Origin of the sequence: Nocardioides sp. Root190 (genome assembly GCF_001428565.1) — a bacterium.
Taxonomy (GTDB): domain Bacteria; phylum Actinomycetota; class Actinomycetes; order Propionibacteriales; family Nocardioidaceae; genus Nocardioides.
In genome coordinates this window covers 112,154-168,925 of the sequence record NZ_LMIA01000007.1, presented here as the reverse complement: position 1 = coordinate 168,925, position 56,772 = coordinate 112,154, and the positions used below count along the sequence as shown (strand labels likewise).

Annotated in this window: 50 protein-coding genes and 3 tRNA genes (2 of these 53 only partly in view); 25 read left to right on the top strand and 28 right to left on the bottom strand. The window is 71.8% G+C overall.

The genetic code is table 11. The annotated features are described in order from the left end of the window. The 6 genes in view from ASE01_RS05095 to ASE01_RS05070 are tightly spaced (at most 13 nt apart) and all read right to left on the bottom strand, a layout consistent with a single transcriptional unit that may run on beyond the window. Positions 1-2,124 carry the 5' portion of a UvrD-helicase domain-containing protein gene (locus ASE01_RS05095; protein ID WP_056749090.1) on the bottom strand. 1,227 nt of this gene lie to the left of the window's left edge, so the window shows 2,124 of its 3,351 coding nt (coding positions 1-2,124); it begins with the start codon at positions 2,122-2,124; its stop codon lies off the left edge, out of view. Beyond that, positions 2,121-5,507 carry an exodeoxyribonuclease V subunit gamma gene (gene recC / locus ASE01_RS05090; RefSeq protein WP_056749088.1) on the bottom strand — a complete coding sequence of 1,129 codons (3,387 nt, stop codon included), beginning with the start codon at positions 5,505-5,507 and terminating at the stop codon, positions 2,121-2,123. Before recC ends, ASE01_RS05095 begins: the two co-directional genes overlap by 4 nt. A gap of 13 nt (positions 5,508-5,520) precedes the next feature. Continuing rightward, a complete protein-coding gene (locus ASE01_RS05085) occupies positions 5,521-6,471 on the bottom strand; it encodes a patatin family protein (protein WP_056749085.1) in 951 nt (316 codons plus the stop codon). Further along, entirely contained in the window at positions 6,464-7,054 is a 591-nt protein-coding gene (locus ASE01_RS05080; RefSeq protein WP_235535871.1) for a sugar O-acetyltransferase, read from the bottom strand. Before ASE01_RS05080 ends, ASE01_RS05085 begins: the two co-directional genes overlap by 8 nt. Before the next feature lie 2 nt (positions 7,055-7,056). Then, complete coding sequence (locus tag ASE01_RS05075; RefSeq protein WP_056749084.1) at positions 7,057-7,593, bottom strand: PGPGW domain-containing protein; 537 nt, start codon at positions 7,591-7,593, stop codon at positions 7,057-7,059. Beyond that, a complete protein-coding gene (locus tag ASE01_RS05070; protein WP_056749082.1) occupies positions 7,590-8,105 on the bottom strand; it encodes a nuclear transport factor 2 family protein in 516 nt (171 codons plus the stop codon). Before ASE01_RS05070 ends, ASE01_RS05075 begins: the two co-directional genes overlap by 4 nt. A gap of 47 nt (positions 8,106-8,152) precedes the next feature. Here ASE01_RS05070 and ASE01_RS05065 point away from each other — a divergent pair, with 47 nt between their 5' ends. Beyond that, positions 8,153-9,742: an adenylate/guanylate cyclase domain-containing protein gene (locus ASE01_RS05065; protein ID WP_056749081.1), complete on the top strand. Its 1,590-nt coding sequence runs from the start codon at positions 8,153-8,155 to the stop codon at positions 9,740-9,742. 11 nt (positions 9,743-9,753) lie between these two features. Beyond that, positions 9,754-10,914, top strand: coding sequence for a hypothetical protein (locus ASE01_RS05060; protein WP_235535870.1), 1,161 nt, complete (start codon positions 9,754-9,756; stop codon positions 10,912-10,914). A gap of 241 nt (positions 10,915-11,155) precedes the next feature. Here the strand turns inward: ASE01_RS05060 and ASE01_RS05055 are convergent, their stop codons facing one another. Continuing rightward, positions 11,156-11,746 (bottom strand): TetR/AcrR family transcriptional regulator, encoded by a 591-nt coding sequence (locus ASE01_RS05055; RefSeq protein ID WP_056749078.1) that lies wholly within the window; start codon positions 11,744-11,746, stop codon positions 11,156-11,158. Further along, positions 11,743-14,775 carry an MMPL family transporter gene (locus tag ASE01_RS05050; RefSeq protein ID WP_056749076.1) on the bottom strand — a complete coding sequence of 1,011 codons (3,033 nt, stop codon included), beginning with the start codon at positions 14,773-14,775 and terminating at the stop codon, positions 11,743-11,745. Before ASE01_RS05050 ends, ASE01_RS05055 begins: the two co-directional genes overlap by 4 nt. A 123-nt stretch (positions 14,776-14,898) precedes the next feature. On the opposite strand from ASE01_RS05050, the gene ASE01_RS05045 reads away from it, so the two are divergent. Further along, complete coding sequence (locus ASE01_RS05045) at positions 14,899-16,620, top strand: FAD-binding dehydrogenase (protein WP_235535869.1); 1,722 nt, start codon at positions 14,899-14,901, stop codon at positions 16,618-16,620. A gap of 26 nt (positions 16,621-16,646) precedes the next feature. Here ASE01_RS05045 and ASE01_RS05040 read toward each other — a convergent pair whose 3' ends face one another. Continuing rightward, positions 16,647-17,792: a zinc-binding dehydrogenase gene (locus tag ASE01_RS05040; protein ID WP_056749075.1), complete on the bottom strand. Its 1,146-nt coding sequence runs from the start codon at positions 17,790-17,792 to the stop codon at positions 16,647-16,649. 226 nt (positions 17,793-18,018) lie between these two features. Then, entirely contained in the window at positions 18,019-19,842 is a 1,824-nt protein-coding gene (locus ASE01_RS05035; protein WP_056749074.1) for a phosphoenolpyruvate carboxykinase (GTP), read from the bottom strand. Between the two features lie 267 nt (positions 19,843-20,109). Here ASE01_RS05035 and ASE01_RS05030 point away from each other — a divergent pair, with 267 nt between their 5' ends. Then, positions 20,110-21,051 carry a hypothetical protein gene (locus tag ASE01_RS05030; RefSeq protein WP_157537109.1) on the top strand — a complete coding sequence of 314 codons (942 nt, stop codon included), beginning with the start codon at positions 20,110-20,112 and terminating at the stop codon, positions 21,049-21,051. A 214-nt stretch (positions 21,052-21,265) separates the two neighbouring features. Here ASE01_RS05030 and ASE01_RS05025 read toward each other — a convergent pair whose 3' ends face one another. Beyond that, entirely contained in the window at positions 21,266-21,775 is a 510-nt protein-coding gene (locus ASE01_RS05025) for an Lrp/AsnC family transcriptional regulator (protein WP_056749069.1), read from the bottom strand. A 119-nt stretch (positions 21,776-21,894) separates the two neighbouring features. On the opposite strand from ASE01_RS05025, the gene hppD reads away from it, so the two are divergent. From hppD to ASE01_RS04990, 7 genes are all read left to right on the top strand, one after another. Next, complete coding sequence (gene hppD / locus ASE01_RS05020; RefSeq protein WP_056749067.1) at positions 21,895-23,112, top strand: 4-hydroxyphenylpyruvate dioxygenase; 1,218 nt, start codon at positions 21,895-21,897, stop codon at positions 23,110-23,112. Next, positions 23,112-24,317, top strand: a complete 1,206-nt coding sequence (locus ASE01_RS05015; protein ID WP_056749066.1) for a homogentisate 1,2-dioxygenase — start codon at positions 23,112-23,114, stop codon at positions 24,315-24,317. Before hppD ends, ASE01_RS05015 begins: the two co-directional genes overlap by 1 nt. Next, a complete protein-coding gene (locus ASE01_RS05010; RefSeq protein ID WP_056749064.1) occupies positions 24,314-25,156 on the top strand; it encodes a hypothetical protein in 843 nt (280 codons plus the stop codon). The genes ASE01_RS05015 and ASE01_RS05010 overlap by 4 nt, the downstream gene beginning before the upstream one ends. Further along, positions 25,153-26,271 (top strand): fumarylacetoacetase, encoded by a 1,119-nt coding sequence (gene fahA / locus ASE01_RS05005; protein ID WP_056749062.1) that lies wholly within the window; start codon positions 25,153-25,155, stop codon positions 26,269-26,271. The genes ASE01_RS05010 and fahA overlap by 4 nt, the downstream gene beginning before the upstream one ends. 23 nt (positions 26,272-26,294) lie before the next feature. Continuing rightward, positions 26,295-27,533, top strand: a complete 1,239-nt coding sequence (locus ASE01_RS05000) for a Glu/Leu/Phe/Val dehydrogenase dimerization domain-containing protein (protein WP_056749059.1) — start codon at positions 26,295-26,297, stop codon at positions 27,531-27,533. Positions 27,534-27,655: 122 nt separating this feature from the next. Further along, positions 27,656-28,918 (top strand): ATP synthase F0 subunit B, encoded by a 1,263-nt coding sequence (locus ASE01_RS04995; RefSeq protein ID WP_157537108.1) that lies wholly within the window; start codon positions 27,656-27,658, stop codon positions 28,916-28,918. A gap of 187 nt (positions 28,919-29,105) precedes the next feature. Beyond that, positions 29,106-29,969, top strand: coding sequence for a helix-turn-helix domain-containing protein (locus ASE01_RS04990; RefSeq protein WP_056749056.1), 864 nt, complete (start codon positions 29,106-29,108; stop codon positions 29,967-29,969). A 15-nt stretch (positions 29,970-29,984) separates the two neighbouring features. Here ASE01_RS04990 and ASE01_RS04985 read toward each other — a convergent pair whose 3' ends face one another. Beyond that, positions 29,985-31,814: a sigma-70 family RNA polymerase sigma factor gene (locus ASE01_RS04985; protein WP_056749054.1), complete on the bottom strand. Its 1,830-nt coding sequence runs from the start codon at positions 31,812-31,814 to the stop codon at positions 29,985-29,987. 215 nt (positions 31,815-32,029) lie between these two features. Here ASE01_RS04985 and ASE01_RS04980 point away from each other — a divergent pair, with 215 nt between their 5' ends. After that, positions 32,030-33,001, top strand: a complete 972-nt coding sequence (locus tag ASE01_RS04980; protein ID WP_056749052.1) for a helix-turn-helix domain-containing protein — start codon at positions 32,030-32,032, stop codon at positions 32,999-33,001. A 135-nt stretch (positions 33,002-33,136) separates the two neighbouring features. Here the strand turns inward: ASE01_RS04980 and ASE01_RS04975 are convergent, their stop codons facing one another. Then, a complete protein-coding gene (locus tag ASE01_RS04975; protein ID WP_056749050.1) occupies positions 33,137-33,652 on the bottom strand; it encodes a hypothetical protein in 516 nt (171 codons plus the stop codon). A 167-nt stretch (positions 33,653-33,819) separates the two neighbouring features. Here ASE01_RS04975 and ASE01_RS04970 point away from each other — a divergent pair, with 167 nt between their 5' ends. The 3 genes from ASE01_RS04970 to ASE01_RS04960 are packed head-to-tail and all read left to right on the top strand — an operon-like array spanning position 33,820 to position 37,192. Continuing rightward, positions 33,820-34,968, top strand: a complete 1,149-nt coding sequence (locus ASE01_RS04970; protein ID WP_235535868.1) for an alcohol dehydrogenase catalytic domain-containing protein — start codon at positions 33,820-33,822, stop codon at positions 34,966-34,968. After that, complete coding sequence (locus ASE01_RS04965) at positions 34,965-36,569, top strand: phytoene desaturase family protein (RefSeq protein WP_056749046.1); 1,605 nt, start codon at positions 34,965-34,967, stop codon at positions 36,567-36,569. Before ASE01_RS04970 ends, ASE01_RS04965 begins: the two co-directional genes overlap by 4 nt. A 56-nt stretch (positions 36,570-36,625) precedes the next feature. Next, on the top strand, positions 36,626-37,192 hold the full coding sequence (locus ASE01_RS04960) for a hypothetical protein (RefSeq protein ID WP_056749044.1): 567 nt from the start codon (positions 36,626-36,628) through the stop codon (positions 37,190-37,192). Between the two features lie 4 nt (positions 37,193-37,196). Here the strand turns inward: ASE01_RS04960 and ASE01_RS04955 are convergent, their stop codons facing one another. After that, positions 37,197-37,649 (bottom strand): SRPBCC family protein, encoded by a 453-nt coding sequence (locus ASE01_RS04955; RefSeq protein ID WP_056749041.1) that lies wholly within the window; start codon positions 37,647-37,649, stop codon positions 37,197-37,199. Further along, positions 37,646-38,530 (bottom strand): SDR family NAD(P)-dependent oxidoreductase, encoded by an 885-nt coding sequence (locus tag ASE01_RS04950; RefSeq protein ID WP_056749039.1) that lies wholly within the window; start codon positions 38,528-38,530, stop codon positions 37,646-37,648. Before ASE01_RS04950 ends, ASE01_RS04955 begins: the two co-directional genes overlap by 4 nt. A 270-nt stretch (positions 38,531-38,800) precedes the next feature. Between ASE01_RS04950 and ASE01_RS04945 the strand changes: the two genes are divergently transcribed. Both ASE01_RS04945 and ASE01_RS24305 read left to right on the top strand, forming a co-directional pair. Then, a complete protein-coding gene (locus ASE01_RS04945; RefSeq protein WP_157537107.1) occupies positions 38,801-39,790 on the top strand; it encodes a glycosyltransferase family 1 protein in 990 nt (329 codons plus the stop codon). A gap of 103 nt (positions 39,791-39,893) precedes the next feature. Continuing rightward, entirely contained in the window at positions 39,894-40,079 is a 186-nt protein-coding gene (locus ASE01_RS24305) for a hypothetical protein (RefSeq protein ID WP_157537106.1), read from the top strand. A 16-nt stretch (positions 40,080-40,095) separates the two neighbouring features. On the opposite strand, the gene ASE01_RS04940 is transcribed toward ASE01_RS24305, so the two are convergent. The 3 genes from ASE01_RS04940 to ASE01_RS04930 form a co-directional block, all read right to left on the bottom strand. Continuing rightward, positions 40,096-42,522, bottom strand: coding sequence for a DNRLRE domain-containing protein (locus ASE01_RS04940; RefSeq protein WP_056749035.1), 2,427 nt, complete (start codon positions 42,520-42,522; stop codon positions 40,096-40,098). A gap of 248 nt (positions 42,523-42,770) precedes the next feature. After that, a complete protein-coding gene (locus ASE01_RS24300) occupies positions 42,771-43,364 on the bottom strand; it encodes a helix-turn-helix domain-containing protein (RefSeq protein ID WP_157537105.1) in 594 nt (197 codons plus the stop codon). Between the two features lie 170 nt (positions 43,365-43,534). Continuing rightward, a tRNA-Arg gene (locus ASE01_RS04930) sits at positions 43,535-43,607 on the bottom strand. Positions 43,608-43,693: 86 nt separating this feature from the next. On the opposite strand from ASE01_RS04930, the gene ASE01_RS04925 reads away from it, so the two are divergent. After that, positions 43,694-44,695 carry a hypothetical protein gene (locus ASE01_RS04925; RefSeq protein WP_056749032.1) on the top strand — a complete coding sequence of 334 codons (1,002 nt, stop codon included), beginning with the start codon at positions 43,694-43,696 and terminating at the stop codon, positions 44,693-44,695. A 30-nt stretch (positions 44,696-44,725) separates the two neighbouring features. On the opposite strand, the gene ASE01_RS24295 is transcribed toward ASE01_RS04925, so the two are convergent. The 3 genes from ASE01_RS24295 to ASE01_RS04915 all read right to left on the bottom strand — a co-directional run bounded on the left by ASE01_RS24295 (position 44,726) and on the right by ASE01_RS04915 (position 45,659). Then, positions 44,726-44,872, bottom strand: a complete 147-nt coding sequence (locus ASE01_RS24295; RefSeq protein ID WP_157537104.1) for a hypothetical protein — start codon at positions 44,870-44,872, stop codon at positions 44,726-44,728. Between the two features lie 154 nt (positions 44,873-45,026). Then, positions 45,027-45,120 (bottom strand) — tRNA-Ser (locus ASE01_RS04920). 80 nt (positions 45,121-45,200) lie between these two features. Further along, the gene (locus ASE01_RS04915; protein WP_157537103.1) at positions 45,201-45,659 is read right to left on the bottom strand and encodes a hypothetical protein; all 459 of its coding nucleotides are present in this window, start codon (positions 45,657-45,659) and stop codon (positions 45,201-45,203) included. Between the two features lie 96 nt (positions 45,660-45,755). On the opposite strand from ASE01_RS04915, the gene ASE01_RS04910 reads away from it, so the two are divergent. After that, positions 45,756-45,840: transfer RNA gene (locus tag ASE01_RS04910), tRNA-Ser, on the top strand. 25 nt (positions 45,841-45,865) lie between these two features. Here ASE01_RS04910 and ASE01_RS04905 read toward each other — a convergent pair. Together ASE01_RS04905 and ASE01_RS04900 are read right to left on the bottom strand one after the other, a co-directional pair. Then, on the bottom strand, positions 45,866-46,897 hold the full coding sequence (locus ASE01_RS04905; RefSeq protein ID WP_157537102.1) for a hypothetical protein: 1,032 nt from the start codon (positions 46,895-46,897) through the stop codon (positions 45,866-45,868). Positions 46,898-46,940: 43 nt separating this feature from the next. Then, on the bottom strand, positions 46,941-47,735 hold the full coding sequence (locus ASE01_RS04900; protein WP_056749028.1) for a carbon-nitrogen hydrolase family protein: 795 nt from the start codon (positions 47,733-47,735) through the stop codon (positions 46,941-46,943). A 46-nt stretch (positions 47,736-47,781) separates the two neighbouring features. Between ASE01_RS04900 and ASE01_RS04895 the strand changes: the two genes are divergently transcribed. The 4 genes from ASE01_RS04895 (at position 47,782) to ASE01_RS04880 (ending at position 50,402) form a co-directional block, all read left to right on the top strand. Continuing rightward, a complete protein-coding gene (locus tag ASE01_RS04895) occupies positions 47,782-48,369 on the top strand; it encodes a molybdenum cofactor guanylyltransferase (protein WP_056749026.1) in 588 nt (195 codons plus the stop codon). A gap of 68 nt (positions 48,370-48,437) precedes the next feature. Further along, positions 48,438-48,770, top strand: coding sequence for a DUF6457 domain-containing protein (locus ASE01_RS04890; RefSeq protein ID WP_056749024.1), 333 nt, complete (start codon positions 48,438-48,440; stop codon positions 48,768-48,770). A gap of 52 nt (positions 48,771-48,822) precedes the next feature. After that, the gene (locus tag ASE01_RS04885) at positions 48,823-49,800 is read left to right on the top strand and encodes an NAD(P)H-quinone oxidoreductase (RefSeq protein ID WP_056749022.1); all 978 of its coding nucleotides are present in this window, start codon (positions 48,823-48,825) and stop codon (positions 49,798-49,800) included. 26 nt (positions 49,801-49,826) lie between these two features. After that, positions 49,827-50,402, top strand: a complete 576-nt coding sequence (locus ASE01_RS04880; RefSeq protein WP_056749020.1) for a bacterial proteasome activator family protein — start codon at positions 49,827-49,829, stop codon at positions 50,400-50,402. Between the two features lie 15 nt (positions 50,403-50,417). On the opposite strand, the gene ASE01_RS04875 is transcribed toward ASE01_RS04880, so the two are convergent. The 4 genes from ASE01_RS04875 to ASE01_RS04860 all read right to left on the bottom strand — a co-directional run bounded on the left by ASE01_RS04875 (position 50,418) and on the right by ASE01_RS04860 (position 54,345). Further along, complete coding sequence (locus ASE01_RS04875) at positions 50,418-51,092, bottom strand: hypothetical protein (protein ID WP_056749018.1); 675 nt, start codon at positions 51,090-51,092, stop codon at positions 50,418-50,420. Next, positions 51,089-51,955: an HAD family hydrolase gene (locus ASE01_RS04870; RefSeq protein WP_414858527.1), complete on the bottom strand. Its 867-nt coding sequence runs from the start codon at positions 51,953-51,955 to the stop codon at positions 51,089-51,091. The genes ASE01_RS04875 and ASE01_RS04870 overlap by 4 nt, the downstream gene beginning before the upstream one ends. Before the next feature lies 1 nt (position 51,956). Continuing rightward, entirely contained in the window at positions 51,957-53,267 is a 1,311-nt protein-coding gene (gene serS / locus ASE01_RS04865) for a serine--tRNA ligase (protein ID WP_056749016.1), read from the bottom strand. 82 nt (positions 53,268-53,349) lie between these two features. Continuing rightward, positions 53,350-54,345 (bottom strand): aldo/keto reductase, encoded by a 996-nt coding sequence (locus tag ASE01_RS04860; RefSeq protein ID WP_056749015.1) that lies wholly within the window; start codon positions 54,343-54,345, stop codon positions 53,350-53,352. 75 nt (positions 54,346-54,420) lie between these two features. Between ASE01_RS04860 and ASE01_RS04855 the strand changes: the two genes are divergently transcribed. Beyond that, complete coding sequence (locus ASE01_RS04855) at positions 54,421-56,007, top strand: diacylglycerol kinase family protein (RefSeq protein WP_056749014.1); 1,587 nt, start codon at positions 54,421-54,423, stop codon at positions 56,005-56,007. A 106-nt stretch (positions 56,008-56,113) separates the two neighbouring features. Here ASE01_RS04855 and ASE01_RS04850 read toward each other — a convergent pair whose 3' ends face one another. Beyond that, a complete protein-coding gene (locus ASE01_RS04850; RefSeq protein WP_056749013.1) occupies positions 56,114-56,512 on the bottom strand; it encodes a DUF4446 family protein in 399 nt (132 codons plus the stop codon). An 81-nt stretch (positions 56,513-56,593) separates the two neighbouring features. On the opposite strand from ASE01_RS04850, the gene ASE01_RS04845 reads away from it, so the two are divergent. After that, positions 56,594-56,772, top strand: the beginning of a protein-coding gene (locus tag ASE01_RS04845) for a prephenate dehydratase (protein ID WP_056749012.1). 652 nt of this gene lie beyond the right edge of the window; 179 of the gene's 831 nt are visible here — the first part of the coding sequence; its start codon is at positions 56,594-56,596; the stop codon falls past the right edge of the window.

Below are 56,772 nucleotides of genomic sequence, written 5' to 3'. Positions count from 1 at the left end.
CCGGTGAAGCGGCGAGGCCTCGGCATTGCGGGTCGGCGCCCACCACGTGACGACCTGGCTCTGGGCCCGGGTCAGGGCGACGTAGAGCAGCCGCAGCCACTCGCCGGCCTCCTCGTCGGCCCAGCGTCGGCAGTGGTCGGCCCAGTCCGGACCGGAACCGCCGACGTCGACACAGCGCTCGCCGTCAGCATCGTGGAACAGCGGACGCTTCGGCTTGCCGACGTGCCGGTCGGCGAGGGCGGGGAGGTAGACGACGGGGTACTGCAGGCCCTTGCTCGCGTGGATGGTCACGAGCTGCACCGCCGCGGCGTCGGAGTCGAGCCGGCGGGTGCGCTCGGCACCACGGCCGTCGCGGGCCTCGACGACCTGCTGGCGCAGCCAGGCCAGGAGCGCGACGGCTCCCATCTGCTCGCGCTGCGCCGTCTCGTGCAGCACCTCGCCGATGTGGCGGATGTCGGTCAGCAGGCGCTCGCCGCCGACCCGGGCCAGCATCCGGGCGGGCATGCCGGCGGAGACCGCAGCCTCCACGACCGCGGCGACCCCGCGCCGCGCCAGCGCCTCGGACCAGGAGCGCAGCCGGTCGCCGAGCTCGTCGGAGAGGTCGTCCCCGCCGGCGTCGAGCGCGGCCGCGTCGTGGCCGACGAAGCAGGTCAGGGCCGCGGCGCGGACCCGCTGGGTGCGGTGCGGCTGTTCGAGCGCCTCCAGGAGGGAGAGCCATTCGACGGCAGCGGGCGTCGCGAAGACACTTCCGCCACCGGCGATCACGGCCGGCACGCCCACCTCGGCCAGCGCGGCCCGTGCGATCGCGAGGTCGTTGTGGCGCGGGCAGATGACGGCGACGTCGCTGGGCTCGAGGCGACGTCCCTCGAAGGTCGGCTCGCTCGCGATCAGCGCCCTGATGTCGTGGGCGAGGTCCTCGGCGATCCGGGGGCGGACCTTGCCGATCGGGACCGCGCTCGAGCCCCGCTTGCCGAAGGACTCCCGCCGCACGACCCGCACCCGGAACGGCGCGGGCTTCGGCGCCCCGACCAGCCGCGACTCCTGGTGGTGCGCGGTGACGTCGTGCACCACGATCCGCGGGTCACCCAGCTCGGCACCACCGAGGAGCGCCTGGAACCCCGCGAGCAGACCCGCGTCACTGCGCCGGTTGACCCCGAGCGTCTGCTGGGTGGTGGCGGTCCTCGCGGCGGTGAGGTACGTCGTCACGTCGCCCCCGCGGAAGGCGTAGATCGCCTGCTTCGGGTCCCCGATCAGCACCATCGTCGCGTGGCCCGAGAATGCCCGGTCGAAGACCTGCCACTGCACCGGGTCGGTGTCCTGGAACTCGTCGACGAGCACGATGCGCCACCTCGAGCGCATCCGCAGCCGGGCTGGGGAGTCCTCCGGCTCGAGTGCCGTGGCGAGCTGGCTCAGCAGGTCGTCGTACGACAGGACGCCGAGGCGGCGCTTGCGCCGGTCGAGCTCGGCGCGGACCGCGGTCGCGAAGGCGACCCGACGACCGGCTGCGTGCTCGCGCGGCAACCCGGTCGGCTCGAGCCGGGCCTGCGCGTCACCGACGGCCGTGCGCGCGATCGCGAGCGCCTCGTCGTAGGAGAAGGTCGGCGCCATGCCGTCCCCGCCCGAGGCGAAGGCACGCAGGTAGAGGTCGTCGACGACCTCGACCAGCAGGTCGTCGAGGTCCTCGACCAGCCGGGCCCGGGCATCGGTGTCGCCGGCGACGCCGAGCGAGTCGAGCACCAGCGAGCAGAACTGGTGGATGGTCGCGATCGTGGCAGCGTCGAAGTCGGCGAGAGCCTGGACCACCCGGCGGTGCCGCTTGACCCGCTCGGTCGCATCGCAGTCGAGGACCTGCTCGATGACCTCGGTGCGCTCGAGGGGGTCGACGTCCGCGCCCTCGGCCAGGGCCCGCTCCGCCTCCACCAGCTGACGACGGACCTGCTCCCGCAGCTCCTGACTGGCCGCACGACCGAAGGTCACCACGAGGAGCTGCTCGAGGGGGATCCCCTCCTCGGCGACGTAGCGGGTGACCAGGGCGCCGATGGTCCAGGTCTTGCCGGTGCCGGCGGAGGCCTCCAGGAGGGTGGTCCCGGTGGGGAGCGCGGCGCGGATGTCGAAGGGAGTCACAGGGGGGCGATCCTCTCGGCTCCGGCGAGCAGCGGCTCCCACAGCTGCCAGGCGAGCTCGGGCAGGCCGGCCGCGACCAGCACCTCGACCGGAGCGCTGGGTCCGTGGATGCGGCGGTGCACGGGGTCGTCGTCCTCGCCCTTGATGCCCCAGTCGTTGAAGGGGTCGGTCTCCCACGCCCGGCGCGCGGCCTCGACCGGGTCGATGTCCATGCCGCGCAGCTCCTTGGCGCGCGCGTCGGCCCACGCCGCCGCGGTCTCGAGCGGCATCGCCAACGGCTCGACCTGACCACGGTCGTGGAGGTCGACCAGCGAGCGGAGCCACTCACCGGAGCGGTGGTCGACCGGACCGACCAGGGCGCGCTGGGGCCCGGCCTTGCTGCGGGCGACGGCGTGCCCGGTCCAGTTCTCGTCGGGGTGGGTCGCGCTGAGGGCGAGGACGTCGAGCCACGAGGCCAGGCGCTGCTTGGGCTTGAGCCGGGAGTAGCTCACCGAGACGACCTGGTTGCCGTAGACCCGCGGCACGGTGCCGGTCAGCCGCCGACCGTCGCCGAGGTCGACGTCCACGTCGATGGTGCGGATCGGTCCGGTCCGCAGGGCCGCGCTCTGCTGCAGCAGCCCCTGGCAGGTGGTCACGACGTCCTGGAGCACGGAGAACCCGAGGCCGAACGGAGGAAGGGTCCCGCGCAGCTGCTCCGCCAGCATCACGGCCTCGCCGGTCGCGGCCGGGGAGTCGGAGGCCAGCACCTCACGCAGCAGGCGGTCGCCGATCTGCCACTTCTCGAGTCCGTCGAGGGTCACCGGGATCGCGTCGGCCACCTGGTCGGGCTGGAACGGGGTGGTCACGTCGAGGCGTCCCCGCAGGAACGTCCGCGCGGGGCGGTGCAGGAAGTCGCGCAGGTCGGCGAGCGTGATGTCGCCGGGTGTCGCCGGCGGGAGCGCGGCCGTGAGGAAGGGGGCGACCGGGAGCCGTTCGCGCACCGATGCCCGTGCCCCGGCGAGGGCCGCGCGGTCGAAGCTGAACGGTGTCGGACCCGCGAGGGCGCCGGCCTCGTGGTTGCGGGTGTCGTAGGCCTGCAGGGGGTGGCGTACGACGACGGCCTCACGCACCGGCACGGAGGCCGTGCGGTCGAGGGCATCGACCAGCTCGCCGAGCGGCACGGCCGGCGGTCGCTCGGCACCGGTGTGCTCGGTGGCGCCGGTGTAGGTGATGACGAGGCGCTCGCCCGCCGCCAGGACGGCGTCGAGCAGGAGCTGCCGGTCCTCCCCGCGCAGGTCGCGCTCGCCGACGAGCGGCCCCCGGGCGAGGACGTCGTCGCCGTCGACGCCGGTGGAGCGGGGGAAGACGCCGTCGTCGAGCCCGACCAGGCAGACCACGCGGTGCGGCACCGAGCGCATCGGCACCATCGTGCAGACGGTGAGGGTGCCGGTGCGGAAGTTGGCACGCGTCGGCCGTCCGGCGAGGCGGGCCTGGAGGAGGGCCCGGACGTCGGCGAGGCGGAGGGGTACGTCGGGGCCCGTCGCCTCGGCACTCGCCTGGACCCGGGCCAGCTCGCGCTCGAACTGGGGCAGCTGCCAGGCGTCGTCGGTCTCGACCTCGCAGAGGTCGCGCACACCGTCGGCGAGGGTGCCGAACCAGTCCTGCGCCGTCCGGGCGCGTGACAGCGACTCGAGGCAGGCGCCGAGTCGTCCGACGGCCTCGCCGAGCCGCCCGACCAGCTCGATCTCGCCGCTCGCGACGTCGTCGACGGGAAGTCCGCGGCCGAGGTGGCGATGCTCGTCGCCGCTCATCGCGACGCCGAGGAGGAGGCGGTCCAGGCCGGCCCGCCAGGTGTTGTGGGCGAACGAGTCCATCGCGTAGGACGCCCGTTGGGTCCCGTCGATCCCCCACCGCACGCCCGATTCGGCGACCCAGCGGCTGATCCGGGCGAGGTCGTCGTCACCGAACCCAAACCGTCGGCGGCACACGGCGCGGGACAGCAGGTCGATCACCTCCGAGGCCGTGGCCCGTCCGCCCGCGAGCTCGATGAGCACGACCGCGACGCCCAGCAGGGGGTTCGTGCTGCTCGCGGCCCGGTCGGCGAGCCGGACCCGGAGCCGGTGTGCCGGGTGCAGGTCGACGTCGACCGCGGTCTCCCCGATCAGCTCACCCAGTCCGAAGCCGGCGGAGATCAGCGGCGCGTAGGTCTCGATGTCGGGGCACATCACGACGATGTCGCGCGGCTCCAGGGTCGGGTCGTCCTCGAGCAGGCCGACCAGCACCTCGCGCAGGACGTCGACCTGACGGGCCGCCCCGTGGCAGGCATGCACCTGCACGCTGCGGTCCTCGGCCCCGAGCACCCGGCCCTCCCGGGTCGCGGGGTCCGGGACGGCGTTGGCGCGCAGGTCGGACTGCAACCAGCCGAGCAGGGTGTCGGGGGCCGGGGGCTCCTCGACGGAACCAGCATCGACGGCCGCGCCGCTCGCCAGCCGGGCGGACAGGACGGTCGCGAGCTCGCGCGCGTCCCGTCCCAACGACGCCAGCAGCGGGTGGGCGGCCAGGTCGGTGGCGGCCGCATCGGCTCGCGGCCGAACCGACGGGCCGGCTGCCGCGACGGCGTCCCACAGGGCCGCCGACGGCTGGGCCAGCCACAGGTGGACGTCGCGGTGGACGCCCAGGGCGGCGAGCAGGTCGATCTCGGTCTGTGGCAGCCGGGTGTGCCCGAACAGGGACAGCCGGTCGGGCAGGTCGAGTCCGCTCACCTCACCCGCGAGGAGCGCCGCGCAGACGCGCTCGTGGCGCACGTCGGGCGGCTCGGTGTGGCCGGCTGCCGCCATCCGGGCGAGCAGCTGCCGCCACAGCTCGGCCTCCCAGGCCAGGTCGGCCGGCAGCTCGCCACCGGCACCATCGGTGTCGCGGCCCTCGCGCCAGTCGGTCACCAGCGTCGGCCGCTGGACGGCGTACGACGCGAACCGCTCCGCCAGCCGGCGCGCCACCGACCACCGGCGACTGCGCCGCAGCTCGCCCTCCTCGCCGTCGAGGCCGTGCCCGAGGTGGGTGGCCAGGGTCGCGCACCACGGCTGCCCGAGGCTGTCGTCGATCGTGGCGAGCACCGGCCACACCAGCCGGTCGGGATGCCACGGGTCGTCGGCGTCACGCCCCAGCAGCATCGAGACGAGCGACGCCGGCTGCAGGAAGTCGACGCCGGCGCACACGCCGTCACCGCCGCCCGGTCCCGTGCCAAGGCGGTGGGAAAGGCGCTGGGTCAGCCACCGCTCCACGCCCCTCGCCGGGACGACCACGACCTCGGTCGCGAACGGGTCGTCCGGCGGCACGGCGAGCAGCGCACCGAGCTCGTCGGCGAGCAGGTCGGTGCGCGCAGCGCGGTGGAGGTGGAGGGTCATGTCGGACCCGAGGTTAGTGGTGGGGTCCGAGCCATGCCTGCACGGTCGCCCGGCCGATCTCGATCGCCTCGGCGATGGACTCGAGGTCGCTGCTCAGCCGACCCACGTCGTGCGAGCCCAGCGGCGGGCGCACCTCGACGAGGGTCGCGACCGGTGCGCCGCTCGCCTCCGCGAGGTGGAGGTCGTCGGCGGCGTACGTCGCGTGGCGGCCGAGGTGCGCGCGACCGGCCCGCCGCCCGTGGCGCAGGAAGTACGGCGCGAGCAGGGCCCGCTCGATCCGGGACGGCGGCGCGGCGCGCTGGTCCGTGCGTCGGGTCCGCAGGACCAGCACGTGGGTCGCGCCGTCCGCGAGGGCACTGCGATAGGGCACGCCCTCCGAGAGACCACCGTCGACGTACGTGCGCCCGCCCAGACGGACCGGTCGTCCCGCGAGCAACGGCAGGCAGGAGCTCGCGCGCAGCGCGGTCTGCAGGCTGCTCCGGTCGACGACGAGCGGCCCGAGGTCCATCGCCCCGCCGGTGCGGGCGTCGGTCGCCATCGGGTGGAAGCCGATCGGGTTGGCGAGGATCGCCTCGAAGTCCATCGGCGTGATCGCCTCGTAGACGTGGTGCACCAGGCGGCCCAGGTCGATGAGCGGTCCACCCCGCAGCATCCGGCGCGGGTCGGTGATCCGCGCCGCAGCCACCTCCGGCCACGCCCAGCTGCGCATCCATCGCCGGGCCTCGCCGGTCAGCAGCCAGGCGGCGTTGAGCGCACCGCCCGAAGTGCCGTAGACGTCGTCGAAGGCGTCGGTGAGGCCCGCCTCGTCGAGGGCGAGCGCCATGCCGGCGGAGTACGCCGCCCGGTTTCCGCCGCCCTCGATCGCCAGCGCGATGCGGAGGCCGTCGGTGCGCTCGCCGGGACGGCTCCCGGCGAGCTGCCGCTCCCGGAGGGCGTGCAGGAGCCCGACGCCGGGCTCAGTCAAGGTCGCGCACGACCCGCGCCGGGTTCCCGACGGCCAGGACGCCGGCGGGCAGGTCCTTGGTCACGACCGCGCCGGCTCCGACGACGGTGTTCGCGCCGATCGTCACGCCGGGACACACGATCACGCCGCCGCCGAGCCAGACGTTGTCGCCGATGGTGATCGGCTTGGCCGACTCCCACTTGGCGCGGCGGAGCTCGGCCCCGAGCGGGTGGATCGGCGTCAGCAGCTGGACGTTGGGGCCGATCTGCACGTCGTCGCCGATGGTGATCGCGACGACGTCGAGCGCGATCAGACCGAAGTTGATGAAGGTGCGCGCCCCGATCTCGATCTGGGTGCCGTAGTCGACCTGGAGCGGCGGACGGATGACCGTGTCCTCACCGAAGGCGCCGAGCAGGTCGCTGAGCAGGGAGCGGCGACGCTCCTCCTCCCGTGCCGTCGTGGAGTTGAACTCCGCGGTCAGGTCGCTGGCACGGTGGTAGGCGTCGACGATCTCGGGGTCGTCGGCGAGGTAGAAGTCGCCGTCGAGCATCCGCTGGTGCATCGATCGCGCGTCGTCGGGATCCCTCGGGTCAACTGACTCCACCGTCACTCCTCGTCCTTGCGACGCCGCTCCTCGGTGCGGTGGCGCATCCGCTCGCGCTGCTCCTCGGCCTCGTCGTCGGCCTCGTGGATCCGGCCCTCCAGCGCCGCACGCGCCTCGGGCTTGCCGTGGAAGCGTCGGTAGGAGTAGACGAGCAGTCCGAGCGCGATCAGGCACGAGATCACCAGGGTCACGCCGGTCCAGGGCCCACCGAAGAGCCACCACTTGTCGGCGACGGGCCACCACGACGGCGCATCAGGACCGACGATCCACAGCGCGCCGAACGCCCCCAGCGCGAGCCCACCGATGGTCGAGGCGATGATCCGCGGCCACGTCTCCACGCCCTCCGCCGCAGCACGCAGCGCCCGCAGCAGCACGGGGTCGAGGAGCCGCTCGGCCCAGGTGTACTGCTGGGAGAGCACCGCGAGGCCCGCCGCGATCAGCAGCAGACCCGGTCCGGGGAGCACGATCGCGGCGATGCCCGCGAGCAGCAGCAGCCAGCCGAGGACCTCCAGCAGGAGGCGCTTGGCAGCGCCGGTCATCGACCGCCGCCGAACTTGTCGAGCCACACGAGGACGTCCTCGTCGGCATTGCCGTGGGCCGCCGCGATCTTCGCCCACTTCAACGCGAGGGCGTGGAACCGGAGCGGGTTGTAGACGTCCTCCTCGCGCGAGAAGAGTCCGTCGCCGGCGTACGTCATGATCGTGATGTTCGGCTCCGTGAGCATCGTCCCGTCGCCCGGGTCCGGCATCGGGTTGAGCACCTCGCACACCAGTCGGGCCTGCTCCGCGTCGACCACCTGCCAGGAGATGGGAAAGCCCGTCATCACGCGGCCGGGGTACGACGTCATCGTGCGCACCGACCAGGCTCGGATCTCCTCGCGACCGGTGAACGTGCCCATCGCGTGCTCGACGTAGACGGCGTCGGGGGTGAACAGGTCGGCGTACCCCTCCCACTCGCCGGACGCCGCGAACACCGCGACCTTCTCGTGGAAGGCGGAGTACGCGTCGGTGATCTCCGCAGCGGAGAAGGCGACGGTGGGGGAACCGGTCATGCCGCCGATCCAACCATGGTGGTGGGAGCCACCACTACGCTTCGCCCATGCCGAAGCCGACCGCCGCCTCGCGGCGCAGCCCCTTCGGCTCCCGTCTGCTCGGGCCGCGAGACCAGCCGCCCCGCCGGATGCGGATCCGGATCCAGGTGCTGCTGACCGTGCTGCTCGTGTCGACGAACCTGATCGGCGCCTTCGTCGTCTTCGTCGTCAACACCTGGGCGATCCCCTCACCGCCCCCGAACCGCTCGATGGTGATCGCGCTGGCCATCGGGATCCCCACCTATGTCCTCGCGGCCGCCGCGGTCGGTGCCACCTGGGGCACCTTCACCTCGCTGCGCGCCCTGCGCTGGGCCACCCAGCCCGACATCGACCCGGACCGCAGCCAGCGCGCTCGGGCGCTGCGGGTGCCCTTCGCCCTGACCACGATGCAACTGCTGCTGTGGGTCGTCGGGACGGTGCTGTTCACCCTGCTGACCGTCCTGCTCCAGCCCTCGCGGGCCCTCGGCACCGGGCTGACCGTCGGCATCGGTGCCGTCGTGGTGGCCGGCATCTCCTACCTGCTCACCGAGTTCTCCCTGCGCCCCATCGCGGCCCGCGCCCTGTCCGACGTCCGCGTCACGGGCCGGTTGCGCGGGGTCGGCGTCGGCCCACGGATGGCGATCTTCTGGACCCTCGGGACCGGCGCCCCGATCGTCGGACTCATGATCGCCGCGATCCTCGCGCTCACCCCGAGCGGCGACGACGCCACCCTGCAGGACCTCGCGATCGTCACGATCATCGTCTGCAGCATCGTGCTGGTCTTCGGCTTCCTGCTCACCGACCTCAACGCCCGCTCCGTCGTCGCGCCCCTGCTGTCGGTGCGCGACGCGATGCGCGCCGTCGAGTCCGGCCACCTCGAGGCCGACATCGTCGTGTACGACGGCACCGAGCTCGGCCAGCTCCAGAGCGGCTTCAACGACATGGTCACCGGGTTGCAGGAACGCGAGCTGATCCGCGACCTCTTCGGCCGCCACGTCGGGCAGGAGGTCGCCGCCGCGGCGGCCGCGCTCGGCGCGGGCGAGATCGAGCTCGGCGGGGAGGCCCGCGAGTGCTCGGTGCTCTTCGTCGACCTGGTGGGCTCCACGACGTACGCCACCGAGCACGGGCCGACCGAGGTCGTCGCGGTGCTCAACCGGTTCTTCGGCGTCGTCGTCGACGAGGTCGACCGGCACCGCGGACTGGTCAACAAGTTCATGGGCGACGCCGTGCTGGCGATCTTCGGTGCGCCCGTCGAGCACCCCGACCACGCCGCCGCCGCACTCGCCGCGGCCCGGGCGATGGCGGACCGACTGGCGGTCGAGGTGCCGGAGGTGGGCGCAGGCATCGGCATCGCGACCGGGCAGGTGGTGGCCGGCAACGTCGGGCACGAGCAGCGCTTCGAGTACACCGTCATCGGCGACGCCGTGAACTCCGCCTCCCGGCTCACCGACCTCGCCAAGGACGTCCCCGGCTGCGTGCTGGCGTCGTGGCTCTCGGTCGAGGCCGCGCGCGCGACGGCTTCTCCCGAGGCCGAGCACTGGGTCCGTCACGGTGAGACGATGTTGCGGGGCCGCTCCACTCCGACGCCCCTGGCTGTCCCAGGAGAGGCGATTCGGTGATGCGTCGTGTGATGGGTGTGTGTCTGGCCGGGCTGGCGATGGTGGCCTCGGTGCTGGTTGCGGGTCCGGCGCGGGCGGATGTGCCGGTGGTCGGTCTGATCACTGTCGATCCGCTCAACATCGATCACTGGGGGACGCTGACAGCCACGCTCTCCGGCAACGACTCCTGTGCGCAGCCGGTCACCTATGACTGGGACTTCGACGGCGACGGCTCCTACGACGACCTGGTCGGCACCACGTCGAACAGCGCCGAGTGGCCCGCCGCCCAGTGGTCCAGCGGACCTGGGACGTACGAGGTCGGCGTCCGGGCCAACGTCTGCGGCGCCACCTTCCCGGCGTCCGCTGACGTCACGGTCCCGGGACTCGCCGGTTCCTTCTACGTCACCCTCTCCGGCGCCGTCACGGAGGTGGGAATCCCCGCGCCCCTGTTCGTGACGATCCAGAACCGGCCGGCACCCGACGACTTCGGCTACTCCTGGGACCTCGACGGGGACGGCGCCTTCGACGACTCCTCCGCCACCTATGGCACGTTCGAGCCGACCGCGATCGGCACCTTCCAGGCCCGGGTCCGGGTGCTCCACAAGCCGTCGGGGAGCTTCGCGATCGCCACCTCGACGATCCGCGTCGAGGCGCCGCCGGAGCCCGTGACCCTGGCCCCGGCCGTGGTCACCGGAACGCCGAAGGTCAGCTACGTCCTGGTCGCCTCCGGCGCCACCCCGACCCCCGGCAACGCCGTGCGCACCGTCAAGTGGCTGCGCGACGGCGTCCCGATCACCGGAGCCACGCTGGCGACGTACCGGCTGACCACCGCCGACGCCGGTCGTCGGGTCAGGATCGAGGTCCGCGCGACCCTGTCCGGCTACGCCGACTCCGCGCCCGTCCTGAGCAACTCGGTCGCGGTCGCTGCCCACAACTCGGTGCGCCCCACCTTCTCCGGCACGCTGCGGGTCGGTCGCAAGCTGACGGGCACCCGCGGCACCTGGTACGCACCGAACCACACCTACACCTACCGCTGGCTGCGCGACGGCAAGGCGATCAGCGGCGCGACCGCGCTGACCTACGTCACCAAGTCGACCGACCGGGGCAAGCGGATCTCGCTGCGGGTCACCCGCCAGCGCGCCGGCTTCCCGACCGTCCACGCCTACAGCGTCGCCCGCACCATCAGCCGCTGACCCCGACCCGCGCTTGTAACTACGTGTCCATGCACTGAATTGCCCGTCAGAACGCCCGGGTAGGTGCCACAGCACCCGGGTGGATGTCCGCGACGGAACGACTGCCCCGGCGATCCTCGACCGCGCGCCCGACTCCCGGCCGAGGAACTCCCGTCGCAACTACCCGGGCGCTGCGGCACCTACCCGGGTTCTGTGACCGGCCGAAACCAACACGAACACGTAGTTACAAGCGCGCTGGCCCTCAGGCGAGCGCGTCGAGCGCCCGCGCCACCCGCCCGAGCAGCTGACCGAGGTCGGCCTCGGGCAACAGCTCGGTGAGCTGCGCGTCGCGCTGGAGCACAGCGAGGCCGTGGACGGTCGCCCAGCCGGTGGCCGCCAGCTCCTCGGCGGGGACGGCGACGCCCCAGCCCTGCGCCTGGGCGGCCGTGATGATCTGGACGAGCAGGTCGCGGTGGAGGCGTCGTACGTCGAGCAGGCGCGGGTCCTGCGCGTGCAGCAGCTCCGGGCGGAACATCACGTCGAACATGGTCGGGTGCTGGATCGCGAAGCCGACGTAGGCAGCCCCGGAGGCAGCGACCTGCGCACCCGACGCGATGTCGTCCTCACCGGTGGCATCGACCGCGGCGGTGGTCTTCTCCAGCAGCAGCTCGAAGCCCTCGACGGCGAGCGCGGTGAACAGCCCCGCACGGTCCTCGAAGTGATGGGCGGTGGCCTGGTGCGACACACCGACGCGACGGGCGATCGCGCGCAGGCTCGCCTTCGCCGGCCCACAGGTGGCGATCTCCTGCTCCGCTGCGCGCAGGATGCGCTGGCGCAGGTCGACGTGCCTCATGCGTCCGATCCTGCCTCCACCACGGCGGGCCTCGGCTTCTGGGGCCACCACAGTCGCTCGCCCAGCAGCGTGGCGAGGGCGGGGACGAGCAGGGACCGGACCACGAACGTGTCGAGCAGCAGTCCCACGGCGATCGTGAACCCGACCTGGCCGATGGTCGTGACCCGGCCGGCGAGCAGCGCCATCATGCTGACCGCGAAGATCACGCCGGCCGAGGTGATCACGCCGCCGGTGGCAGCGGTCGCCCGCGCGATCCCGGACGCCGATCCATCGGGCGCCTCCTCGTGCATCCGTTTGGTCAGCAGCAGGTTGTAGTCGGCGCCGACGGCCACGAGGATCACGAACGCGATCGCGGCGACCGTCCAGTCGAGCTGGATGCCGAGCCCGTACTGCCAGACCAGCGTCGAGAGGCCGATCGCAGCGCCGTACGACAGCACGACCGTGGCCATCAGCGCGAACGCCGCGACGAGGCTGCGCAGCAGCAGGAGCAGGACGAGGAACACCGCGATCAACGCGCAGAGCGCGATCACCTCGAGGTCGGAGACGGAGTAGTCGCGCAGGTCGTTGTTGGTCGCGGCCATGCCCGTGACGGACACCGTGGCGTCGGCGAGCCCGGTGTCGTTGAGGGAGGTGTCGATGATCTCCAGGACCTCGTTCGACCGCTTCGAGGCCTCGGGGCCGAAGGCGTCGGTGTTGCCGAGCACGGCGATGCGGGCGGTCCGGCCGTCCTCCGACACGAACAGGCTGCTGGCGCTGGCGAAGGACTGGTCGGCGAACGCGGTCGGCGGCAGGTAGAAGCCCCCACTGGCGAGGCCGTCGGCCTCGTCGCGGGTCTTCTTGAGGTGGCGTACGGCGGCGGCGAGTCCCTTCTCGAGCTCGGGCAGCGACGCGGCGACCTGTTCGGTCCCGCCCCGCAGCTTCTCGGTGCCGGTGGCGAGCTCGTCCACGCCGCCCGAGAGCTCGTCGAGCCGGTCGGCGAAGGTCTTCTGCCCCGCGGCGAGCTGGCGGGTGCCGGTGCGCGCCTGGTCGAGACCGCCGCGGAGCTGGCTCAACCCGGTCCGGAGGTCACCGGTGCCGGCGGCGAGGGTGCGGGCGCCCTTGGCCGCCGCGCGCAGGCCGGGCAGCAGCTGGTCCCGCTCGGCCTCCCAGATCTTCTTGAGGCCGGCGCGGGCCTGGCGGCAGGCCGGATCGAGGCCGCAGGTCAGGCTCTTGGTGGCCAGGGCGTCGTACACGAGTCCGAGGCTCTCGACCGCGACCTGCACCTGGTCGGCTGCGGTGTCGAGGCCGTCGGCGAGGGAGGTCGCCCCCGTGCGCAGCTCGCCGGTGCCCTCGACCGCAGCTTCGGCACCGTCGAGCAGCTTGTCCATGCCGCGGGAGAGCCGGGCGCTGGCGGTGGCGATGCGCTCGGCACCGTCGACGGCCTGGCCGGCGCCGTCCGCGAGCTGGGTGACGCCGTCGTCGAGCTGGCCGGCACCCTCGGCGAGGCGTTCGGCCCCACCGGCACCTTCGGTGACCTTGTCCTTGGCCTCGCCGAGCTCGTCGCCGACCAGACCCGACTGGTAGGCGACCGACGCCTCCGTGATCGGCTCCCCGAGCGGGCGGGTGATGGTGCGGACCAGCGCGACGCCCTCGTGCTGGGCCGCCGCGGCGGACGCACGCTCGATCAGCGCGAGGTCCTTGGTGTTGCGCAGGTCGTGGTCGGCCTGGATGAGGACGTAGTCGGGCAGCACCTCGTTGACCGGGAAGTGCCGCGCCAGCAGGGCGTAGCCGCGGTTGGACTCGGCCTCCTCGGGCAGCGGGTCGCGGATGTCGTACGACAGGTCCGTGAACGGGAAGACAGCGGCGAGCAGCGCCAATGGCACCAGGGACGCGGTGAGCATCCTGACGGGGTGTGCGACCACGGTGTTCGCGATCCGCTCCCACACGCCTGCGGCCCGCGACTCGCGCGGCTCCGCCCAGCCCCGGCTGCCGGCGAGGGCCAGCAGCGCGGGGACAAGGGTCAGGCTGAGGACCAGGTTGACGGCGATGCTGACGGCCACCGCAGGGCCGGTGGTGTTGAAGAAGCCGAGGTCGGCCAGCGCCATGCAGAGGGTCGCGAGGATGACGGTCACCGCGGAGCCCGCGATCACGCCGCCGATGCGCGACGCCGCGATCGCGGCAGCCTGGGCCGGCTCGATGCCGAGGCGGCGCTGCTCGTGGTAGCGGGCGACGAGGAAGACGGCGTAGTCGGTACCCGCACCCAGGACGATCGCCGTCAGGAACGACCCGCTGAAGGTCGACACCGCGAACAGGTCCTGCATCCCGCACCACGCCACGACGGCGCGGCCCACCGCGAGCCCGATACCGACTGCGGTCAGGATGATGACGGGGACCGCGATCGAGCGGTAGATCAGCAGCAGGATCAGGGCGATCAGCCCGATCGTGACGATGGTGATGCGGACGACGCTGTGCTCGGTCTCGGTGGTCAGGTCGACCACCGTCGCGGTCGGTCCGGTGACCTCGACCGTCAGGCCGTCGGGGGCGTGCTCGCGGGCGATGTCGCGAACGGCACCGACCTGCCGCAGGGACGAGGGGGCACCGGTCGCGCCGGTGATCCCGACCAGGACGTAGCGCGCCTGACCGTCCGGACTCGTGAGCGCCTTGAGGAGCTCGGGCTTGCGCACGTCCTGGACGAAGGCGACGTCCTCCTTGTCCTGCGAGAGCTCGGTGACCAGCAGCTCGGCGTAGGCCTGGTCGGCCTTCGTGAGTCCCGCGGTCCGCTCCATCGCGACGACGATGAAGCTCTCGCTGCCGCCGTTCCCGAACGCCTCGTCCATCGCCTCGACGGCGACCATCGAGGGCGCGTCGCCGGGCACCATCGGTGAGGAGTCCTGGCCGGCGATCACCTCCAGCTGCGGGACCGCCACGTTCATCACCACGGTGAAGGCCAGCCACGCGCCGACGACCCACCCGGCCCGTCGTACGGCGAAACGGGCGAAGCCCGCCACCTTGCCCGCGCTCGTGTCCGCCGCGTTCGTCCCACTGGCCATCCGAGGAAACTAGAACGCGTTCCTTGCCAGTGGCAAGGATGTGTGGCGGGCGCCACGTGCGGCACCGGTCCGACGGTGCACGGCGCCCCGGTGGCGGTGGGGCCCGTGTGGCAGGCTCGCGCCGTGACCCAGCCCGTGAGCGAGTACGCCGTCGACCCCACCTTCGCCCCCGACGTGATCGTCGTCGGCGCCGGCCTCGCCGGCCTGGTGGCGACGTACGAGGCGACCCGCACCGGCAAGAAGGTGCTGGTCCTCGAGCAGGAGAACCGCGCCAACCTCGGCGGGCAGGCGTTCTGGTCGCTCGGCGGGCTGTTCTTCATCGACTCCCCCGAGCAGCGCCGGATGGGGATCAAGGACTCCCGCGAGCTCGCCTGGCAGGACTGGCAGGGCTCCGCGGCCTTCGACCGGATCGGCGAGGGCGACGGGCCCGAGCGCGGCGAGGACCACTGGGGCAGCCGGTGGGCCGAGGCGTACGTCGACTTCGCGGCCACCGAGAAGCGGGACTACCTGCGCGGGCTCGGCCTCAAGTCCCTCACCTTCGTGGGGTGGGCAGAGCGCGGCGACGGGTCCGCGAGCGGGCACGGCAACTCGGTCCCCCGCTTCCACCTGACCTGGGGAACCGGCCCCGAGGTCGTCCGCGTCTTCCTGGAGCCGGTCGAGGCCGCGGAGGCCGCTGGTCTGGTGCGCTTCGGCTTCCGGCACCGCGTCGACGACCTCGTCGTCGAGGACGGCGCCTGCGTCGGCGTACGCGGCTCGGTGCTGGCGGCCGACGACGCCCTGCCGCGCGGCGTGGCGTCCTCGCGCGAGGTGGCGGCGGAGTTCGAGCTCGGCGCTCCGGCGGTGATCGTGACCTCCGGCGGCATCGGCCACAACTTCGAACTGATGCGTGCGAACTGGCCCACCGAGCGGGTCGGTCCCGCACCCGAGCACATGATCGCCGGCGTCCCCGCGCACGTGGACGGACGCATGCTCGCCATCACCGAGGCCGCCGGCGCCAACCTGGTCAACAAGGACCGGATGTGGGCCTACGTCGAGGGCATCCACAACTGGGACCCGGTCTGGCCGAACCACGCGATCCGGATCCTGCCCGGTCCCTCGTCGATGTGGTTCGACGCCGACGGGCACCGGCTGACCGGCATGTCCGGCGTCCCCGGCGCCGACTCGATCGGCTCGATGAAGCAGGTCCTCGCGACCGGCGCCGACTACTCGTGGTTCGTGCTGACCCAGTCGATCATCGAGAAGGAGTTCGCCCTCTCCGGCTCCGAGCAGAACCCCGACTGGACCGACAAGGACCTGCGGCTGATGCTGAAGGAGCGTCTCGCCAAGGGTGCGACCAGCCCCGTCGAGGCGTTCAAGGAGCACGGCGAGGACTTCGTCGTCGCGACCGACTTCGACGAGCTGGTGGCCGGCATGAACCGGATCGCCCGCGGCGGCCGCGTGCTCGACGCCGACCTGCTGCGCCGCCAGATCGAGGAGCGCGACCGCCAGATCGACAACCCGTTCGGCAAGGACGCCCAGGTCATGGCGATCCACAACGCCCGTCGCGACCGCACCGGCAAGCTGATGCGGGTGGCCAAGCCGCACAAGATCCTCGACCCCGCCCACGGCCCCCTCATCGCCGTACGACTCAACATCCTGAGCCGCAAGACCCTCGGCGGCATCGAGACCAACCTCGACAGCCAGGTGATCCGACCCGACGGCACGCCGTTCCCCGGCCTGTACGCCGCCGGCGAGGTCGCCGGCTTCGGGGGCGGCGGCGTCCACGGCCACAACGCGCTCGAGGGAACGTTCCTCGGTGGGTGCATCTTCTCGGGACGTGCTGCGGGCCGGTCCGTCGCCCGCTGAGTTGTTGGTCTTCGCCCGTCGAGTTGTCAGCGTGACGGGTCGATCAGGATCTTCGCGTGCTGCTCGGGGTCCGCGAGATCGGTGAACGCCCCGACGACGCCGTCGAGCCCGACGGTCCCCGTGATGAGCGGACGTACGTCGACCTTGCCCGACGCGATCCACTGCAGGGTCTGGTGGAACTCGCTCGGGTCGTAGGCGAACACGAACCGCAGATCGATCTCCTTGTTGATCGCCATCGACGGCCGGAACGTGTCGGCACCCATGCAGACGCCGACCACCACGACCCGGGTGAGCAACGGCGCCGAGGAGACGATGTGCTCGATCATCCCGGGGACGCCGACGCACTCGAACACCACCGGACCCCGCGGCGTCGCGCCGACCTTCTCTGCCGCGCGCATCACGTGCGCCCACGGCAGCAGGGGTACGGCGCGCAGCTTGTCCATCGCGTCCAGGCCCACCTCTGCCAGCGCGATCGCCTCGGTGAGGTACCGCGACTCGGCGAACGAGCTCCACGGCGACTCGTCCGCCGGATCCACCACGACATCGGCGCCCATCTGCTCGGCCAACGCACGCCGACCCGGTGAGAAGTCGCTCGCGATCACGTGGCGCACGCCGGTGGCCTTGAGCATCGCGATGACCGCCAGCCCGATCGGACCGCACCCGATCACGACCGCCGTGTCCTTCGCGCCGACCTGTCCACGTCGTACGGCGTGGAGAGCGACCGCCATCGGCTCGGTCAGCGCCGCCGCCTCGGCGTCCAGCCCGTCCGGAACGCGCATGGTCATCGCGGCATCGACGAGCACCCGCTCGGCGTACCCACCCGTCACCTGGGCGGTCAGCCCGGTCAGGTGGACACCGCCGTCGGTGCGCAGCACGGGCAGCGACACGACGCGAGTGCCGACCGGCCAGGACTTCTTGGTGCCGGGGCCGTAGTCGAGCACGGTCCCGACGAACTCGTGCCCCATCACGACCTTGTCCGTGGAGCGCATGAAGTCGTCGTACCCCAGCTCGGCGACGTCCGCCGCCGTCTCGTCGCAGTGGGTACGGGCGTGCAGGTCGGACCCGCAGATTCCACACCTCTCCACCTCGACCAGGACCTGACCGCGCGAGGGCGTCGGGTCGGGCACGGTCTCGACGGTGAGCTCGGACTGGTGGCAGACGACAGCGCGCATGGGTTGCATCATCCTCGTCCGGCCCGCTCCTGGGGTGGAGGGCTCGGTGAGCGGGCGTGCGGCGGGCGGCAGTTTCACCGCCTAACATACGAAACTGCCTCTGGGCACACGGAGTTTCATGCGCCCAGGGGCAGTTTCACCGCCTAAGCGGTGAAACTGCCACCCGCCAAAACCCGCACCACCCCGACTCCACAGAGCCGGGGTGGTGCGAAACGAAACGGTCGGATCAGGCGTTGTCGAGCGCCTCGGCGACCCGGCGGTGGGCCGTCCAGATCTCCTCCGACAGGCCATCGAACTGCGCCAGGTGCTTCTCACGGAAGCCCATCTCCTGCTGCCAGCGCGGCACGTCGATGGTGAGGAGCGTGTCGAGGTCGGCGAGCGCCTGCTCGTCCATGCCCTCGAGGTTGAGCTCCTCGCGCTTCGGCAGGACACCGACGGGCGTCTGGACGCCCTCGACCTCGCCGTTGAGGAACTCCATCAGCCAGTTCAGCGGGCGCAGGTTCTCGCGGTAGCCGGGCCACAGGAAGCGGCCGTCGTCCCCACGCTGGAACCAGTTGACGTGCGCGAAGATCGGCTTGGTCGTCGCGCGGCCGATGACCTCGAGCCAGTGCGCGGCGTAGTCGGCCTCGGAGTACGACATGAACGGACGCATCGACATGGGGTCGTAACGGAGCACGCCCTCCAGGCCGTCGGCCGCGGCGGTCGCCTCGGCACCCAGCGTCAGACCGTCGTACACACCCTCGGCAACGTCCCTGATCGCACGGATCAGGGGCTCGCGGTCGCGGGTACGGCCACCGAAGATGATGCCGTGGATCTCGACGCCCTGCGGGTCCTCGAAGTCCTTCGCGACGTTGGGCACGTTGGCCAGCGTCGTGGTGAACCGGCTGTTCGGGTGCGCCCACGGGGCGTCGGCTTCCTCCGGGGACCGGTCGGCGATGATGTCGCCCTTCCAGTCCTCCCAGCCGTCGAGGTCGGTGGGCTTGTCGCTCTTGCCCTCCCACCAGACTTCCTGGGTCTTGGAGTTGTAGGCAACGTTCGTGAAGATCGCGCCGGTGCCGGGAACGATCGAGTCGATCGCGGTCGGGTTGGTCTTCTCGTTGGTGTCCTTGGCGACACCGAAGACACCGTTCTCCGGGTTCATGCCGTAGAGCTTGCCGTCGTCGCCGACCCAGATCCACGCGATGTCGTCGCCGTAGAACTCGACGTAGTAGCGGTCACCGAGGGCGTCGGGAGCCAGCGTCATCGCGAGGTTCGTCTTGCCGGAGGCCGACGGGAAACCACCGCAGATGTTGTACTTCTTGCCGGTCTCCTTGTCGGTGATGCCCAGCAGCATGAACTGCTCCACGAGGAAGCCGTTCTTCCAGCCGTCGTAGGCACCCTGGCGCAGACCGTGGGCGATCTTGCCCAGGAGCGCGTTGCCGCCGTACGACGAACCGAAGTGCAGGATCGTGCGCTCGTCGGCGACGGTCACGAAGTAGCGCTTGTCGTCGGGCGTGCCCTGGCCGAGGTTCTCCAGGTCACCGGTGACGTGCACGGCCTTGACGAACGAGTCGCCCAGGTCGTTGATGTACTCCACGCCGACCCGCGACATGCGGATCATCTGGAGCACGACGTTGCGGTTGTCGGTGAGCTCGACGCCGGCCGCGAAGTTCTGCAGCGGCGAGTCCTTCGGAGCCATCAGGTAGGGGATGACGTACATCGTCTTGCCCACCGAGGCGCCGGTCATCAGCTCGACGAGCTTCGGCTTCATCTCCGAGGAGGGGCGCCAGTTGTTGTAGATGCCCTTGTCCGCCTCGTCGCTCGTGGCGACGATGGTGCGCTCCTCGGCGCGAGCGGTGTCCTTGTAGTAGGACCGGGAGTAGTAGAGGCCCTCACCTGCGGGGAGCAACTCACCCGCATCGAGGGACTCCTGCACGAGGCGAGCGTCGTCGGCCGCAGACACGACCTCGATCCGCTCGGCACCCGTGATGTTGGCCCAGTGTGCGACGTACTCGCGAACGTGGGGGTTGGTCAAACCCGCCTCGTCGAGCGTCAGCTCCACATCAACCATGCTTCTCGCCAGCCTTTCGGTCCTTGTCAAGGTGTGGGCACGCTACCCCACAGCCCACCCGGTAATTTCCGGGGTTCGAATCACCAGATCCGGGGACACCGTCGTCCGCGTGACAGTCACCATGACACCGCTTTGCCGCGAGCGCACATCGGCGCCGACCAGCGAGATCCGGGTCACTTCCGGCCGTTCTGGATTGGATCGATCGAATCCAGAAGCGCCTCCGACCTGGCCGGATTGGCGCGACCGGGCGCGGGGTAGGAAGGGGCCATGAGCCAGCCGCCCCTGCCGCCGTCCGGTCCGCCGCCTGCCGGCCCGCCTGCCGGCCCGCCTCCCGGCTGGGGCCCGCCGCCCGGCTGGGGCCACCCCTCCGGTCCTCCGCAGGGCTCCCCCCAGGGATCGCCCCAGGGACCGCCTCCTCCCGGGTGGGGTCCGCCCGGACATTCGCCGTACGACGGCGGCAAGCCGCGCCGCAATGTCGGCCTCGTCGTCGCGCTGGTCACCGTGGTGGTGCTGCTCATCGGCGGCATCGCCACCACCGCGATCCTGCTCGCCAACGGTGACGACGACGGCGACCGCAAGGCCGGCACCGACCCCACCTCCGACACGACCGGCAGCACCGACTCGACCGGGAGCACCGACGCCTCGAGCGCCACCCCCGGGGCACCCTCCACCCTCGAGGTCCCCCCGCCCGTCACCTCGCCGACGACACCTGCGACGCCGTACTCCCCGACGGACGACACCGGCGACGACATCCACGGCGACGTGAAGACCACCGACTTCCCCGGCGACTGGAACTTCAAGCTCGGCGACGTCGAGCACAACGCCACCTTGCGCCAGTCCTGGGACTACGACAGCTGCGGCCCCGTCGAGGAGGCCTCGGTCCTGACCCAGCAGCGCTGCGAGTACTCCGTGCAGTGGACCTACTCCGCCCTCGGCGGGAAGGCGCGCATCACCCACGTGTTCATCGTGTTCGACACCGAGCGTCACGCCAAGGCCGCGGAGAGCAAGCTCAAGGACACCGACTTCGACCTTCGCGACGAGGCCGTGTTCCCCGACTTCGTCCAGGGCAAGTGGAACAAGAGCGTCTACGGCAACATCATCGGCGTCACCATCGGCACCACGAAGGCGAAGGTGCCGGAGAAGGAGCTCCAGTCGCTGGTCAACTACATGAACACCGACTACCGGCTCGCACTCCTGTTCAAGAGCTGAGCCGGACCGGTGCGGGCGGGTCCGACGAACTGGTTGAGGATTTTACTTTCGACCTGCTGACAACCAGTCCGGTCCCGTGTCATCCTTCTGTCGCCGCCGCAGGAGACCCGAGACTCTTGCGGCGGCACTTTTTTTCCCGCGCGCGAGCTCCCTGCGCACTTCGCAGGAGAAAACCTCGCACTTCGGCGGAGAGAACCACGCACTTCGTGACCCCTCAGCGGTACGCCGGAGCCCGCCGGCTCGGCGCGACGTCCGCACTGGCGAGCAGCGGCAGCACCCGGGGCGCGATCAGGACCGACAGGACCATGACGCTGGTCGAGCGCACCACCGAGGAGGACTGGTCGATCCGGACGAGGGTCGCCTGGAGCTCGGGGTGGGAGCGGGTGGCGACGCGGCACAGCACGTCGTAGGACCCGGTCGTGACGTAGGCCTCGAGGACCTGCGGGATGGCGGCGAGGTCGCGGGCGACCTCGTCCAGCGCGCCCTGGGAGATCTCGAGGGTGACGTAGGCCTGGACCTCGAAGCCGGCGGCGGCGACGTCGAGCGTGGGGTCCCAGTCGGCGATCACGCCGGCCTCGGTGAGGCGACGCAACCGGCTCTGGACGGTGGCCCGGGCGACCTGGGTCAGGCGGGACAGCTCGAGGTCGCCGGCACGCGGGTGCTCGGTGAGCGCCGTGAGGAGGGCGAGGTCGATCTGGTCCAGGGTCAGCGGCGTACCAGGCATGCAGCCAAACTAGTCGTTCTGCCCAGTCCAGAGCCACGGTGCCGAGCAGAAGTGGCCGGTTTGCCTACCTCCAGATGAGCAGGTTGTGATGCCCACCTGCGACATGTTGTCCTCCTCACATGTCCCTCCAGGAGACCCTGACCAGCGAGGAGCGGCTCGCCGAGCTCGACCTCGACACCTTGAAGCAGCTCGTCGGCCTCGTCGAGTACGACGACCGGCAGGACCCCTTCCCGGTCACCGGCTGGGACGCGGCGGTCTGGGTCGTCGGCAACGCCACGCAGTCGGCCCACTTCTTCATCTCGGCCTTCGGCATGGAGCTCGTCGCCTACTCCGGCCCCGAGACCGGCAACCGCGACCACGTCGCGTTCGTGCTGAGGAGCGGCGCCGTGCGGTTCGTGTTCACGGGCGGCGTCGACCCGGCCAGCTCCCTGCACGACCACCACCGCAAGCACGGCGACGGCATCATCGACATCGCGCTCGAGGTGCCCGACGTCGACAAGTGCATCGCGCACGCCCGCTCGGTGGGCGCGACGGTCCTGACCGAGCCGCACGACCTCAGCGACGAGCACGGCACCGTGCGCACCGCGACCATCGCGACGTACGGCGACACCCGGCACACGCTGGTCCAGCGCACGGTCGACGGCCGGACCTACGACGGCCCCTACCTGCCCGGGTACGTCGCCCGGACCTCACCGTTCGTCCGGCGCGAAGGTGCGCCGAAGCGACTCTTCCAGGCGCTCGACCACATCGTCGGCAACGTCGAGCTCGGCAAGATGGATGGCTGGGTCGACTTCTACCGCGGGGTCATGGGCTTCACCAACATGGCCGAGTTCATCGGCGATGACATCGCCACCGACTACTCGGCGCTGATGTCGAAGGTCGTGGCCAACGGCAACCACCGGGTGAAGTTCCCGCTGAACGAGCCGGCGATCGCGAAGAAGAAGTCGCAGATCGACGAGTACCTCGAGTTCTACGGCGGCCCCGGCGCCCAGCACCTGGCGCTGGCCACCAACGACATCCTCGACACCGTCGACCGGCTGCGGGCCGAGGGCATCGAGTTCCTCGCCACCCCGGACTCCTACTACGAGGACCCCGAGCTGCGTTCGCGCATCGGCGAGGTCCGGGTGCCCGTCGAGGAGCTGCAGAAGCGCGGCATCCTCGTCGACCGCGACGAGGACGGTTACCTCCTCCAGATCTTCACCAAGCCGCTCGGCGACCGACCGACGGTGTTCTTCGAGTTCATCGAGCGGCACGGCTCGCTCGGCTTCGGCAAGGGCAACTTCAAGGCGCTCTTCGAGGCGATCGAGCGCGAGCAGGAGCGACGGGGCAACTTCTGATGGCCCACTACCAACGGATCGGCGAGGTCCCCGCGAAGCGGCACACACAGCACCGCGCCCCCGACGGGACGCTCTACTTCGAGGAGCTGATGGGCGAGGAGGGGTTCTCCTCGGACTCCTCACTGCTCTACCACCGGCACATCCCCTCGGCCGTCGTCGAGGCGCGGGTCTGGGACCTGCCCGACCTGGCGACGACGCCCAACCACCCGCTGATCCCCCGCCACCTGCGGCTGCACGACCTGTTCACCGGCGACGACTGGACGTCCCTCGACGCCGTCACCGGCCGCCGGCTGGTGCTCGGCAACGGCGACGTGCGCATCTCGTACGCCGTGTGCGGGGCACCGTCGCCGTACTACCGCAACGGCATCGGGGACGAGTGCGTGTACGTCGAGGCCGGCACCGCCGTCGTCGAGACCGTGTTCGGCAGCCTCGAGGCCGGCGAGGGTGACTACGTCGTCCTCCCCCGCGCCACGACGCACCGCTGGGTGCCGACCGGCCGCGAGCCGCTGCGGCTCTACGCCATCGAGGCCCACAGCCACATCGGCCCCCCGAAGCGCTACCTGTCGCGCTTCGGACAGTTGCTCGAGCACGCGCCGTACTGCGAGCGCGACCTGCGCACGCCGGCGGACGTGCTCCTGGCGGACGCGGATGCCGATGTCGCGACCGAGGTCTTCATCAAGCACCGTGGCGCCGGACCGGGCGGCATCGCCGGGACCGTGCACGTGCTGCCGCACCACCCCTTCGACGTCGTGGGCTGGGACGGCTGCCTGTACCCCTACGCCTTCAACATCGCCGACTTCGAGCCGATCACCGGACGCGTGCACCAACCACCGCCGGTCCACCAGGTCTTCGAGGGCCACAACTTCGTGATCTGCAACTTCGTGCCCCGCAAGGTCGACTACCACCCGCTGTCGATCCCGGTGCCGTACTACCACTCGAACGTCGACTCCGACGAGGTGATGTTCTACGTCGCCGGCGACTACGAGGCACGCAAGGGATCGGGGATCGGCAAGGGCTCGATCAGCCTGCACCCGGGCGGTCATCCGCACGGACCGCAGCCCGGCGCCTACGAGAAGTCGATCGGCGTGGAGTTCTTCGACGAGCTCGCGGTCATGGTCGACACGTTCCGTCCGCTCGAGCTGGGCGAGGCCGGTCGGGCCGTGGACGACGGCGTCTACGTGACGTCGTGGGTGCGTGGCCAGTGACGCGATCTCCAGCCGGCTTCGACGGACTGCTCGACGACGCCGCCGTCTTCCCACCGGGCAACCTTCCGCTCGGCCAGGCCGTGCACGCACACCTGACCCACGAGCTGGGAGCCCACGGCGACCTCGTCGGACCGCTGGTGGTGGCACAGGCCGACCTGCCGGCACTCGCCGAGCTCACCGGCGACCTGCCCGTCGACAGCCTCCCGTTGACGATCACCGTGGCGTCCCCGGACACGGCCGACCTCGCACTGGAGCGAGCCCGGTCGATCAACGCCGTACGACTCGTCGCGCTCGAGGTCGCCGTCCCCGAAGGCCTCGCCGCCCGCGACGTGGTCCCGACACTGATGGCCGCGGTCGGCAACCCCGTCGGCGTCGCCGTGTACGTCGAGCTCCCGCGCGACGAGCGACGCGACACCCTCCTCGCCGAGCTGGCCACGACGCCGTACCTCGCGAAGCTGCGCACCGGCGGCGTCCGGGCCGACCTGTACCCGGACGAGTCCGAGCTGGCTGGCGCGATCCTCGCCCTCACCGGCGCCGGGGTGGGCTTCAAGGCCACCGCCGGCCTGCACCACGCGATCCGCAACACCGACCCGGAGACCGGCTTCGAGCAGCACGGCTTCCTCAACCTGATCGTCGCGACCGACGTCGCACTCGGCGGGGCAGACCGCGACGAGGTCGCCAAATGGCTCGCCGAGCGGGACGGGCGCCGCCTCGCGGACCGGGTCGCAGCGACGTCCCCCGCCACCCGGCAGGCCTTCCGCTCGTTCGGCACCTGCAGCATCGACGAGCCGGTGGCCGAGCTGGCCGCCCTCGGGCTCCTCGGGGAGGTGGCCCGGTGAACGAGCTCTTCGGGATCACCAACCTGCCGTACGGCGTCTACTCGGTCGACGGGTCCGCCCCGCGCGTCGGCACCCGCTTCGGCGACCACGTCGTCGACCTCGCCACGCTGCTCGACGAGCCGGTCTTCGCGCAGCCCAGCCTCAACGCGTTCCTGGCTGAAGGGAAACAACGCTGGGACGACACCCGCGCCCGCCTGACCGAGGCGCTGGGCGGCGCGTTTCCCTCCTCCTGTGCCCACCCGGTCGACGCGGTGCGGCTGCACCTGCCGTTCGAGGTCGCCGACTACGTCGACTTCTACGCCTCCGAGCACCACGCCTCGAACCTCGGCCGCCTGTTCCGGCCGGACAACCCGAACCCACTGCTCCCCAACTGGAAGCACCTGCCGGTGAGCTACACCGGCCGCGCCGGGTCGGTCGTCGTCTCGGGCACCGAGGTGGTCCGTCCCTGCGGACAGCGGATGCCCCCCGGCGCCGAGACACCGGTGTTCGGTCCCTCGACCCGCCTCGACATCGAGGCCGAGCTCGGCTTCGTCGTCGGTGTGGGCAACCCGATGGGCACCCCGATCGGTGTCGGCGACGCGGACCAGCACCTGTTCGGTGCCGTGCTCTTCAACGACTGGTCGGCACGCGACATCCAGGCGTGGGAGTACGTCCCGCTCGGGCCGCACCTCGGCAAGTCGTTCGCCTCCACGATCTCCCCGTGGGTCGTGCCGATGGCCGCGCTCGGGGCCGCCCGGGTCAACACCCCCGCCCAGGACCCGGCCGTGCTGCCCTACCTCGCCCTCGACCGACCCTGGGGCCTGGACATCGAGGTCGAGGTCGAGTGGAACGGCGAGGTGATCAGCCGGCCGCCGTACGCCTCGATGTACTGGTCGCCCGCCCAGATGCTCGCCCACCTGACCGTCAACGGCGCACCCACCCGCACCGGCGACCTGTTCGCCTCCGGCACCATCTCCGGCCCGGATCCCGACCAGGTCGGCTCGCTCATCGAACGCGGCGGCGGCTTCCTCGAGGACGGCGACGAGATCGTCCTGCGCGCCAGCGCCCCCGGCGCCGACGGCACCCGGATCGGCTTCGGCGAGTGCCGCGGCCGGATCAGCAAGGCCCACGCATGACCACGACGACGCAAGGAACCGAGATGAAGAACCTCCTCGACCGCTTCGAGGCCACGGCGCCCGAGATCGTCTTCGAGTGGCACGACGCCGAGACCGAGGCGAAGGGCTGGGCCGTGATCAACTCGCTGCGCGGCGGCGCGGCCGGCGGCGGCACCCGGATGCGGGCCGGCCTGGACCGCAGCGAGGTCGAGGCGCTGGCCAAGACCATGGAGGTCAAGTTCACCGTCTCCGGCCCGGCCATCGGCGGGGCCAAGTCGGGCATCGACTTCGACCCGAACGACCCGCGCCGCGAGGGCGTGCTCGCGCGGTGGTTCAAGGCGGTCTCCCCGCTCCTCAAGACCTACTACGGCACCGGCGGCGACCTCAACGTCGACGAGGTGCACGACGTCATCCCGCTGACCGAGCGCTACGGCCTGTGGCACCCGCAGCAGGGCATCGTCAACGGCCACTTCGCCGCCGACGAGCGCGAGCTGGTGCAGCGGGTGGGCATGCTGCGGCTCGGCGTCTCCAAGGTCGTCGAGGACCCGCGCTACACCCCCGACCGCGAGGCGAAGTACACGATCGCCGACATGGTCACCGGCTGGGGAGTGGCCGAGTCCGTCGTGCACTACTACGCGACGTACGGCGCAGCGCAGGGCCAGAGCCTCGCCGGCAAGCGGGTCATCGTGCAGGGCTGGGGCAACGTCGGCTCCGCCGCCGCCTTCTACCTCGCCCAGGCGGGCGCGCGCGTCGTCGGCATCATCGACCGCGACGGCGGCCTGATGAACCCCGACGGCTTCACTCCCGAGGAGGTCCGCGCGCTGTTCGTCGGCAAGCAGGGCAACGCGCTGCGGGCCGAGTCCCTGATCGGCTTCGCCGAGCTGGACGACACGATCTGGGACATGGGAGCGGAGATCTTCCTGCCCTGCGCGGCGTCGCGACTGGTCACCGTCGAGCACGTCAAACGGCTCGTCTCCGCAGGTCTCGAGCTGATCTCCGCCGGAGCCAACGTCCCCTTCGCGGATCCCGAGATCTTCTACGGCCCGACGTACGAGTTCGCCGACCAGCACGTGGCCGTGATCCCCGACTTCATCGCCAACTGCGGGATGGCGCGGACCTTCACCCTGCTGATGGAGGGCATCGGCGAGGTGTCCGACGAGATGATCCTCGGCGACGTGTCGCGGACCATCCGCACGGCGCTCGCGGCCTGCCACGAGCGCTCACCCCACCCGACGCTGGTGGCGGCGACGGCCCTGGAGATCGCGCTCGACCAGCTGGTGTGACGCGGGCGCCCGGGCCGGTCCCGCGGGCGACCTCCCCTTCACTGGCGACGGTGAATGTGAAAGTCTGCCTGCGGATCGCGCCCGGCTCTCGCGGGACGGCGACCGGACCCGAGGGGAACACGATGGACACGGTGGGGGACATGTCGGGGGACAACGGACGCGGACCGGGGGACGACGACGGCCAGCCCGTCGACCACCTCGGCGAACGCCGCAGCACCCAGCCCGTCGACCACCTCGGTGATCGTCTCGACGAGCACCTCGACCACCGCGACCACGACTCCGACCCGCTCGGCGCGCCGCACCCGCCCGAGACCCCGACCTCCTCGCGTCCTGTCCCCGACGCCCCGGAGCCGGGTCTGACGGCCCTCGACATCCCGTCCGGCACGATTCCCGCGCCGTCCGCACCCGCCTCCGAGCCTGCTCCGGCAGCGCCGTCCGCCCAGGCCGGCCCGCCGGCGGCCGAGCCCGCCGCCGAGGCGGTCGAGTCGTCGGTGCTCCCCTCCGCCCAGCACTTCCAGGACGTGATCGCCCTGCGCCGCGAGGCCGAGGACGCTGCCGCCGCCGCACTGAGCGAGCGCCGCGAGGCCACCAGCCAGGCCTCCCGGATCATCGAGGAGGCCATGCGGGCCGCCGAGACCCTCCGGGCCGAGGCCGAGCAGATCCTCGAGCAGCGCCGCTCCATCGCGGAGGCCGAGGCCGCCACGATCGTCGACCGCGCGCGCAACGACGCCGCCGAGATCGTCCGTGCCGGCGAGCACGACGTGATGGAGGCCCAGCGCCTCCGCCGTGACGCCGCCGCGGAGCGCGACCACCTCAACACCGAGCTCGAGCGGATCCGTCGTACGGCTCAGGAAGAGCTGTTCGCCGAGGCCAACCGGCACGCCTCGCGGATGGACGAGATCCGCACCCGCGTGCTCCACGGCGTCGAGGCGGTGACCGGAGGCGTCCGCGGACCCCTGCAGGCACCCGTCGCCCAGATCGAGGGCCAGGTCGCCGAGCCCACTCCTCGCCACACGTACGCCGCCACCTCCACCGCCGCACCGCCGGAGCCGGTCCAGCCCGAACCGGCCCAGCCCGAGCCGTTCGCGCCGCCGACCCATGCCGCACCGGTGGTCGAGTCGTTCGCGCCGGCGCCAGTGGCCGAGTCCGTCGAGCCCTTCGCTCGCGAGCCCTTCGCTCGCGAGCCCTTCGGCCAGGAGCCGTTCGGCCGGGACCCCTTCGCTCCCGAGCCGACTGCCGAGCCCGGCACCGCAGAGCCTGCCGAGCAGGAGTCGACTCCCCCGATGACGTCGAGGGAGTTCTCCGCGCCGATCCCGCCGCCGAACCCCAACCCGCCTGCCGACGCGCCGGACCGCCGCCGCGGCTGGCGCAGCCGTCGGTCCTGACCCGGCGCGACGCTCTCCCGGCAGCCCGGGAACCGGTTGCCAGAACTGATACCGGTCGGCCACGCTGCCGTGCAACCGAGCCCTTCACCTGCTTAAGGTCCTGATCGGACGCCGGTTCTCCGGCTCCTCGCAGGACGACCGGGCATGGGGATCCGGTCCCTGCCAGCAGAAGAACAGGGCACGACTGATGCGGGGGATCGTTGCGCGTTTCGAGGAACGCGCTGCTGATGGCGAGGCCGTCCGACAGTCCTGGGAGGCCGCCCGGGAGGCCATGCGGGCGGCCGACGACCAGGTCAGGACGGTGCGGCTCGCAGTGCTCGCGAACGCACTGACGTTGGTCCACTTCGACACCGACCAGGACGTCGTCGACCTGTCGCGGATCACCGAGGAGATCACCCGGGACGAGCTCGCCGACCTCCAGGACGAGTTGCTCGCGCCGGTCGACACCGGCCGGGCCCGACCGATCACGACGAGCCTGGTCCGCACCCTCGGCGCGCGGGCATGGGGCCAGGACTCCCGGACCCCCGGATGCCTCACCCACGACGAGGACCTGCTGCGCGAGCTGTGCGGCGAGACCGCACTGCGCCTGCTGATGGTCGACCACGACGGCGCCGGCGACCTGCCGCAGCTGACCTCGGCGGACGACGTGCTCGAGGTGTTCCGGTCCGGCGACCTCCTCGTGTGGCGACGCCTGGCGAGGGCTGCGTTGACCGACCCGTGGTCAGGTCGCAACGACACGCCCCTCGCGCTGCTCGACCCGGACCGCCAGCCGTGCGAGTTCGGCGGGGTCAAGGCACTGGTGGAGCTGACCCGACGTCGCGCGGAGGAGGACGAGCGGAGGGCCGTCGCCGACCACATCCGCCGCACCATCACCTCCACCGGCCTGACCCAGCGGGAGTTCGCCAGCCTGGTCGGTACGTCGCCGTCGCGCCTGTCGACGTACGTCACCGGATCCGTGACGCCGTCGGCGGCGATGATGCTGCGGATCAACCGCACTGCGAAGCGCGCCCTGCGCGCACCCCGCCCGCCCCGCCCGAACGACTCGGCCTGACGCTCCCGGACCGAGTCAGCCGGGGAACGGTGCGGAGGAGATCTCCACCCCGTCGGAGTACAACGTGACGGTGCCCGTGGGAGGCGTGATCGTCAGCAGCCCGTCCCACACCCGCAGCGTCAGGCGCGGCGGCTGGCCGGACGTCGCCTCGAAGAGGCAGCTGAGGGGCAGGACGGGATCGGTGGGATCCAGGCCGGGTTGGTCGGTGTCGCCGAGCAGGCGCCCGCCGGCGTCGCGGCAGGTCCAGCCGGCCCCGTGCATCTCGACCGCCTCCACGGCTGAGCCCTCCTCGAACGTGAACCTGACCTCGAGCGAGCGGGCCCGGTCACCCTCGACCTCGGTGGTGACGTCGATGTCCCACGGTCCCAGGATCGGCAGCACCGCAGGGCCTGCACTCACGTCCACCAGGCGGGCACAGGTGCGGTGGGTGCCGAGGTCGCCCTCGAAGGTGCGGGTCGATCCGGACCGGAGCACGAAGCCGTCCCGCGCCGTCGCCTCGACGGTCCAGGCGCCGGAGCGGCCGTCGCCCGCCGTCCGTTCGTAGCGCACCCCACGGGTGGTCGGCAGCGTCAGGTTGCCCCAGGTGTCGCAGGTGTCGATCAGGTCGGCGACCGGAGCGACCGCGGCCACGACGACCGGACCCGCGGCGGGTGTGGCGGGCGGGTCGCTCGGCTCCGGGTCCGACGGCACGCGCGACGGCTCCAGCTCCACGGGCTGCGCCGGCTGCGCCTCGTCGGTGGGCGGCGGCTCGGGCGTGGTCGGTCGATCGGCGGGCTGGTCCGGCTCATCGGCACCGGCAGGTCCCTCGACTCCGGCGACGGTGTCGCTCGCCAGTGCCTCGGCCCCCGACGCGGCGGGCTCGGCGTCCTGGGTCTTGACCAGGGCCATGCCGCCCACGGCGACAGCAGCTGCGGCGGCCACGGCAGCCGCCGCAGCAGCGACGGTGCCGACCCCGGTGACCCCGCTCCCGCCACTGGCGGCACCCGTGGCGCCGGAGGTCGCCCCTGGCGCCGTCGCACCTCCGGCCAGACCGGTGAGCCCGGCCAGCCACAGGATCCCCGTGCCGCCCGCAGGCAGCGCGCCCAGCAGGACGACGGGGAAGAGGTACGCCGCCAGCTTGCGGTTGACCCGCTCGACCTGGAGGTACGCCGCCAGGCAGGCCTCGCACTCACCGAGGTGGGAGGCGACCTTCTCCTCGGCACGCGGGCTGAGGTCGCTGCGGACGTACTGGCTCAGACGGCTCCGGCTCCACCCGCAGTCGGCGACCGCGACCTGGGCGACGACGTGCTGGTCGAGGTAGGCGCGGCGCAGTCCCTCGCGGGCCCGGTGGGCGAGCGAGGAGACCGCGCGGGCGCGCATCCCGAGGAGGTCGGCGACCTCACCGGGCTTGCGACCCTCGACCTCGACGTGCCAGAGCACCTGCTGCCAGGTCTCGGGCAGCGTGGCGAAGGCACTGGCAGCGGTGTCCGGTGCGAGGTCCTCCAGGAGCTCCTCGACCGAGGGCTGGGCGTCGTCGAGCAACCAGGGCTGGTCGGAGACGGGAGCCTCGCGGGTGGCCCGCAACGAGTCGCGGAACCCGTTGCGGATGGTGACGTGGAGGTAGGAGCGGAAGTTCGTGATCGGGCCGCGCCCGGCCCGCAGCTGCGCGAGCACCCGGGCGAAGGACTCCGCGACGAGCTCCTCGGCGTGCTCGGCCCCGACCAGGATCGTGGCGAGCCGGCGGGCGTCGTCGACATGGGTCCGGTAGAGGTGGTCGAAGTCGTCGTCGGACAGCTCCCCCGGGGGCGGCGCTCCGATGGGCAGCACGGAGTCCGTGCCGCCCTGCGGCGCTCCCTCGACTGTCAACGCATCCCCTCGTCGTCTTCCCTGGGGCCTTCGCCCCGAAGAAATGTGCCTCGCTGATCGTACGGGCAGGCGTGCGGGAGGGCACGCAGAGAAAAAAGTGGGATCAAATGTGAAAACGGCGTGATGTTCCGACGCGCACCCCGTCTGGGTAGGTGCAGGTGCCGCTCGACGGCCCTGCGCGGAGTCCGAACCGAGTCACGAGGAGCCACGACGCCATGCCCCACACGCGTACGCTCGCCCACCGTTCACCCCTGGACCTCAGGGACCAGTTCGCCAGCCACCCGGTGCCGGTGAAGTCGGGAGCTGCCCTCCAGGAGGTCCTGCTCCGCGTCCTGGACCGCGCCGGGACGGTGGCGCCCGAGCACGCTCCGATGTGGGAGGCGTTCCTCACCATCCTCGAGCAGAACCAGAGCGACCCCCGCTCGACCGCGCGCTGTGCGGTCCTGGCCAACCTGGTCGCACTCGTCGCCTTCGACGAGACGTCCGACTACGTCGCGACCTCGCACCTCGTCGATCACCTCGGGGAGCGACGGCTCGCGCGACTCCAGCACCGGGCTTCGATCGCGCTCGACACGTCGACGTCGCTGCCGTGGGCGAGCGCAGCGGCACGGCGGTTGCTCGCCCCCGACCTGCAGGCGCGTCTCGCCGCAGATCCGGCGACGACCCACGAGGCGGCACCCCTCGCGACCACCTGCGCATCCGTGGCGCGGGCGCTGGTGTTCGAGGACCTCGACACCGAACAGGCCACTGCGCCGATCACCTCGGTCGACGCGCTCGTCGACCTGCTCGACACCGGCACGCTCCCGGAGTGGCGCATCCACCTGGGCATGATCGCGGCGAGCCCGTGGGGGTCGTACGCCGACCTGCTGGTCACGCTCGCCAAGGAGTCCGGGCGCCCGGTCCTGCTGGCGTCCACCGAGTCGTCGGTCGAGCAGTGCCGTGAGTGGTGCCGCGACCAGGAGCGCGACCAGGTCGCTCGGGAGATCCGCCACCTCGTCGCGTTGAGCGGTACCTCCCAGCGCGAGTTCTCCAGCCGGATCGGCACCTCGCCGTCACGGCTGTCCACCTACGTCCGCGGCACGGTGACCCCGTCCGCAGCGATGCTGCTGCGGATCCAGCGGGCTTCTCGCACGATGCAGCGCCAGTCCACCCAGCCGACGCACCAGGCGGTCGCGCTGAGTCACTGATCCACCGCGGGAGCGGGGGAGGGAAACGGACCGGGTTCGGCGGCTGGGGGGCTGCCGAACCCGGTCCGGCCGTCTGCGGCCACGCGCACCGGCCGGCCGGACCGGCCGGCCGGACTGGGTCGTACGCCGCGACCCTCAGCTCGGGCGATGAGGTCCGGCGTCAGCCACCAACCGTTGCCGCGACACGCTCACGTGCAGGCGATCGAGCGTGCGCAGGTGTTCATCGGCCCGCTCGAGCAGCCGGTCGAGCGCGTACGGGTCGAGACGCGGTTCGTCGTCCGCCGCAGCGCGGAGCACCTCGAAGCCCGCGCGCCGACCGGCCGTGGCCAGGCGCAGGGCCTCGAGCTCCACGACGTCGGTCAGTGGCGAGCGCGACAGCACCCGTCCGTTGGGCTTGAGGCGACCGAGCGCCTCCGCCAGGCGAGCCACGACCGTACCGATCGTGCTCGGGGCCACGTCGACGGAGATCATCAGTCCGCGCAGCGTCTCCCGGTCCGCTGCCACATCCACTGCCAGGTCCCGGACCTCGGCAGCAGCGTCCGGGTCCGCGTGGGTCCGTCCGACGCGGCGGAACAGGGCCACGCCGGCGGTCGAGCCCACCCAGTGGTGCTGGAGATAGTCCTTCAACACCTCTTCGTTCACGAGGATCACACCCCTCGGCTCGTTGGGCTCTGCAGGTACCCCGCGATCCGGGGCTCAGACACGGATCCCGGATCGGCGAGCCACCGGTGTTCACGGCGGCGGCATCGGGTACCGCGCTCGGAAAGCAACGACGAGGAGGCGACATGAGAGCAGTGACCTGGCAAGGACCGCGAGACATGCGGGTGGAGGACGTGCCCGATCCGCGGATCGAGGAACCCACCGATGCGATCATCCGCGTGACCAGCAGCGGGCTGTGCGGCTCGGACCTCCACCTCTACGAACCGCTGGGGCCGTTCATGACCCCGGGCGACGTGGTCGGGCACGAGCCGATGGGCGTCGTGGTCGAGGTGGGCCCGGACGTGACCCGGTTGGCGGTCGGCGACCGGGTGGTCGTCCCCTTCAACATCAGCTGCGGTGACTGCTGGACATGCAGTCGCGGCCTGCACAGCCAGTGCGAGACGACCCAGAACCGGGAGACGGGCACCGGCGCCAGCCTGCTCGGCTACAGCCGGCTCTACGGCTCGGTCCCAGGTGGCCAGGCTGAGTTCCTGCGCGTGCAGTTCGCCGACTTCCTCCCGATCAAGGTCCCCGAAGGTCCCCCGGACGACCGTTTCCTGTTCCTCTCCGACGTCATCCCCACGGCCTGGCAGGCGGTGCGCTACGCAGGGCTGGCCGAGGACGACGTCCTTCTCGTCATGGGCGCCGGTCCGATCGGTGACATGGCAGCGCGCATCGGACTGCACGAGGGGCATCGGGTGATCGTGGCCGACCGGGTCCCGGAGCGCCTGGCCCGCGTCGCGGCGCTGGGAGCCGAGACCCTGGACATCGACGCGGTCGACGACCTCGCCACCGAGGTCCGTGACCGCACCTCGGGCCGCGGCGCGGACTCCGTCATCGACGCGGTGGGCATGGAGGCCCACGGCAACCCCGTCGCGGAGAAGGCGATCAAGGCCATCGGGCTGCTCCCCGACGCGGTCGCGCGCAAGCTGATGGTCAATGTCGGGTTCGACCGGGTGGCGGCGCTGCACGGTGCGATCGACGCCGTACGACGCGGCGGGACGGTCTCCATCGTCGGTGTCTACGGCGGCGCCACCGAGCCGATGCCGATGATGCAGATGTTCGACAAGCAGATCCAGATGCGCATGGGTCAGGCCAACGTCCGCCGCTGGAGCGACGACATCCTGCCGCTGCTGCTGGACGACGCCGACCCGTTGGGCACCGAGTCGTTCGCCACCCACCGGTTGCCGCTCGAGGAGGCTCCGGAGGCGTACGCGAAGTTCCGGGACAAGCAGGACGGCATGATCAAGGTCGTCTTCACGCCGTGACGGCTCTCGGGACGGTCGATGCCGTCGTCATCGGCGCCGGGCCCAACGGCCTGGTGGCCGCCAATGCGCTGGTCGACGCGGGGTGGGACGTCCTGCTCGTCGAGGCCAACGAGGTGGTCGGCGGCGCTGTGCGGAGCGCGGAGGTGACCGAGCCGGGGTTCTGCAACGACCTGTTCAGTGCGTTCTACCCCCTGGCCGCCGCGTCGCCGGTGATCCGAGGACTGGACCTGCACCACCACGGTCTGTCGTGGACCCAGGCCCCCAACGTGCTGGCCCACGTGCTGCCGGACGACCGGTGCGCCGTACTGCACCGTCGCGCAGAGGACACGGCGGCCGGCCTGGAGGAGTTCGCATCGGGGGACGGCGAGGCGTGGCTCGAGCTGTGTGCCCAGTGGGACCGGGTGCGCGACCCGTTGCTGGACGCACTCTTCACGCCCTTCCCACCGGTCCGCTCCGCGCTGCGTCTCCTGCGCTCGCTCGGCACCGCCGACGCACTGGAGATGCTGCGGCAGGCGGTCCTCCCCGTCCACCGCCTGGCCGACGAGCGGTTCCGGGGCGAGGGCGCGGCCGTGTTGCTGACCGGCAACGCCATGCACTCCGACGTCGGTCCCGACGCGGCGGGCAGCGGGCTGTTCGGCTGGTTGCTGTGCATGCTCGGCCAGGACGTCGGGTTCCCCGTCCCGGTGGGCGGGGCACAGCGTCTCGCGGACGCGCTCGCTGCGAGGTACGCCGCGGCGGGCGGCTCGTTGCGCACGGGCACGCGGGTCGAACGGATCGATGTCGAGGGCGGCCGGGCGACCGGCGTACGACTGGCGGACGGAACGCACGTCCGGGCCCGACGTGCGGTCCTGGCCGACGTCGATGCGCCCACGCTCTACGACCGGCTGGTCGGGCGCGAGCACCTGCCGGCCCGGATGGGGGCCGCGCTGGACCGGTTCCACTGGGACAACCCGACGCTGAAGTTCAACTGGGCCCTCCGTGAGCAGGTCCCGTGGACGGCGAGCGGCGCCCATGGTGCCGGCACCGTCCATCTCGGCGTCGACGAGGCCGGCTTCGTCGACTTCGCGGCAGACCTGTCGACCCAGCGCACTCCTCGTCACCCGTTCGTCCTGCTCGGGCAGATGACGACCGCGGACCCGTCCCGGTCCCCGGTCGGCACCGAGAGCGCCTGGGCCTACACCCACGTCCCCCACGCGATCGCGGACGACGACGACAGGTTGCGCGAGGTCGCCGACCGGGTCCGGGCGTCGATCGAGCGGCACGCGCCGGGGTTCTCCGACCTCGTGCTCGCCGAGCACGTCCAGTGGCCGCGTGACATCGAGGGCGCGGACTCGAACCTCGTCGACGGCGCGATCAACGCGGGCACCTCCGGCATCCACCAGCAGCTGGTGTTCCGTCCCGTCCCCGGCCTGGGTCGGCCCGAGACACCCGTCGAGGGCCTCTACCTCGCCGGAGCATCCGCGCATCCCGGCGGTGGCGTGCACGGCGCGTGTGGCTGGAACGCTGCGCGTGCTGCCCTCGGGAGCGGGGGCGTCGTTCGCAGGAGGCTGCTGGGCACCGCCTGGTCGCGCCTGCTGGAGCACTCACCGGGAGGCGCCTGACCCGCGACGCGGGGGTGGCGGTTTCGAGCCGGTGCGGCTGGGAGAGCATGTCACCTGTGATCAAGCGTCTGTTGACCCTCGTCGTCGCCGTCCTCCTCACCCTGGCCGTCGGGGTCGCACCCGCGACGGCGGCCGCCTCGACCGGGGACCCGGCCGGTGACCAGACGCGCCTGACGTACTGGTCCAAGGCGACCACGACGCTGCGCAACATGTCCGACCTCCGCGGCGTCCGGCTGTGGAAGGACGCCGGCACGCGGCGGCTCGTGGTGCGCATCCGAACGGCCGAGGTCGCCGGACACTCCTCGTCGCGGTGGCACGACCTCCGGGCCGTCGGCACCGTCGGCAGCACCCGCGTGACCTTCCAGGCGCGGCAGGAGGCCAGCGGCCACTGGTACCGCACCGTCTACGCCGGCAGCGGCCGCGAGCTCTGCTTCGACCGCCAGCGGCTGAGCGTCAACTACGCCGACAACTACGTGCAGATGTCGATCCCGATCTCGTGCCTGCCTTCTGGCCGCAGCTTCACGGGTGTCCGCGCGTCGTCGTACTCCGCGATCTTCTCCTCGGGCGGGCTGGGTCCGGTCGGCAAGGACACCTCGGCACTCGTCGCCGTGCGGGTGCGCTGAGGCGCTACCGGCCCTCGGCGAGGTAGGCCAACCGCCGCAACGCCTCGCGGTTGCGGGGCACGATCGCGGCCTGGCGGACCGGTCGGGGCACCAGTGCGCCCGGCCCCTTGACGGCGTCCTCCCGGATCGTCACGAGCGAGCCGGCGCCGTCGGGCTCGATCTCGACGAGGACCTCCGCCGCGCCCGCGGGCCAGCCGTGCGCCTGGAGCCGCAGCAGCCGCGGGGGCGCCGACTCGAGGACCTCGGACTTGTCGTCGAGCAGGAACGGCCAGTTGCCCACCGAGTGGTGCAACCGGGCGCCCTGCGCCGGCCAGGACTCGTCGACGTCGCGCATCCGCGCGGCGCCCACCACCCAGCTCGGGTAGAGCCAGCCGTCCGCCAGGACGGCCCAGACGTCGGTGGGCGAGGCGTCGACGGTGCGCCGGACGGGGATCGCGTGCTTCTCGAGGGTGCTCATCGGCGGTCCTTCGCTGGTACGGGCTCGGGCTGGGACTGGAAGAGGTTGCCGGGATGGTCCGCCACCGGCTCGTCGCCCAGCGCCAAGCGGGTGACGAGCGGCGCGACGATCCGGTCGTAGACGCCGGGGAACAGGCGGAACCCGGCCGAGATGACGGGGTTGAAGACCCCGACCGGCAGCTCCCGACGCGGGCGGTCGATGAGGCGCACCGTGGCGGCGGCGACGCGCTCGGCGCCGTACACGGGCGGAGGTGGCTTGCCCTGGACGCCGAGGTAGCTGGCGGCCTTGTCGTAGATGGTCGTCGACACGCCGCCCGGCTCGACCAGGCTGACGTCGACAGGTCCTCGGGCGCGCTCGGCCTGGAGCGTGCGCGCCAGGCCGTGCACGGCCCACTTGCTCGTCACGTAGGGCGAGAGGAAGGGCGTCCCGATCTTGCCGACCAGCGATCCGAAGAGGACGAGGTGGCCGCGCTGCCGGTCGTCGAAGTGGCGCAACGACGTGCGTGCGACGTTGGCCGTGCCGCGGACGTTGACCTCCTGCACCCGGTCGAAGACCTCACCCGGGATCTCGTCGAACCGTCCGTACGCCGCCACCGCGGCCGCATGGACCACCACGTCGATGCGCCCCAGCTCGCCCAGGCCCTCGGCGAAGGCATCCGTCCAGGCCTCGTCGTCGGCCACGTCCGCCGGTGCGACCACCACGGTGCTGGCACCGAGCAGCCGGCAGCGGACGGCGAGGTCCTCCAGCTCGGCGTGGCGGCGAGCGACCAGCACCAGTGCGTCCCCCCGCTCTGCCAGCGCCAGTGCCACCTCGCGGCCGATGCCGCTCGAGGCTCCGGTGACCAGGACGTTTCGTGGGCCGCCCGCCGAGATCGTGCTCATGTCGCTCCTCGCCCTCCGCTGCTCTGGATTGCTCTCTGGGTTGCTTCTTCGCTCCGGAGCCACGGCAGTACCCGACCGCTGCCCGGGCAAGCCCCACACCCGAGCACGTATCGATCTCTCCCGAGCGGGTACGACTCCCTCGGCCCCGATCCACCGCGGCATCCCGCGGACGGAGCCGAACCACGACGTCCAGCAACCGGCGTCTCGTCCGTCGTCGCACAGGCCCCGGGTCCCCGGGCACGTCGACCCGCAGACAGCTTGGTGACCGCCGTGCCCGTCCCACCTCCCTCCCTCCTCCCGACCGTCGAGCCGACTGCTCCCGGACGCCTTGCCGCGGAGACCGACGCAGGCGTCGTCCACCTCCGCGACGACATCGACGACCGCGACCCGGCGGAGCTCGCCGAGCTGGTCGCCGAGCTGCGGCGTCGTGGCACGCCGCTGGTCGTCACCGTCCGACACCTCCGCCACCCGCACCACGAGCGGCCCGACGAGCACGACCGACGGCTGGACGTGCTCGTCCCGGCAGCCGACGTGGTGGTGACGCTCACCCCCGGCGCCGCTGCGCAGATCGAAGAGCGCTGGGGTCGGCCGGCTCGCGTCATCCCTCACCCGCACGTCGTTCCGCTCGACCGCATGGCGGCGCGGGGCGCGGTCCGTTCCCGCCGTCCCGGCGGGGAGTTCCGGGTCGGTCTGCACCTGCGGAGCCTGCGTCCGAGCATGGACCCGATGGCGATCCTGCCGTGCCTCGTGGAGACGGTTGCCGCGCTGCGCGGCGCGGTGCTGCAGGTCAACGGCCACAGGGATGCCCTCGTGCCCGGTGGTCACCGCGTGGACCCGAGGCTCTCCTGCTACCTGCGCAGCAGCGCCGAGCGCGGGCTGGTCGACCTCCGGGTGCACGACCCCCTGCCCGATGCGCAGCTGTGGGACCACATCGAAGAGCTCGACGTGTCAGTCCTTCCCGACCACTTCGGCACACACTCGCGGTGGTTGGAGGCCTGTCGGGACCTGGGGACCACGGTCATCGCACCGACCTGCGGTTTCCACGCACAGCAGGGACCGGTGCTCTCCTACCTCCACGACGAGGCCCGCTTCGTCCCGGAGTCCCTCGTCGACGCCGTCCGAGGTGCCTACGAAGAGCGCCCCGACCTGTCCTGCTCGGTGGCCGAACGGCGTGAGCAGCAGGCAACGGTGACGAGGCTCCATGAACACCTCTACCGCGACCTGGTCGGTCACCCGCCCCGGCACGCAGCAGGTGGGTGAGCGGGGATGGACCGGCGTGGCGCGGGTACCAACTGGTCTCCGCGTCCAGCAACGGCGTGGTGCACCCAGCGCGCCAGCGCGCGCATCCTCCAGGAGAGTCGGCATGACTCAGCACGTTCAGGGTCCCGGCGACGGTGACCGGGCGATGGTCCACCACTTCATCCGTCAAGTGGGCCGAGCGCCCACCGATGACGAGCTCGTCCACCTCCGGGGAGTTCCCACCTGGTTGCCGACGGGTCTCGGCGCGCGGGTACGACGCCGAGCGGCGCGGTTGATCGGACGGTGGTGACCGTCCGACCCGCGACTCAACGAACCCGGAAGCCCGTCGTCGCCGTACTGGTCCCCAGGATCCTGCTGCCGAGGTAGCGCACAGTCACCTTCTGCGTCCCGCGGACCGTCGCCTTCACCGTGAACTTCACCCGACCACTGGCCAGGGTCTTGGTGACCGTGCGGCCCGCGATCGTCACCTGCACCCGCCCCGACGGCGATGCGGTCGCACTGGAGACCACGACCAGGACGGTCATCGTCCCGCCCTTGGACACGACCGTCGGAGCGACCTTCACCGCGGTGCGGCTGAGCGCCTTGGCCACCACCGGCGACGCGGCCGAGGTGGCAGTGCCGCTCGGTCGCCCGGGCGCGCTCGCCGTGACCCGCACCGAGAGGCGCGCGCCGAGGTCGAGCAGTGCGAGGCGGTACGACGATCCCGTCGCGCCCGCGATCGGCGTGCCGTTGCGCAGCCACTGCACCGCGGTCGTGACGCTCTGGTCCCAGCTGCCGGCCGTCGCGCTGAGACGCTCCCCGTAGCGGGCCGTCCCGGTGACCACCGGCGCGTTCACCAGCACAGGCGCGATCCCCGCGAGCGAGACCTGGCCGACGGTGGATGTGTTGCCGGCCACGTCGGTCGCGCGGAAGGCCACCACGTGCGCGCCGTCGTCGAGCACGAGTGCCGCGGTGTAGGGGGTCCACGCGCCACCGTCGACGCGCACCTCCGTGGAGGCGACACCGGAGGCGTCGTCCGCGCCCGGGTCCGTCGCGGTGACCGTGACCTGTCGGCCGTTCACCTCAGCGGCAGCGGTCGGGACGGTGGCGTCCGCCTTCACCGACGTGGAGTCCTCCTCCACGACGTCCTCGCCCTGGAGCAGGCGCCAGGACACGTCGTACCGACCCTCGGGCAGCGGCACCGGTGCGGCGTACGACGTCCAGGCACCCTCGCCGATCCGGTACTCCGCATCGGGGTCGCCCGAGCCGGTCACGGTGAGCGTGAGGCGAGAGCCGGCCAGGGACCAGCCGTCCTCACCCTCGACGTCGACCGTGGCACTGATGGCCGGGGCGGTGCCGATGCCGAAGCTGAACGTCACCGGGTCGCCGACGTTGCCGGCGAGGTCGAAGGGCGTGACGACCAGGACGTGCCAACCGGGCGTCGGCTGGAAGACGAGCTCGCGATCACCGGCGGAGCTCGCGCCCAGCGTGGCCTCCACGCCGTCGTAGTCGATGTCGAAGCCACCCGTGCCCGGAGGGCTGTCGAGCAGGATCGTCACGGCCTCCGGGACGTCCGCGGTCCAGGTGCCGTCGCTGACCTGCGCCGAGCTGATCGCCACTGTCGGGGCGATCGTGTCGACCGCGACGATCCTGGTGACCGGGTCCGCGCTGCTCATGCCGTACGGGTCCACGCCACGTGCGGCGACGGTGTAGATCTTGCCGTCCTCGAGCACTCCGGCCGGTACGACGATCGTCGCGGCCTCGCCGGACGCGACCGTGGTGCTGGTCCCCGTCCAGACCGTCTGGATCCCGCTGGTGATCTCGAAGCGGCCGGCGACCTCGCCGCCGTCGGGGTCGCTCACGACCGCCGAGAGCGTGGGGGTCGCCGAGGTCACGTAGTCACCGGTCCTCGGCGTGATGACGAGATCCGTGGGGGTCGCCGGCGGGCGGCTGATGACGACGGTGAGCTTGGGCGCGGCAGCGGGGGCCGCCGCCTCCAGGGAGCGGTACTTGCGCCAGCTCGCGTTGGCGCCCTCCTTGTCCGCCTTCAGCTGCAGTCCGTGGTTGTCGATCCCGGCGGCCCAGGACGCGACGATCGGGGTGGCGTCGAACTCGACGGTGCCCTCCGTCGCGCAGCCATTGGCTCCGTGGGCCGTGGCGTTGATGCTCGAGCCCGTCGCGGTGGTCGCGGGCTGGGTCGCCCACGTGATGCCGGCCTCCGTCCACGCCGAGGTCACTCGGGAGAGTCGGATCGGCGATCCCGAGCAGGAGCCCGCGGTGAAGTTCGACAGCTCCACGCTGGCATCGACGATCCATCCCGGCTCCGCGTCGAGCGCGGAGGTGTCGAAGCTGAGGTAGGACCGAGCCTTGGTGATGCCGATGTTGGTGGTGCCCACCCGCAGCTCCGGCGACGTGTGCTGGCTGGCCTGCGGATTCGCGCTCTGCACCCAGGTGTCCCCGCTGGCCGGCCCACCCGAGTAGGCCTCGAAGGTCAGGGTGCCGTCGGGATTGGCGAAGGTCGCGCTCGACGACGTCCGAGCGGACTCGATCTCCACCCGAGTGCCCGTGGCGGCCGCCTCGGCCACAGCGGCACTTCGGTCCGAGCGCTGCTCGCTCGCCGTCGTACCGTCATCGGCCTGCGAGGAAGCCGGCACCTGCAGGACCGCTGCGACGGCCAGCACCACGGCGCTGCGCAGCACGGTCTCGGACCTCGTCGAGGTGGTACGTCGGGCGCGGTGCGTGCTGGAACTCATGGGGAAGCCACTTCTCGTCGACGGGAGCCCCCCGCCGGCACCTGCCGACCCCCCGTGCCCGGAAGGATAGGGACAAAGTCCCGGCGCCGGACGGTTTTGGTGAAATCACTCCAAGAGGTCGCGCGGCGTGCCGACGGGACCAGTCGGCGCCCGAGTGGCTACCGGCGCGTCGTGGCCTTCGACTGATTGCCGGTGCGCTTCCGACAGGAATCGAACTGCCGACCTGTGACTACTGACAACGGCCGTACTCATGCGGTGATCAGGTCACGTCGAGCGATGTAGATCCCGCGCTCGGCCAGCCACTCAGGCGTCGCCTCACGGATGGCGGTCTCATCGAGCAACAGGTTGGGCAGGACCCACTCGTGCACCGCACGAAACGCAGTCCACGCCGGCGGCGTCCGACCCGACTCCGCGAACTCGTGTGCAATGAGGGCCGCGAGCAGCCCGTCCCACCTCTCCTCGCCCGTGGACGAGGGTCGGGTCTCCCACGCAGCGACAGGCTCACCCGGACCGGCCAGCATTGCGCGAACCTGGTCGCGGGCCTGGGTGACGACCTTGAAGGCCCATCGATCATCGCCCTGCGCGATCGCTTCCTTCAGCGTCTGCCGGGTGCTCTGCGGTGTCATCCACCCGCGCGCATCTGCCTCGCCCAGCGCGGCACCTTGGCGTAGTGCTCGAAGGAAGAACGCGGCAGACGGGCTGGCGGTGCCCTTCAGGCACGACGACAGGCGGGAATGTGAGGTGCCCAGGGCTGCGGCGAAACCGCGCAGACTGAGCCCACTGCGACACAGGGCCGCGCGCAGCTGCCGAGCGACATCCTTGGCGTCCGTGTCCGAGTCCATGGGACCTCCCTTGGCGGGAAATGGTACCTGATCAGACACCACACATCCCTCGCGCTCGGAGCGGGCATGTCGTCGGTGCTGTCCGGCGTCTCGCCCGCGGTAAGGCGACGATTGCTCGAAAACGACGAAAGCCCACGTCAACGGCGAGGATGACGTGAGCTTTTGCCTTGTGCGCCTGTAGGGATTCGAACCCCAAACCTTCTGATCCGTAGTCAGATGCTCTATCCGTTGAGCTACAGGCGCGCGTCGCTGTGCGACCGGACGAGAATAGCCGAGGGGGCGCCGTGATGCCGAATCACGGACGCCGGCGGGTGTGGAACCATGGCGCCATGGCCGGCTACCAGCCCGAGGATCGGGAGCTGTTCGAGCGGGAGGCAACCGGGCTCTACGAGCAGGTCCTCGCCGAGGCCGGTCTGTCCGCTGACGATCCCCGGATCGCCGAGAACTCCCCCACCCGCCGAGCGTTCGACCTCCTCGTGGAGCTGGGGCTGCTGCAGCTCGACGGGGGTCGTACGACGTGGCGTCCCCTCGAGCCGAGCCATGCCCAGTCCCGGGTGGTCACGCCGCTCGGCACCGAGGGCGCGCGGCTGATCGAGGAGTCCGCGCGCTGGGCGAGCGCGTTCGCCGGGCTCAACCAGAGCTGGCGTCGTTCGCCGGCTGCCACCGACTCGGGGCCGTTCCTCTACCTGCACGGCGAGGCGATCAACCCCTACCTCACGACACTGGTCGCCGAGGCGCAGGAGGAGCTGCTCACCGCGCAGCCCCAGACCCGCCGCAACGCCAAGGCCGTCACCGAGGCTGCCGAGCGCGACGTGGCGGCGCTCAAGCGCGGCCTCGCGATGCGCACGCTCTACCAGCACAGCGCCCGCCGACACCCGGCCACGCACACCTACGTCGCGGAGGTGACCCGGCACGGCGCCGAGGTCCGCACGCTCGACGAGTTCTTCAACCGGATGATCCTGGTCGACCGGCGGGTCGCACTGATCCCGGCGGCCGACAACCAGGCCACGGCGGTCGTCGTACGAGAGCCGGCGATCGTGGCGTACCTCGTCGACGTGTTCGAGCGGGCCTTCGCCCGTGGGCGGCCGTTCGCGAGCGGTGAGCAGCGGGTGATGAAGGAGATCGCCTCGGAGCAGCGCGCGATGACGATCCGCATGCTGATCGAGGGGCACGCGGACGCGGTCAGCGCGAAACGTCTCGGCGTCAGCCCGCGCACGTACGCCGGCTACGTCGCCGAGCTCAAGGACGAGTACGACGCCGAGACGCGGTTCCAGCTCGGCTACACGATGGGCCAGCTGGGTATTGCCGGACAGGACACCGACCAGTCCTGAGTCCGCAGCTGCGGACCCAGGACGGCGACGTCAGCGTCCGGTGGTCTGGGAGTACTTCGGGTTGACGCGCAGCGGCCAACCGGTGTCGGCATCAGCCGCCGTCGGGAGGGACACCACACCCACCGAAGTGATCACGGCTGCGGCCGCAAAGGCGACCCGACGGGTGAACTTCTTCATTTCTGGCTCCTGTCCGTCGGGGTCCACAAAGGACCCCGAATCCACGCTCCTGCAACCAGCGTGCTGCAACATCTCGCCGGTGGCAAGCCGATCAGTACCCCGTTGCCACAACCGAAACCCCCGGCGAGATGACTCACCGGGGGTCTCGTGCTGGTGGCGGAGGCGGAGGGATTTGAACCCTCGATGGGGTTGTAGCCCCAAACCCGCTTAGCAGGCGGGCGCCATAGACCGGACTAGGCGACGCCTCCTCCGCTCACCGGCCCCGAGGGACCAGCCAGCGGAGCAAGGTTACAAGCAGCCCCGTGCGACCACCAATCGGCCCCGGGGCTCAGCGCGTGGCGCGCTTGAGGTGGTCGCGTACGTCGCGAGCGAAGTCGTCCTTGTCAGCGGCGAGCAGGGCGACCGGGATCGTCGTGGAGCGGCCGTCACGCAGGCGCAGCACCAGGCACTCGATGCCTCGCGGCGTCGCCGCCACCGCATCCTCGATGTCGCTCCAGCGGCCCTCGTTGAGGCCCGCCGCACGCACCATCCGCACCCGGTAGCCCGACTCCGTGAGGCGTACGACGACCAGGCGGCTCCGCAGCCACCAGGCCAGCGCGATCAGGCCGAGCACCCCGACGCCCAGCACCAGCACGAGCAGGTCGGCGTTGAGGTCGAGGGCGACCGCGGCCGCGGTCGTGCCGAGCAGCACGATGGCGAGCAGCACCAGGTAGGCACCGACCAGGCGCGCCATGACGGGAGGCGCGAGCCGGTAGTCGGTCACCTGGGGGACGTGCGGGCTGCTCATGGACTGAATTCAACAAGAGCCGGTCCGCGGTGCAAGCGGCGGGGTCACGCCCTAGACTCTGGACCTGTCCGGTCGACGTTTCGCGTCGCCCGGCGAGGAGGGGTGCCGGAGCGGCCTATCGGAACCGCCTTGAAAGCGGTCGTAGGGAGACCTACCGCGGGTTCAAATCCCGCCCCCTCTGCCCCGTCGGCGCGAGCGGCACCGGCTCAGAGCAGCGGCGCGAAGCGTCCGGGCTCCGGGCGGACCGCGGCTGCCTGCTCGGCCACCCGGCTCCGTCGACCCCGGTTGCCCGTGAGGGCGAGGTCCAGGCGGATCAGCACCCAGCCGATGACCAGGCCGATGACCAGGCCGTAGACCACCGACAACGTGGCCTCCGTGACCGTGACGGCCGGGTTCGCGAGGGCCGTCGCCGTCGGCGAGGTGGCGGCGACGCCGAAGGCGCAGACCCACCAGCCCTGGCGCCGGCGGGCGCGCATGTGGACGCCGTACGCGAGCGCCGGGACACCGAGGACGGTCTCGATCGGACGTGGGAAGGCGCCGAGGTTCTCGCGGCTCCAGCGGACCTGGTCGAGCAGCTGGTCCACCAAGCCCGAGGAGCCGTAGCGGCGCAGCATCTCGGCGTAGAGCAGCGTCGCGGCGAGGACCACGCCGCCGATCGCGACCATCGCCAGACCGCGCCGTCCGAGACCGTGGAAGCCGGCACCGAGGCGGTAGACGAGGACGAGCGCGCCGACCAGGGCGAGCCCCAGGCCGACGTACTCGAATCGCGCCGTCTCGATCGCCGGCTCGAAGCCGATCGTGGCCATCGCGCCGATCCCGGCGACGACCAGGGCCACCACACACTCGCGCACCGAGCGCAGGAACCCTGCGGCCGGGATCGTGATCATCACGCCGAGCACCGCCGCCAACGCCGAGGTGGCGACGGCCGCACCGGTCAGCAGCAGGTCATGGTCACCGATGATCGCCACAAGACCGCAGGTGAGCGCCAGCGCGCCGAACACGAACGGGCGACCGCCGGTCCGTGCGGCCAACGCCCAGGTGTACGTCGTCGCGATCACCAGCGAGCCGACCACACCCAACCATTCGGGGCCGATCGGGACCATCGCGCAGACGAGCGCAGCGGCGCCGCCCAGGACCAGCACGGCCCAGATCAGGAACGGAGTCCGCGAGGCGCCGAACTCGCCGAGACGCTGCTCGATCGGGGCCCGGGAAGGGACACGGGAAGCGGCGCGGGACACGGGTGTTGAGACTACCGCCCTGCCCGAGGAGCGCTCGGCCAGATCAACGCAGGCGTCGGTTCAGCAGCGACGGGTTGACCCGGCGGGCCTCGTCGAGGACGTCCCGCTTGGCCGTCGCGCGCACCAGCTCGGGCTCCTGGGGGCTGCCCGGTCCGGCCTCCGCGAGGATCTCGCCGAACGGGTCGACGACCAGCGAGTGACCGCAGTAGCGCGGCGCCGGCTGGCCGACCGCGGCGACGTACACGGTGTTCTCGATGGCGCGCGCGGTGAGCAGGGTGCGCCAGTGATGGACCTTGCGGGGGCCGGCGACCCACGCCGCCGGCACCACGATCACCTCGGCACCGCGGTCGACCAGCGACCGCGCCAGCTCCGGGAAGCGCAGGTCGTAACAGGTCATCAGCCCGACCTTCCAGCCCTGGACGTCGACCACGACCGGCTCCAGCGCGCCGGGGGTGAGGCGGTCGGACTCGCGGTAGCCGAAGGAGTCGTACAGGTGCATCTTGCGGTACGACGCCCGGTCGGCCCCGCGCACCACGAGGGTGTTGTAGGGCCGCTCCGGCACGGGGCCCTGCTCGAACATGCCCGCCACGACGGTGGTCACCGCGCCACGCGCCGCCGCCTCCACCGCACCGGCGAAGGGTCCGTCGAGGTCCTCGGCCGCACCGCTCACGTCGGAACCGGCCTCCCCGAAGTCGCGCGCGAAGGCCTCGGGGAACACCAGCAGGTCCGATCCCGGGCCGTGCTCGGCGGCGAGGGCGGTCAACCGGTCACGGTTCTCGGCGGGGTCGAGGGTCGAGGCGACCTGGGCCAGGGCGATCCGGAGCGTGGGGAGGGTCACGGAGCCAGCCTAGGCACGCGCCGTCAGGCTTTGGGAGACTCGGCAGATGATCGAGCTGGGACTGTCCGGATTCGCTGCCATCGTGCTCGCCGGCGGGCAGGCCTCACGCCTGGGCGGCGTGGACAAGGCCACCATCGAGCTCGGCGGACGAACGCTGCTCGACCGGGCCCTCGACGCGGTCGTGGACGCCGGCGAGGTCGTCGTGGTCGGCGACCAGGTCCCCACCGAGCGCCCCGCCACCTTCGTCCGCGAGGACCCACGCCACGGCGGTCCCGCCGCGGGACTGCTCACCGGACGCGACTCGCTGCTGCGCCGCTTCCCAGCGCTGCTCGTGCTCGCGGTCGACATGCCCCACCTGACGTCGTGGACCGTGCGCCGACTGCAGGAGGCCGCCGTCGGCCACGAGGGTGCGGTGCTGACCGGGCCGGACGGGCGCTCACAGCTCGCGTTCGTGGTCGAGACCGCTCGCCTCGACGCCGTACGACCGGACCGTGAGGCGCAGCACGGTCTCGCGATCCACACGCTGCTCGCCCCCCTCGACCTGGTGCCCGTGCCCTCCCTCGGCGACGAGGCCCGCGACGTCGACACGTGGAGCGACCTGCGCGACCTCGCCTCCGAGGCCGAGCGGCGCTGAGGAGCAGTCGGCGACGGAGTACGCCGGCGGGCCTTGTCAGTTCCGGATCGAAGGATCACTCTGGACGGGTGAACCTCCACGACTGGATCGACGAGTTGTGCGATGTCCTGGACATCGACGCCGAGGCCGACGAGGCCCTGCTGGCGGACCTCGCCGGGATCACCCGCGACAACGTCCATCCCGCTGCCGGACCGGTGACGGCGTTCCTGCTCGGCTTCGCGGCCGGTGAGCAGGAGGCCGATCCGGACGCGGTCGAGAAGCTCGCCGCGAAGGCGCAGGGGCTCGCGGAGTCGTGGGACCGGCCGGCGGGTGCGCCTGCGGCCGAGGACGAGGACGTCGAGATCGAGGAGATCGACGAGCTCGCCGACGCGGCGTACGGCGACGCCGACTCGCTCGCGTAGGCGGCCGGGTCGCGCGGCCACGCGACCAACGGGTGCCTGACAGACTGGCGGCATGCGCGCCGTCACCCAGACCAGCCCCGGTGGCCCCGAGACCCTCGTCGTCAGCGAGGTGCCGGACCCGGTCGCCGGGCCCGGAGAGGTCCTGATCGAGGTCGCCGCGACGGCGGTGAACCGGGCCGACCTGCTCCAGCGGCAGGGGTTCTACCCACCGCCGCCGGGTGCGTCCGAGGTGATCGGGCTCGAGTGCAGTGGCACGATCGCCGCCGTCGGCGCGGGCGTCACCTCGTGGGCCGTCGGCGATCAGGTCTGCGCGCTGCTGGCGGGCGGCGGCTACGCCAGTCTCGTCGCGGTCCCGGCGGGTCAGGTCATGCCGATCCCCGACGGGATCGACCTGGTCACCGCCGCCGGGATCCCCGAGGTGGCCTGCACCGTGTGGTCGAACGTCTTCATGGTCGCCGGGCTGCGGCCCGAGGAGGTCGTGGTGGTCCACGGCGGCGCCGGTGGCATCGGTACCTTCGCGATCCAGCTGGCCGCGCGGTCCGGCGCCCGCGTGTTCACCACCGCCGGGAGCGCCGACAAGCTCGAGCGCTGCCGCGAGCTCGGTGCCGAGACCGCGATCAACTACCGCGACGAGGACTTCGTCGAGGTCGTCCGGGCCGCGACCGACGGCCGCGGTGCTGACGTGGTCCTGGACAACATGGGCGGCAAGTACCTCGCCCGCAACGTCGACGTACTCGCCGACGAGGGACGCCTGGTCATCATCGGCCTCCAGGGCGGCGCGAAGGCCGAGCTCAACATCGGCCAGCTCCTCGCCAAGCGCGGCGCGGTCATCGCGACCTCGCTGCGTGGGCGGCCGGCCGACAGCAAGGCCAGCATCTGCGCATCGGTCGTCGAGCACGTCTGGCCGCTGATCGCCGACGGGTCGATCACCCCGGTCGTCTCGGCGGTCCTGCCCCTGGACCAGGTCGGCGACGCCCACCGGCTGCTGGAGTCGGGCGACAACGTCGGCAAGGTCCTGCTGACCCCCTGATCGGGCCGTTGGCTAGGTTGGAGGACATGAACGAGAACGCCGACGAGCAGGTCGTGGTCGTGGGACCCGACGGAGCGCCGGTGGGCGCCGCCCCCGTGGACCACGACGAGGAGCCGGAGCGCGGGCTGACCGACCTGGTCGAGCAGCCGGCGAAGGTGATGCGGATCGGCAGCATGATCCGCCAGCTCCTCGAGGAGGTGAAGGCGGCGCCTCTCGACGAGGCGAGCCGCAGCCGTCTTGCCGCGATCCACCGTTCCTCGATCGCCGAGCTCGAGCAGGGCCTGGCCCCGGAACTGGTCGAGGAGCTCGAGCGCCTCTCGCTGCCGTTCTCCGAGGACGTCACGCCCTCCGAGGCGGAGCTGCGCATCGCGCAGGCCCAGCTGGTCGGTTGGCTGGAGGGCCTGTTCCACGGCATCCAGACCGCGATCTACGCCCAGCAGATGGCCGCGCGTGCCCAGTTCGAGCAGATCCGCAAGGCGCTGCCGCCGGGGATGCCGATGGGTCCGGGTGGCCCCGCTGGCCAGGGTGGCCAGGGTGGCCCCGGGATGGCGCCGGAGCAGGAGGGCTCTGAGGAGCCCCGCTCGGGCGGGATGTACCTCTGACCTGCTGACTGCGGGTCAGCGGCGCTGGCGACCCACGCGGGAGATCAGCACCAGTCCGAGCACGCCGATGAGGGTGATCGCAGCGCCCGGTGCGAGCAGGCGACCCAGCTCGGGCGGGTCGTCGGACCCACCCTCCGGCTCGGAGAGTACGACGCCCGGGGGTTCCTCCACGGGCGCCAGCGCCTCGCGGAGCTCCTCGACCCGGGTCGCGTCGAGCAGGCGGGCCGAGGCGAAGCCGTTGCAGCCGTCGGACTGCAGCGCGCCGGCCTCGCCGCGCGTGAAGAAGAGATAGGTCTGGTTGACCCGCAGCTGGGTCGGCTCCGCACCGGCGGCGGTGAAGATGATCCGGACCGGCTCGCCGGGGCGCAGGTCGCCGGTCAGGGCGTCCTCGACCAGCACTCCGTGTGCGATCGGCTCGGCCGGGGTGCCTGCCGGCGCCAGCTCGACCACCCGACCGATGAAGACGTCATCGGTGTCAGCAGCGTTCGCGACGACGGCGTCGTCGTCCTCGAGGTCGAGCATCCCGCAGGCAGCGGGGATCGAGCTCGTCCGGACCGGCGTACCGCCAGGACCGGTCGTCGCAGCCGACGCGGCCGTGGTCGTGGCCGCAGCCACGGGCAGCGACAGCATCGCCGCAGCCGCCACGAGGGCGGCGAGCGCGACCGGACGACGACGGGGAGCAGGCCTCACCCGTCCATCCCACCAGATCCGGGCGCCGGGAACCAGCGGCCGAGCTCCACGGCGGCGCCGTCCTCGTCGACCGAGGCGGTCACGTCGTCGGCGACGGCCTTGACCTCGTCGACCGACTGACCCATCGCGACGCCACGTCCGGCCCACTCCAGCATCTCGATGTCGTTGCGTCCGTCACCGATGGCCAGCACGTCCGCCCGGTCGATGCCGAGCTGCTGGGCGACGTACTCGAGCCCGGAGGCCTTGGACACGCCCACCGGCGCCAGGTCGAGCCACGCGGTCCAGCCGACGATGTAGTCGGTGCCGTGCAGGCCCAGGCGGCTGGCCAGGTCGACGAAGTCCTCGGCGGTGGCATCGGGGTCGCGGATGATCACGCGGCTGACCGGCTGACCGACCATGTCGGCGACCTCGGCGATGGTGGTCGTCCCGCCGAGCTCACCGTCGGGGAAGGGCGCGGAGACGAGGTAGCCGACACCGCGCTCCTCGACGGCGACGAGGGCGTTGGGGTGCTCGGCGAGGACGGCCGCGACGGCGGGGGCCGCGTCGAACGTCACCTCGTGGACGACCTCGGCGGGCGGGTAGCGCAGGACGACCGCACCGTTCGCGGCGACGATCCAGATCTGGTCGCCGTGGCCGTGCAGGTCGAGCATGTCGGCGACGCTGGTCATGTTGTGCATCGCCCGACCCGAGGACAGCACCACGTGGGCGCCGGCGTCGAGGACCCGCTGGACGGCGTCGTGGACGGCCGGGGTCACCTCCTCGTGGCTCATGCCGAGGCCGGTGACCCAGCGGAGCAGGGTGCCGTCGATGTCGAGCGCGACCAGGCGCGGCGGCCGTTCGGGCGTCATGGGCTGGGCGGACACCTCAGGCGCCGATCGGCTTCAGGAACTCCAGGCCGCCGAGGTACGGCTGCAGCGCAGCCGGGACCCGGATCGAGCCGTCGGCCTGCTGGTGGGTCTCGAGCAGCGCCACGATCGTGCGGGTGATCGCGGTCAGCGTGCCGTTGAGCGTGGCGACCGGACGGATCTCCCCCTGGCCCGAGCCCGTCGCGGAGCCCGTCGCAGGGAACCGGCCGCGGGTGTCGAGGCGCCGGGTCTGGAAGTCGGTGCAGTTGGAGGTCGAGGTGAGCTCGCGGTACTTGCCCTGGGTCGGGATCCACGCCTCGCAGTCGAACTTGCGGATCGCGCTGGCCCCGAGGTCACCAGCGGCGATGTCGACGACGCGGTAGGCGAGCTCGAGCTTGCCGAGGAACTCCTTCTCCCACCCGAGCAGGCGTTCGTGCTCGGCGGCGGCGTCCTCGAGCGTGGTGTAGACGAACATCTCCACCTTGTCGAACCAGTGGACCCGGATGATGCCCTTGGTGTCCTTGCCGTGCGAGCCGGCCTCCTTGCGGAAGCACGGGCTGAACGAGGCGTACCGGCGGGGCAACGAGGCGCCGTCGAGGATCTCCTTGGAGTGGTACGCCGCCATCGGCACCTCGGAGGTCCCGACGAGGTACATCTCCTCGCCCTCGATCCGGTAGATGTCCTCGCCGCCACCCTGGTCGAGGTAGCCGGTGCCCTCCATCGCCTCGCGGCGGACCAGCGACGGCGCGATGACCTGCGTGAACCCCGCCGTGCGGGCCTGGTCCATCGCGAGGTTGACCAGCGCCAGCTCCAGCTGGGCGCCGATCCCGGTGAGGAAGTAGAAACGGCTGCCGCTGACCTTCGCGCCGCGCTCCAGGTCGATCGCGCCGAGCATCCGTCCGAGCTCGATGTGGTCGCGGGGCTCGAAGCCCTCGGCCGCGAAGTCGCGCGGGGTGCCGACCTCCTCCAGCACGACGAAGTCGTCCTCGCCGCCGGGCGGGGTCTGCTCGGCGACCACGTTGGGGATCGCCTTGAGCGAGGCGGTCCACTCCTCGTCGGAGGCCGTCTGCGCGGCCTCCAGCTCCTTGACCTGGGCCGAGAGCTCCTTGACCTGCGCGAGCAGGGCCTGCTTCTCCTCGCCGGAGGCCTGCGCGACCTGCTTGCCGAAGACCTTCTGGGCGGCGCGCTTCTCCTCGAACGTGGAGATGGCGGCCCGTCGTACGGCGTCGGCCTCCAGCGCCCGGTCGACCACGTCGGCAGACGCACCGCGCTTGGCCTGCGAGGCGCGGATGCGGTCGGGCTCGTCACGGAGGATGCGCGGGTCGATCATGTCGCTCAGGCTATCCGGCGAGGGGTGGCCGGCGCGCATCGGTTTGGTCGTGCCCGGGTGCATGGATCCCCCATGCACTCCCTCAGAACGGGGAGATCGGCTCCGGCGCCGGGAAGATCCGGTCCAGCTCGGCCAGGTCCTCGGCGCTCGGCACCCACGCGTCGGCAGCGGCATTGGCAGCGACCTGCTCCACGGAGGTGGCGCCGGCGATGACGGAGGTGACGGGCTGCTGCGCGAGGAGCCAGCCGATCGCGACGCTCACCTCCGAGACACCGCGGGAGCGGGCGAAGGAGGAGTAGGCCTGCAGCGGCGCGGACACGGCGTCCTCGAGCAGGTGCTGGCGCGAGCGGGTGAGGCGGGAGCCCTCGGGGGCCACGCCGGTGGCGTACTTGCCGGTGAGCAGGCCGTTGGCGAGGGGGAAGTACGGCAGGACACCGAGGTCGTAGGCGCGAGCGGCGGGCAGGACCTCGAGCTCGGCGAGCCGGTCGGTGAGGTTGTAGTGGTTCTGGGCAGAGATGAACCGCTCGGTCCCGAGCGCGCGGGCGACGTACTCCGCCTCGGCGATCTGCCAGCCCGCCCGGTTCGAGTGCCCGACGTAGCGCACCTTGCCCTCGCGGATCAGGTCGTCGAGGGCGGAGAGGGTCTCCTCGATCGGGGTGGCCGGGTCGGGGGTGTGGAACTGGTAGAGGTCGATCCAGTCGGTGCCGAGGCGACGCAGCGACGCCTCGACGGCGGTGCGGACGTAGCGGCGCGAGCCGCGGGCACCGAAGTCGGGGCCGTTCACGCCGCCCATGTCCATGCCGAACTTCGTGGCGAGCACGATGTCGCTGCGCCGTGAGCCGAGCGCCTTGCCGAGCCGCTCCTCCGCGAGGCCGGGGGTGGCGCCGTAGGTGTCGGCGACGTCGAAGAGCGTGATCCCCGCGTCGAGGGCTGCCGCGACGACGCGGTCGCTGCCCTCCTGGGACTCGGTCGCGGCCCCGGGCCGCCCGAGGTTGTTGCAGCCGAGGCCGATCGCGGAGACGACGAGACCGGAGCGGCCGAGGCGGCGCGGCGCGGGCGTGGAGGTCGGTGCAGCCATGACTCGACGGTAGCGAGGGCCACCAGCGCCCGCGCGCAGTGCCGCACCTGCGACACGGTGTCCTATTCTCCATTGGTGCTCGACCGACCTCGCCGGACTCCGCTGCTGGCCTCGCTGATCCTCCTCGCGCTGTTCGGCGCGGTGGCCTCCGCCGTCGCCGCCGACTGGTCGTGGGTGATCGATCTCGACCGCGAAGGCGCCGACGCCCGGGCCTGGGCCGCCGACCAGGGCGGCTGGCTCGAACACCCCCTCCGCGCGATCGAGCTGGTCTTCGGCACGATCGGCATGACCGCGATCACGGCTGTCTTCGCGGTCGTGATGTACGTCAAGGGCCACCGCCGCGCGGCCTTCCTCGTCGTCGGCGTCATGGCCGCCACCTCGCTCCTGACCTACCTCACCAAGGTGCTGGTCGGCCGCGGCCGGCCGGTCTGGCAGGACCCGGAGTACTTCCTGCACTCCAACGCCTTCCCCTCCGGCCACACCTCGGCCGTCGCGGCATTCAGCGGCCTGGTGATCCTGCTCGTGATGATGCTGGTACGCCGTTCCGGCATCCGCCGCCTGATCGGGACGGCCGCGGTGCTGGTCTTCCTCCTCGTCGCCGCCGACCGGATCCTGCTCGGGCGCCACTACCCCAGCGACGTCGTCGGAGGCTTCCTGCTCGGCGTCGGCGTCCTGCTCCTCGGCATCGCCGTCTACAACCCGCTGCCCCGCAGCCACGCCCTCAAGTCGGATCCCCTGCCCGAGCCGTACGGGTCACGCCGCGACCTCGCGGTCGTGCTCAACCCGATCAAGGTCGAGTCGGTCGAGCAGTTCCAGGCGATGGTGTCGACGATGGCCGCCGAGTCCGGCTGGAACGAGCCGCGCTGGCACCTCACCACCGTCGAGGACTCCGGCACCGGCCAGGCCTACCAGGCGGCCGTCGACGGGGCGGACCTCGTCATCGTCTGCGGCGGCGACGGCACCGTGCGCGAGGTGTGCGCCGAGCTCGCGGGCACGGGGATCCCGGTCGGCGTCGTACCCGCCGGCACGGGCAACCTGCTCGCCCGCAACCTCGAGATCCCGCTGTTCATCCGGGCGGCGATCGACATCGCGCTGACCGGGCAGGACCGAGCCATCGACATCGTCTCCGCCGAGGGCGACGGCCTCGAGCCGACCCACTTCCTGGTCATGGCCGGGATGGGCTTCGATGCCGCGATCATGGAGGGCGTCAACGAGGACATCAAGAAGAAGGTCGGCTGGCTGGCCTACGTCCTGTCCGGCCTCAAGGCGCTGATGTTCCCGGCGATGAAGCTCGAGATCTCGATCGACGACATGCCCTTCACCAAGCACCGCGCGCGGACCTGCGTGATCGGCAACGTGGGCAGCCTGCAGGGCGGCATGGTGCTGCTCCCCGACGCCGCGATCGACGACGGCCAGCTCGACGTCGTGCTGCTCTACCCGCGCCGTTTCGTCAGCTGGATCCCGCTCGTCCTGCGTGTGGTGACGCGCCGGGAGAACAACGCCGGCGAGTCGGTGACCCGGATGACGGGCCGCAAGGTCGTCGTACGCGCGTCGGGCGATGTGCCCCGCCAGCTGGACGGCGACACGATCGGCCCCGGCACCGGGTTGTCGATGGAGTGCATCCACGGCCGCGTGCTGGTGCGGGTGCCGCGGACGGCCTGATCCCGCCTCCGGCTCGGCGCGCACCAAGCGAATTCGGGGCAGAATCGCCAAGTGCGACCCGAATCCGCTTGGTGCGCGCCGGCCCTGATCCAGCCAGCCGCCCGCCTCAGGTGCGTGCGAGCCGCGCGTGCGCGACGGCCTCGGACTCCTCGGGTGACAGCTCCTGCTCCCCGGCCCAGTCGCTGATCGACTTGGCATAGGTGCGGGCCTCGTTGCGGCCGCGGATCGAGGTGAGGACGACGCCGTTGCCGGCGTCGTCGAGCAGCGCGAGGGACCAGGAGAGGCGTCCTCCCATCTCGTCGAAGGCGTCGTAGCGGACCACTGCCAGGTGGCGCAGCGCACCGGCCGCCTCGGCGCGCAGGGCAGCGACCTCGCGCCGCAGTCCGGCGGCGTCGGCGGGCAGGTCGTCACTCGCCGACCGGGAGCGGTCTGCGCCGGAGCGGAGCGCCACCACGAGGGCGGCCACGGCCACGAGCAGGGCGAGGAGCGCGAGAGCGATGGCCATGCGTCGACACTAGATCAGCAACGGCCCGTCCGGCCCGCACGCGCCGCACGCGCCGCACGCGCCGGGGTCTAGCCTTGCGCCATGGCCCGCATCGCGTACCAGGGGGAACCCGGCGCCAACTCGCACATCGTGTGCAAACAGAACTACCCCGATGCCGAGGCCGTGCCGTGCGCGTCCTTCGAGGACGTCTTCGCAGCGGTGGCCAGTGGCGACTGCGATCTCGCGCTGATCCCGATCGACAACTCGATCGCCGGACGCGT

What these genes read in the sequence shown, in the direction of transcription:
- recC (WP_056749088.1), bottom strand. Translation starts at nt 5,507, where the DNA reads ATGACCCTCCACCTCCACCGCGCTGCGCGCACCGACCTGCTCGCCGAC.
- ASE01_RS05075 (WP_056749084.1), bottom strand. Translation starts at nt 7,593, where the DNA reads ATGACCGGCGCTGCCAAGCGCCTCCTGCTGGAGGTCCTCGGCTGGCTG.
- ASE01_RS05070 (WP_056749082.1), bottom strand. Translation starts at nt 8,105, where the DNA reads ATGACCGGTTCCCCCACCGTCGCCTTCTCCGCTGCGGAGATCACCGAC.
- ASE01_RS05065 (WP_056749081.1), top strand. Translation starts at nt 8,153, where the DNA reads ATGCCGAAGCCGACCGCCGCCTCGCGGCGCAGCCCCTTCGGCTCCCGT.
- ASE01_RS05060 (WP_235535870.1), top strand. Translation starts at nt 9,754, where the DNA reads ATGGGTGTGTGTCTGGCCGGGCTGGCGATGGTGGCCTCGGTGCTGGTT.
- ASE01_RS05055 (WP_056749078.1), bottom strand. Translation starts at nt 11,746, where the DNA reads ATGAGGCACGTCGACCTGCGCCAGCGCATCCTGCGCGCAGCGGAGCAG.
- ASE01_RS05050 (WP_056749076.1), bottom strand. Translation starts at nt 14,775, where the DNA reads ATGGCCAGTGGGACGAACGCGGCGGACACGAGCGCGGGCAAGGTGGCG.
- ASE01_RS05040 (WP_056749075.1), bottom strand. Translation starts at nt 17,792, where the DNA reads ATGCGCGCTGTCGTCTGCCACCAGTCCGAGCTCACCGTCGAGACCGTG.
- ASE01_RS05035 (WP_056749074.1), bottom strand. Translation starts at nt 19,842, where the DNA reads ATGGTTGATGTGGAGCTGACGCTCGACGAGGCGGGTTTGACCAACCCC.
- ASE01_RS05030 (WP_157537109.1), top strand. Translation starts at nt 20,110, where the DNA reads ATGAGCCAGCCGCCCCTGCCGCCGTCCGGTCCGCCGCCTGCCGGCCCG.
- ASE01_RS05025 (WP_056749069.1), bottom strand. Translation starts at nt 21,775, where the DNA reads ATGCCTGGTACGCCGCTGACCCTGGACCAGATCGACCTCGCCCTCCTC.
- hppD (WP_056749067.1), top strand. Translation starts at nt 21,895, where the DNA reads ATGTCCCTCCAGGAGACCCTGACCAGCGAGGAGCGGCTCGCCGAGCTC.
- ASE01_RS05015 (WP_056749066.1), top strand. Translation starts at nt 23,112, where the DNA reads ATGGCCCACTACCAACGGATCGGCGAGGTCCCCGCGAAGCGGCACACA.
- ASE01_RS05000 (WP_056749059.1), top strand. Translation starts at nt 26,295, where the DNA reads ATGAAGAACCTCCTCGACCGCTTCGAGGCCACGGCGCCCGAGATCGTC.
- ASE01_RS04995 (WP_157537108.1), top strand. Translation starts at nt 27,656, where the DNA reads ATGGACACGGTGGGGGACATGTCGGGGGACAACGGACGCGGACCGGGG.
- ASE01_RS04990 (WP_056749056.1), top strand. Translation starts at nt 29,106, where the DNA reads ATGCGGGGGATCGTTGCGCGTTTCGAGGAACGCGCTGCTGATGGCGAG.
- ASE01_RS04980 (WP_056749052.1), top strand. Translation starts at nt 32,030, where the DNA reads ATGCCCCACACGCGTACGCTCGCCCACCGTTCACCCCTGGACCTCAGG.
- ASE01_RS04970 (WP_235535868.1), top strand. Translation starts at nt 33,820, where the DNA reads ATGCGGGTGGAGGACGTGCCCGATCCGCGGATCGAGGAACCCACCGAT.
- ASE01_RS04955 (WP_056749041.1), bottom strand. Translation starts at nt 37,649, where the DNA reads ATGAGCACCCTCGAGAAGCACGCGATCCCCGTCCGGCGCACCGTCGAC.
- ASE01_RS04950 (WP_056749039.1), bottom strand. Translation starts at nt 38,530, where the DNA reads ATGAGCACGATCTCGGCGGGCGGCCCACGAAACGTCCTGGTCACCGGA.
- ASE01_RS24305 (WP_157537106.1), top strand. Translation starts at nt 39,894, where the DNA reads ATGACTCAGCACGTTCAGGGTCCCGGCGACGGTGACCGGGCGATGGTC.
- ASE01_RS04940 (WP_056749035.1), bottom strand. Translation starts at nt 42,522, where the DNA reads ATGAGTTCCAGCACGCACCGCGCCCGACGTACCACCTCGACGAGGTCC.
- ASE01_RS24300 (WP_157537105.1), bottom strand. Translation starts at nt 43,364, where the DNA reads ATGGACTCGGACACGGACGCCAAGGATGTCGCTCGGCAGCTGCGCGCG.
- ASE01_RS04925 (WP_056749032.1), top strand. Translation starts at nt 43,694, where the DNA reads ATGGCCGGCTACCAGCCCGAGGATCGGGAGCTGTTCGAGCGGGAGGCA.
- ASE01_RS24295 (WP_157537104.1), bottom strand. Translation starts at nt 44,872, where the DNA reads ATGAAGAAGTTCACCCGTCGGGTCGCCTTTGCGGCCGCAGCCGTGATC.
- ASE01_RS04915 (WP_157537103.1), bottom strand. Translation starts at nt 45,659, where the DNA reads ATGAGCAGCCCGCACGTCCCCCAGGTGACCGACTACCGGCTCGCGCCT.
- ASE01_RS04895 (WP_056749026.1), top strand. Translation starts at nt 47,782, where the DNA reads ATGATCGAGCTGGGACTGTCCGGATTCGCTGCCATCGTGCTCGCCGGC.
- ASE01_RS04885 (WP_056749022.1), top strand. Translation starts at nt 48,823, where the DNA reads ATGCGCGCCGTCACCCAGACCAGCCCCGGTGGCCCCGAGACCCTCGTC.
- ASE01_RS04880 (WP_056749020.1), top strand. Translation starts at nt 49,827, where the DNA reads ATGAACGAGAACGCCGACGAGCAGGTCGTGGTCGTGGGACCCGACGGA.
- serS (WP_056749016.1), bottom strand. Translation starts at nt 53,267, where the DNA reads ATGATCGACCCGCGCATCCTCCGTGACGAGCCCGACCGCATCCGCGCC.
- ASE01_RS04860 (WP_056749015.1), bottom strand. Translation starts at nt 54,345, where the DNA reads ATGGCTGCACCGACCTCCACGCCCGCGCCGCGCCGCCTCGGCCGCTCC.
- ASE01_RS04850 (WP_056749013.1), bottom strand. Translation starts at nt 56,512, where the DNA reads ATGGCCATCGCTCTCGCGCTCCTCGCCCTGCTCGTGGCCGTGGCCGCC.